The organism is Kitasatospora sp. NPDC023176 (assembly GCF_055560495.1).
The window spans coordinates 318,019-374,202 of the sequence record NZ_JBVHIP010000003.1; the positions used below are offsets into that span (position 1 = coordinate 318,019).

The 56,184-nt window shown below is 72.3% G+C and carries 55 protein-coding genes (2 of these 55 cut by a window edge); 12 read left to right on the forward strand and 43 right to left on the reverse strand.

Features of this window, described 5'->3' with window-relative positions:
* Positions 1–17, reverse strand: the beginning of a protein-coding gene (locus ACZ3YL_RS07455) for a hypothetical protein (RefSeq protein WP_465656051.1). Its footprint begins 163 nt before the window's first position; the window shows 17 of its 180 coding nt (coding positions 1–17); it begins with the start codon at positions 15–17; its stop codon lies beyond the left edge, outside the window.
* Between the two features lie 249 nt (positions 18–266).
* On the opposite strand from ACZ3YL_RS07455, the gene ACZ3YL_RS07460 reads away from it, so the two are divergent.
* Both ACZ3YL_RS07460 and ACZ3YL_RS07465 read left to right on the forward strand, forming a co-directional pair.
* Complete coding sequence (locus ACZ3YL_RS07460) at positions 267–1,346, forward strand: cation diffusion facilitator family transporter (RefSeq protein WP_188309639.1); 1,080 nt, start codon at positions 267–269, stop codon at positions 1,344–1,346.
* 57 nt (positions 1,347–1,403) lie between these two features.
* A complete protein-coding gene (locus ACZ3YL_RS07465; RefSeq protein ID WP_465656113.1) occupies positions 1,404–2,315 on the forward strand; it encodes a 5'-3' exonuclease in 912 nt (303 codons plus the stop codon).
* A 59-nt stretch (positions 2,316–2,374) separates the two neighbouring features.
* Here ACZ3YL_RS07465 and ACZ3YL_RS07470 read toward each other — a convergent pair whose 3' ends face one another.
* Positions 2,375–5,230: a DEAD/DEAH box helicase gene (locus ACZ3YL_RS07470; RefSeq protein WP_188309653.1), complete on the reverse strand. Its 2,856-nt coding sequence runs from the start codon at positions 5,228–5,230 to the stop codon at positions 2,375–2,377.
* 243 nt (positions 5,231–5,473) lie between these two features.
* On the opposite strand from ACZ3YL_RS07470, the gene ACZ3YL_RS07475 reads away from it, so the two are divergent.
* Positions 5,474–5,848: a hypothetical protein gene (locus tag ACZ3YL_RS07475; RefSeq protein WP_188309638.1), complete on the forward strand. Its 375-nt coding sequence runs from the start codon at positions 5,474–5,476 to the stop codon at positions 5,846–5,848.
* Between the two features lie 30 nt (positions 5,849–5,878).
* On the forward strand, positions 5,879–6,292 hold the full coding sequence (locus ACZ3YL_RS07480; RefSeq protein WP_188309637.1) for an ArsR/SmtB family transcription factor: 414 nt from the start codon (positions 5,879–5,881) through the stop codon (positions 6,290–6,292).
* Here ACZ3YL_RS07480 and ACZ3YL_RS07485 read toward each other — a convergent pair.
* Complete coding sequence (locus ACZ3YL_RS07485) at positions 6,216–7,406, reverse strand: aminotransferase class V-fold PLP-dependent enzyme (protein WP_317621494.1); 1,191 nt, start codon at positions 7,404–7,406, stop codon at positions 6,216–6,218. The genes ACZ3YL_RS07480 and ACZ3YL_RS07485 overlap by 77 nt on opposite strands.
* 261 nt (positions 7,407–7,667) lie before the next feature.
* Here ACZ3YL_RS07485 and ACZ3YL_RS07490 point away from each other — a divergent pair, with 261 nt between their 5' ends.
* On the forward strand, positions 7,668–7,991 hold the full coding sequence (locus ACZ3YL_RS07490; RefSeq protein ID WP_465656055.1) for a DUF2568 domain-containing protein: 324 nt from the start codon (positions 7,668–7,670) through the stop codon (positions 7,989–7,991).
* Positions 7,992–8,189: 198 nt separating this feature from the next.
* On the opposite strand, the gene ACZ3YL_RS07495 is transcribed toward ACZ3YL_RS07490, so the two are convergent.
* Positions 8,190–8,390, reverse strand: a complete 201-nt coding sequence (locus ACZ3YL_RS07495) for a hypothetical protein (RefSeq protein ID WP_188309634.1) — start codon at positions 8,388–8,390, stop codon at positions 8,190–8,192.
* A 50-nt stretch (positions 8,391–8,440) separates the two neighbouring features.
* Between ACZ3YL_RS07495 and soxR the strand changes: the two genes are divergently transcribed.
* On the forward strand, positions 8,441–8,902 hold the full coding sequence (gene soxR / locus ACZ3YL_RS07500; RefSeq protein ID WP_188309633.1) for a redox-sensitive transcriptional activator SoxR: 462 nt from the start codon (positions 8,441–8,443) through the stop codon (positions 8,900–8,902).
* A 126-nt stretch (positions 8,903–9,028) separates the two neighbouring features.
* On the opposite strand, the gene ACZ3YL_RS07505 is transcribed toward soxR, so the two are convergent.
* From ACZ3YL_RS07505 to ACZ3YL_RS07525, 5 genes are read right to left on the reverse strand one after another with little or no spacing between them, the layout of a single operon-like run.
* Positions 9,029–10,003 (reverse strand): ABC transporter ATP-binding protein, encoded by a 975-nt coding sequence (locus tag ACZ3YL_RS07505; protein WP_188309632.1) that lies wholly within the window; start codon positions 10,001–10,003, stop codon positions 9,029–9,031.
* Positions 10,003–11,010, reverse strand: coding sequence for an ABC transporter ATP-binding protein (locus ACZ3YL_RS07510; RefSeq protein ID WP_465656059.1), 1,008 nt, complete (start codon positions 11,008–11,010; stop codon positions 10,003–10,005). Before ACZ3YL_RS07510 ends, ACZ3YL_RS07505 begins: the two co-directional genes overlap by 1 nt.
* On the reverse strand, positions 11,010–11,996 hold the full coding sequence (locus tag ACZ3YL_RS07515; RefSeq protein ID WP_188309630.1) for an ABC transporter permease: 987 nt from the start codon (positions 11,994–11,996) through the stop codon (positions 11,010–11,012). Before ACZ3YL_RS07515 ends, ACZ3YL_RS07510 begins: the two co-directional genes overlap by 1 nt.
* Positions 11,993–12,943: an ABC transporter permease gene (locus ACZ3YL_RS07520; protein WP_465656061.1), complete on the reverse strand. Its 951-nt coding sequence runs from the start codon at positions 12,941–12,943 to the stop codon at positions 11,993–11,995. Before ACZ3YL_RS07520 ends, ACZ3YL_RS07515 begins: the two co-directional genes overlap by 4 nt.
* Before the next feature lie 2 nt (positions 12,944–12,945).
* Positions 12,946–14,697, reverse strand: a complete 1,752-nt coding sequence (locus tag ACZ3YL_RS07525; protein WP_465656063.1) for an ABC transporter substrate-binding protein — start codon at positions 14,695–14,697, stop codon at positions 12,946–12,948.
* A 174-nt stretch (positions 14,698–14,871) separates the two neighbouring features.
* Between ACZ3YL_RS07525 and ACZ3YL_RS07530 the strand changes: the two genes are divergently transcribed.
* Positions 14,872–16,320, forward strand: coding sequence for an aminopeptidase P family protein (locus tag ACZ3YL_RS07530; protein ID WP_465656065.1), 1,449 nt, complete (start codon positions 14,872–14,874; stop codon positions 16,318–16,320).
* Position 16,321: 1 nt separating this feature from the next.
* Here the strand turns inward: ACZ3YL_RS07530 and ACZ3YL_RS07535 are convergent, their stop codons facing one another.
* From ACZ3YL_RS07535 to ACZ3YL_RS07545, 3 genes are read right to left on the reverse strand one after another with little or no spacing between them, the layout of a single operon-like run.
* The gene (locus ACZ3YL_RS07535; RefSeq protein WP_465656067.1) at positions 16,322–17,347 is read right to left on the reverse strand and encodes a nitronate monooxygenase; all 1,026 of its coding nucleotides are present in this window, start codon (positions 17,345–17,347) and stop codon (positions 16,322–16,324) included.
* 43 nt (positions 17,348–17,390) lie between these two features.
* Positions 17,391–18,017, reverse strand: a complete 627-nt coding sequence (locus ACZ3YL_RS07540; protein ID WP_188305603.1) for a response regulator transcription factor — start codon at positions 18,015–18,017, stop codon at positions 17,391–17,393.
* Positions 18,014–19,237, reverse strand: coding sequence for a sensor histidine kinase (locus ACZ3YL_RS07545; RefSeq protein ID WP_188305604.1), 1,224 nt, complete (start codon positions 19,235–19,237; stop codon positions 18,014–18,016). Before ACZ3YL_RS07545 ends, ACZ3YL_RS07540 begins: the two co-directional genes overlap by 4 nt.
* 165 nt (positions 19,238–19,402) lie before the next feature.
* Between ACZ3YL_RS07545 and ACZ3YL_RS07550 the strand changes: the two genes are divergently transcribed.
* Positions 19,403–20,479 (forward strand): ABC transporter permease, encoded by a 1,077-nt coding sequence (locus ACZ3YL_RS07550; protein WP_465656070.1) that lies wholly within the window; start codon positions 19,403–19,405, stop codon positions 20,477–20,479.
* A complete protein-coding gene (locus ACZ3YL_RS07555) occupies positions 20,476–21,159 on the forward strand; it encodes an ABC transporter ATP-binding protein (RefSeq protein WP_188305606.1) in 684 nt (227 codons plus the stop codon). The genes ACZ3YL_RS07550 and ACZ3YL_RS07555 overlap by 4 nt, the downstream gene beginning before the upstream one ends.
* 1 nt (position 21,160) lies before the next feature.
* On the opposite strand, the gene ACZ3YL_RS07560 is transcribed toward ACZ3YL_RS07555, so the two are convergent.
* The 25 genes from ACZ3YL_RS07560 to arc form a co-directional block, all read right to left on the reverse strand.
* Positions 21,161–21,778 (reverse strand): Uma2 family endonuclease, encoded by a 618-nt coding sequence (locus tag ACZ3YL_RS07560; protein WP_465656072.1) that lies wholly within the window; start codon positions 21,776–21,778, stop codon positions 21,161–21,163.
* Positions 21,779–21,879: 101 nt separating this feature from the next.
* Positions 21,880–22,590: a GntR family transcriptional regulator gene (locus ACZ3YL_RS07565; RefSeq protein WP_188305608.1), complete on the reverse strand. Its 711-nt coding sequence runs from the start codon at positions 22,588–22,590 to the stop codon at positions 21,880–21,882.
* A gap of 210 nt (positions 22,591–22,800) precedes the next feature.
* A complete protein-coding gene (locus tag ACZ3YL_RS07570; RefSeq protein WP_465656075.1) occupies positions 22,801–23,751 on the reverse strand; it encodes an ornithine cyclodeaminase family protein in 951 nt (316 codons plus the stop codon).
* Between the two features lie 65 nt (positions 23,752–23,816).
* Positions 23,817–24,854: a proline racemase family protein gene (locus ACZ3YL_RS07575; RefSeq protein WP_465656077.1), complete on the reverse strand. Its 1,038-nt coding sequence runs from the start codon at positions 24,852–24,854 to the stop codon at positions 23,817–23,819.
* Positions 24,854–26,209, reverse strand: a complete 1,356-nt coding sequence (locus ACZ3YL_RS07580) for an aldehyde dehydrogenase family protein (protein WP_465656079.1) — start codon at positions 26,207–26,209, stop codon at positions 24,854–24,856. The genes ACZ3YL_RS07575 and ACZ3YL_RS07580 overlap by 1 nt, the downstream gene beginning before the upstream one ends.
* Positions 26,210–26,246: 37 nt before the next feature.
* Positions 26,247–27,251 (reverse strand): proline racemase family protein, encoded by a 1,005-nt coding sequence (locus ACZ3YL_RS07585; RefSeq protein ID WP_188305611.1) that lies wholly within the window; start codon positions 27,249–27,251, stop codon positions 26,247–26,249.
* A 72-nt stretch (positions 27,252–27,323) separates the two neighbouring features.
* Positions 27,324–28,259, reverse strand: a complete 936-nt coding sequence (locus ACZ3YL_RS07590; protein WP_188305612.1) for a dihydrodipicolinate synthase family protein — start codon at positions 28,257–28,259, stop codon at positions 27,324–27,326.
* A gap of 54 nt (positions 28,260–28,313) precedes the next feature.
* Entirely contained in the window at positions 28,314–29,795 is a 1,482-nt protein-coding gene (locus ACZ3YL_RS07595) for an FAD/NAD(P)-dependent oxidoreductase (RefSeq protein ID WP_465656115.1), read from the reverse strand.
* A gap of 106 nt (positions 29,796–29,901) precedes the next feature.
* Complete coding sequence (locus ACZ3YL_RS07600) at positions 29,902–30,222, reverse strand: (2Fe-2S)-binding protein (protein ID WP_465656081.1); 321 nt, start codon at positions 30,220–30,222, stop codon at positions 29,902–29,904.
* A gap of 34 nt (positions 30,223–30,256) precedes the next feature.
* Positions 30,257–31,417, reverse strand: coding sequence for an NAD(P)/FAD-dependent oxidoreductase (locus tag ACZ3YL_RS07605; RefSeq protein WP_317621371.1), 1,161 nt, complete (start codon positions 31,415–31,417; stop codon positions 30,257–30,259).
* A gap of 119 nt (positions 31,418–31,536) precedes the next feature.
* Positions 31,537–32,430, reverse strand: a complete 894-nt coding sequence (tatC, locus tag ACZ3YL_RS07610) for a twin-arginine translocase subunit TatC (RefSeq protein ID WP_188308397.1) — start codon at positions 32,428–32,430, stop codon at positions 31,537–31,539.
* A gap of 193 nt (positions 32,431–32,623) precedes the next feature.
* On the reverse strand, positions 32,624–32,926 hold the full coding sequence (gene tatA, locus ACZ3YL_RS07615; protein ID WP_188308363.1) for a Sec-independent protein translocase subunit TatA: 303 nt from the start codon (positions 32,924–32,926) through the stop codon (positions 32,624–32,626).
* Between the two features lie 233 nt (positions 32,927–33,159).
* Positions 33,160–33,336, reverse strand: a complete 177-nt coding sequence (locus tag ACZ3YL_RS07620; protein WP_159398379.1) for a hypothetical protein — start codon at positions 33,334–33,336, stop codon at positions 33,160–33,162.
* Between the two features lie 29 nt (positions 33,337–33,365).
* Positions 33,366–33,596, reverse strand: a complete 231-nt coding sequence (locus ACZ3YL_RS07625) for a hypothetical protein (RefSeq protein WP_188308364.1) — start codon at positions 33,594–33,596, stop codon at positions 33,366–33,368.
* 3 nt (positions 33,597–33,599) lie between these two features.
* Positions 33,600–34,556 carry a helix-turn-helix transcriptional regulator gene (locus ACZ3YL_RS07630; RefSeq protein WP_316520336.1) on the reverse strand — a complete coding sequence of 319 codons (957 nt, stop codon included), beginning with the start codon at positions 34,554–34,556 and terminating at the stop codon, positions 33,600–33,602.
* A gap of 73 nt (positions 34,557–34,629) precedes the next feature.
* Positions 34,630–35,604 (reverse strand): helix-turn-helix transcriptional regulator, encoded by a 975-nt coding sequence (locus tag ACZ3YL_RS07635; RefSeq protein ID WP_188308366.1) that lies wholly within the window; start codon positions 35,602–35,604, stop codon positions 34,630–34,632.
* Positions 35,605–35,803: 199 nt separating this feature from the next.
* The gene (locus ACZ3YL_RS07640) at positions 35,804–36,187 is read right to left on the reverse strand and encodes an FKBP-type peptidyl-prolyl cis-trans isomerase (RefSeq protein WP_188308367.1); all 384 of its coding nucleotides are present in this window, start codon (positions 36,185–36,187) and stop codon (positions 35,804–35,806) included.
* A gap of 178 nt (positions 36,188–36,365) precedes the next feature.
* Complete coding sequence (locus tag ACZ3YL_RS07645) at positions 36,366–37,688, reverse strand: FKBP-type peptidyl-prolyl cis-trans isomerase (protein WP_188308368.1); 1,323 nt, start codon at positions 37,686–37,688, stop codon at positions 36,366–36,368.
* A gap of 217 nt (positions 37,689–37,905) precedes the next feature.
* Positions 37,906–38,895: an FKBP-type peptidyl-prolyl cis-trans isomerase gene (locus ACZ3YL_RS07650; protein ID WP_188308369.1), complete on the reverse strand. Its 990-nt coding sequence runs from the start codon at positions 38,893–38,895 to the stop codon at positions 37,906–37,908.
* 128 nt (positions 38,896–39,023) lie between these two features.
* Positions 39,024–40,385, reverse strand: coding sequence for a Pup--protein ligase (pafA, locus tag ACZ3YL_RS07655; protein WP_188308370.1), 1,362 nt, complete (start codon positions 40,383–40,385; stop codon positions 39,024–39,026).
* Between the two features lie 112 nt (positions 40,386–40,497).
* Positions 40,498–41,259, reverse strand: a complete 762-nt coding sequence (prcA, locus tag ACZ3YL_RS07660; protein WP_188308371.1) for a proteasome subunit alpha — start codon at positions 41,257–41,259, stop codon at positions 40,498–40,500.
* A gap of 95 nt (positions 41,260–41,354) precedes the next feature.
* On the reverse strand, positions 41,355–42,197 hold the full coding sequence (gene prcB, locus ACZ3YL_RS07665) for a proteasome subunit beta (RefSeq protein WP_188308372.1): 843 nt from the start codon (positions 42,195–42,197) through the stop codon (positions 41,355–41,357).
* 162 nt (positions 42,198–42,359) lie between these two features.
* On the reverse strand, positions 42,360–42,578 hold the full coding sequence (locus ACZ3YL_RS07670) for a ubiquitin-like protein Pup (protein WP_188308373.1): 219 nt from the start codon (positions 42,576–42,578) through the stop codon (positions 42,360–42,362).
* 183 nt (positions 42,579–42,761) lie between these two features.
* Positions 42,762–44,273 carry a depupylase/deamidase Dop gene (gene dop, locus ACZ3YL_RS07675; RefSeq protein ID WP_188308374.1) on the reverse strand — a complete coding sequence of 504 codons (1,512 nt, stop codon included), beginning with the start codon at positions 44,271–44,273 and terminating at the stop codon, positions 42,762–42,764.
* A gap of 226 nt (positions 44,274–44,499) precedes the next feature.
* Complete coding sequence (gene arc / locus ACZ3YL_RS07680) at positions 44,500–46,266, reverse strand: proteasome ATPase (protein WP_188308375.1); 1,767 nt, start codon at positions 46,264–46,266, stop codon at positions 44,500–44,502.
* 284 nt (positions 46,267–46,550) lie between these two features.
* On the opposite strand from arc, the gene ACZ3YL_RS07685 reads away from it, so the two are divergent.
* The gene (locus tag ACZ3YL_RS07685) at positions 46,551–46,856 is read left to right on the forward strand and encodes a ferredoxin (RefSeq protein WP_188308376.1); all 306 of its coding nucleotides are present in this window, start codon (positions 46,551–46,553) and stop codon (positions 46,854–46,856) included.
* 4 nt (positions 46,857–46,860) lie between these two features.
* On the opposite strand, the gene ACZ3YL_RS07690 is transcribed toward ACZ3YL_RS07685, so the two are convergent.
* The 3 genes from ACZ3YL_RS07690 to ACZ3YL_RS07700 all read right to left on the reverse strand — a co-directional run bounded on the left by ACZ3YL_RS07690 (position 46,861) and on the right by ACZ3YL_RS07700 (position 49,825).
* Positions 46,861–47,475, reverse strand: coding sequence for a hypothetical protein (locus tag ACZ3YL_RS07690; RefSeq protein ID WP_188308377.1), 615 nt, complete (start codon positions 47,473–47,475; stop codon positions 46,861–46,863).
* A 130-nt stretch (positions 47,476–47,605) separates the two neighbouring features.
* Entirely contained in the window at positions 47,606–48,565 is a 960-nt protein-coding gene (locus ACZ3YL_RS07695; RefSeq protein ID WP_188308378.1) for a tRNA (adenine-N1)-methyltransferase, read from the reverse strand.
* Positions 48,566–48,613: 48 nt separating this feature from the next.
* Complete coding sequence (locus tag ACZ3YL_RS07700) at positions 48,614–49,825, reverse strand: site-2 protease family protein (protein WP_317621373.1); 1,212 nt, start codon at positions 49,823–49,825, stop codon at positions 48,614–48,616.
* 213 nt (positions 49,826–50,038) lie between these two features.
* On the opposite strand from ACZ3YL_RS07700, the gene ACZ3YL_RS07705 reads away from it, so the two are divergent.
* Together ACZ3YL_RS07705 and ACZ3YL_RS07710 are read left to right on the forward strand one after the other, a co-directional pair.
* A complete protein-coding gene (locus tag ACZ3YL_RS07705; RefSeq protein ID WP_223243172.1) occupies positions 50,039–50,920 on the forward strand; it encodes a RecB family exonuclease in 882 nt (293 codons plus the stop codon).
* A gap of 39 nt (positions 50,921–50,959) precedes the next feature.
* Entirely contained in the window at positions 50,960–51,631 is a 672-nt protein-coding gene (locus ACZ3YL_RS07710) for a response regulator (protein ID WP_063346919.1), read from the forward strand.
* 80 nt (positions 51,632–51,711) lie between these two features.
* Here the strand turns inward: ACZ3YL_RS07710 and ACZ3YL_RS07715 are convergent, their stop codons facing one another.
* The 3 genes from ACZ3YL_RS07715 to metH all read right to left on the reverse strand — a co-directional run.
* Positions 51,712–53,319: an ABC transporter substrate-binding protein gene (locus ACZ3YL_RS07715; RefSeq protein WP_188308380.1), complete on the reverse strand. Its 1,608-nt coding sequence runs from the start codon at positions 53,317–53,319 to the stop codon at positions 51,712–51,714.
* A 210-nt stretch (positions 53,320–53,529) separates the two neighbouring features.
* On the reverse strand, positions 53,530–54,234 hold the full coding sequence (locus ACZ3YL_RS07720) for an HAD family hydrolase (RefSeq protein WP_188308381.1): 705 nt from the start codon (positions 54,232–54,234) through the stop codon (positions 53,530–53,532).
* A gap of 152 nt (positions 54,235–54,386) precedes the next feature.
* Positions 54,387–56,184: the 3' portion of a methionine synthase gene (gene metH, locus ACZ3YL_RS07725; RefSeq protein ID WP_188308382.1), read on the reverse strand. It continues 1,712 nt past the right edge of the window; 1,798 of the gene's 3,510 nt are visible here — the last part of the coding sequence; its start codon lies beyond the right edge, outside the window; it ends in the stop codon at positions 54,387–54,389.

The window sequence follows — 56,184 nt, forward strand, 5'->3', positions numbered from 1 at the left end:
GCGGTAGCGATCTGCACGGGCCATGATCGTCGCGGACCGGCGCGAGGCTGCGCAAGCCGGCTCCACCCGCCGGGTGACGGAGACACCCGGATTCACCAGGGTCCATGCCGGAGGCATCGGGGCTACGCCGTCCGGAGGAGCCCTTCATCGGCAACGACAACGGTCACCAGTACAGCCTTTGGATCTTTGTCGATTCTGCGGTTCACTTCGAGTGCGGGGCGATCGCACCCCGTCACCACTCACCCGTGCGTCCAGAGAGGACTTCGATGGCCGGGCACGAGCACTCCCACGATGATCATGCGCATGACCACCAGAGCTCGCAGGGCCTCGGCCATGGCGGTCACGGTGGCCACGCGCACGGCCACGGGGGCCACGGCGGGCACTCCCACGGCGTCGCCGCCGACGCCGACCGCCGCTGGCTGGTCAGCGCCCTCACCCTGATCGTCGTCTTCATGGCCGGTGAGGTCGTGGTCGGCTTCGCCGCCCAGTCACTGGCCCTGATCTCCGACGCGGCGCACATGCTCACCGACGCTGCCTCGATCGTGCTGGCCCTGATCGCCATGCGGCTCTCCGCCCGCCCGGCCCGCGGCGGCTACACCTACGGGCTCAAGCGCGCCGAGATCCTCTCCGCGCAGGCCAACGGCGTCACCCTGCTCGTCCTGTCCGCCTGGCTGGGCTACGAGGCGGTCACCCGGCTGATCACGCCGCCCGAGGTCACCGGTTCGCTCGTGCTGGTCACCGCGCTGATCGGGATCGTGGTCAACCTGGCCGCCGCCTGGTGCATGTCGAAGGCCAACCGCAGCTCGCTGAACGTCGAGGGCGCCTTCCAGCACGTACTCACCGACCTGTACGCCTTCATCGCCACCGCCGTGGCCGGCGCGGTCATGCTGACCACCGGCTTCGCCCGGGCCGACGCGATCGCCTCGCTGATCGTGGTCGCGCTGATGCTCAAGGCGGGCATCGGCCTGGTCCGGGCCTCCGGACGGATCTTCCTGGAAGCCGCCCCCGCCGGGATCGACCCGAACGCGGTGGCCGACCGGCTGGTCACCGAGCCGCTGGTCGAGGAGATCCACGACCTGCACATCTGGGAGATCACCTCCAACCAGCCCGCCCTGTCGGCGCACATCCTGGTCACCCCCGGCGGCGACTGCCACGCCGTCCGGCGCGAACTGCAGCGCCGGCTGGCGAAGGAGTACGGCATCACCCACAGCACCCTCCAGGTCGACCACGTCGGCGAGGACGAGGCGGGCGCGCTGCTGCAGATCGCCGGCCCCGGCGAGCCGGCCGCCGAACACTGCGCCGACGCCCACGGCCCCGTGCACCGCGCCGGCCCGCACGAGCACTGAGGCCGCCTTCCGTCGTCGCGGTGCGGCATGATCTGACGCGTGACCGCACCGCGACTGATGCTCCTCGACTCCGCCAGCCTGTACTTCCGGGCCTACTACGGCGTACCGGACACCCTGCGCTCACCGCAGGGTGAGCCGGTCAACGCCGTCCGCGGCCTGCTGGACTTCATCGCCCGGCTGGTCCACGACCACCGGCCCGACGAACTCGTCGCCTGCATGGACGCTGACTGGCGCCCCCAGTGGCGGGTGGACCTCATCCCCTCCTACAAGACCCACCGGGTCGCCGAGGCCCCGGAGGCCGCCGAGGCCGGCGAGGAGGAGGTGCCGGACACCCTCGCCCCGCAGGTCCCGGTGATCGAGCAGGTGCTGGACGCCCTCGGCATCGCCCGGATCGGCTCCCCCGGCTACGAGGCCGACGACGTCATCGGCACCCTCACCGCCCGCGCCAAGGGCCCGGTGCAGATCGTCACCGGCGACCGCGACCTCTTCCAACTGGTCGACGACGCACGGCAGATCACCGTGCTCTACCCGGTCAAGGGCATGGGCAACCTGCAGGTCACCGACAACGCGCTGCTGCTGGAGAAGTACGGCGTGGACGGCGCCCGGTACGCCGACATGGCGGCCCTGCGCGGCGACCCGTCGGACGGCCTGCCCGGCGTCAAGGGCATCGGCGAGAAGACCGCCGCCCAGCTGATCAACGAGTACGGCGACCTCCCCGCCATCCGCGCCGCCGCCCTCGACCTCGGCTCCAGGCTCACCCCGGCCCGCCGCCGCAACATCGTCGAGGGCGCCGCCTACCTCGACGTCGCCCCCAAGGTCGTCCGGGTCGCCGACGACGTCCCCCTCCCCGACTTCGACCCGGCCCTCCCCCACGAGCCCCTCGACCCGATGACCCTCGAACACCTCTCCACCCGCTGGGGCCTCGGCACCTCCCTGGACCGCCTCCTGGAGGCCCTCGCCACCCGCTGACGCACACCCCGAAGGGCCCGCCCGTTCGAGTCGAACGGGCGGGCCCTTCGGAGTGGTGACTAGCCCACGGAGGAGTAGGCGATGATGCCGCGGCGCAGGCCGTCGACGGCCTTGCGGGCAGTCTTGCGGAGTTCGGCGTCCTCGCCGGCCGCGTCCTGGATCTGGCCGAGGACGTCGATCAGCTGCTTGGTCCAGCGGACGAAGTCGCCGGCCGGCATGTCGGCGTCGCGCAGGACCTGGTCGAGGTTGTGGCCGAGGGCCCAGCGGTAGGCGGCCCAGGCGAAGCCGAGGTCGGGCTCGCGCTGGCCGACGCCCTCGGCGGTGTTGATCCGGTGCTGCTCCTCCAGGGCGTCCAGGTGGCCCCAGATCCGGACCATCTTGCCGAGCGCCTCCTTGGCCGCGCCCTCCGGCACCCGGGGGGCGACGGCATCGTCGGACTGGCGCGATTCGTACACCAACGCCGAGGCGCAGGCGGCGAGTTCGGCGGCGGCGAGGCCGCTCCAGACGCCTTCGCGGATGCATTCGGAGGCGAGCAGGTCGAGTTCGCCGTAGAGCCGGCCGAGCCGCTTGCCGTCGTCGGTGACGGTGTCGCCCTGGAGGTAGCCGAGGTCGGTGAGCAGTGCGCAGACCCGGTCGAAGGTACGGGCGATGGTGTGGGTGCGGGAGCGCATCCGGCGTTCGAGCAGTTCGGTGTCGCGGTGCAGCCGGTGGTAGCGCTCGGCCCAGCGGGCGTGGTCCTCGCGGTCGGAACAGCCGTGGCAGGGGTGCTGGCGCAGTTCGGTGCGCAGCCGGGTGATCTCCGGGTCGTCGGCGGCGGCCGCGCGGCCGCGCCGGAACCGCTCGGGTTCGAGGTGGCCGGCCTTGGTGCGCAGCGCGGAGGCGAGGTCGCGGCGGGACTGGGGGCTGCGCGGGTTGAAGGACTTGGGGATGCGCAGGCGCTCGATGGCGGCGACGGGGTACGGGAAGTCGATCATCGCGAGCCGCTTGACCTGCCGTTCGGCGGTGAGCACCACCGGGCGCGGGCCGTCCTGGAAGTCGGGGTGGCGCGGGCCGCCGCGGCCGGAGCGGTCGACCGGCGGCAGGCCCGGGTCGAGGACCAGGGCGAGGCCGGCGAACTTGCCGGTGGGGACGTGGATGACGTCGCCCGGCTTGAGCTGCTCGATCGACTCGATGGCGGCGGCGCGGCGCTGGCTGGTGCCCTCGCGGGCCATCTCGTTCTCGCGGTCCTTGAGCCGGCGGCGCAGCTCCATGTACTCGTCGAAGTCGCCGAGGTGGCAGGTCATCGACTCGCGGTAGCCGTCCAGCCCCTCCTCGTTGCGCTGGACCTGGCGGGCGATGCCGACGACCGAGCGGTCCGCCTGGAACTGGGCGAAGGAAGTTTCCAGCAGTTCGCGGGAGCGGTGCCGGCCGAACTGGGAGACCAGGTTGACGGCCATGTTGTACGAGGGCCGGAACGAGGACTTCAGCGGGTAGGTGCGGGTGCCGGCCAGGCCGGCCAGGGCCTCCGGGTCGAGGCCGCGCTGCCAGAGCACCACGGCGTGGCCCTCGACGTCGATGCCGCGCCGCCCGGCCCGGCCGGTGAGCTGGGTGTACTCGCCGGGGGTGATGTCGGCGTGGGTCTCGCCGTTCCACTTGACCAGCTTCTCCATGACCACCGAGCGGGCGGGCATGTTGATGCCGAGTGCCAGGGTCTCGGTGGCGAAGACGGCCTTGACCAGGCCCTTCACGAAGAGCTCCTCGACGACTTCCTTGAACCGGGGCAGCATTCCGGCGTGGTGGGCGGCGATGCCGCGCTCCAGCCCGTCCAGCCACTCGAAGTAGCCCAGGACGTGCAGGTCCTCGTCGGGGATGTCGGCGCAGCGCTCCTCGACGATGGCGCGGACCAGGGCGCGGTCGGAGTCCTTGTTGAGCCGCAGGCCGGAGCTGAGGCACTGCTGGACGGCGGCCTCGCAGCCGGCCCGGCTGAAGATGAAGGTGATCGCGGGCAGCAGGCCCTCGGCGTCGAGCCGGTCGATGACGTCGACCCGGCCCGGGGTCCAGACCCGGCCGGGACGGCCGTTGGGCATGGAGCGGCCCCGGCCGCGGCCGAAGCGGTCGCGCGGGTTGCGGTCGAGTTCGGAGCGGGCGAGCCGGACCAGTTCGGGGTTGACGGCCTTGCCGGGGTTCTTGAGGCTGTGCTTGGGGCGGCCGTCCCGGTCGGGGTCGGCGAACAGGTCGTACATCCGGTTGCCGGCCATCACGTGCTGCCAGAGCGGCACCGGGCGGGTCTCGGAGACGATGACCTTGGTGCCGCCGCGAACGGTGTCCAGCCAGTCGCCGAACTCCTCGGCGTTGGAGACGGTCGCGGAGAGCGAGACGAGGGTGACCGACTCGGGGAGGTGGATGATGACCTCCTCCCAGACGGCGCCGCGGAGGCGGTCGGCGAGGTAGTGCACCTCGTCCATGACGACGTAGCCGAGGCCGTCGAGGGTGCTGGAGCCCGCGTAGAGCATGTTGCGCAGCACCTCGGTGGTCATGACCACCACGGGGGCGTCGCCGTTGACGCTGTTGTCGCCGGTGAGCAGGCCGACCTTGGCCGCGCCGTAGCGCTTGACCAGGTCCCCGTACTTCTGGTTGGAGAGCGCCTTGATCGGCGTGGTGTAGAAGCACTTGCGGCCGGCCTGGAGGGCCAGGTGCACGGCGAACTCGCCGACGATGGTCTTCCCGGAGCCGGTGGGGGCGGCGACCAGGACGCCCGAGCCGGCCTCCAGGGTCTCGCAGGCCTCCAGCTGGAAGTCGTCCAGCGGGAAGTCGTAGAGCTGCTGGAAGCCGTACAGGGCGGTGGCCTGCTCCTGGGCCCGGCGACGACTGGCCGCGTACGCCTCGGCGGGGCTGAGCTCCTGGTCTTCCTGGGGCTCTGGATCGGGGGTGTTCATCGCCGTCCGGGTGTGGTTGGTGTGATCTCGCATCTCAGCGAGAGGTTACCCGGGTGGAGTGACATCGATAGCACCGTTTTCCGTGCGAGGAGATCACTCCTCTCTCAGATCCATAGTTGCAAATGTCTTCAAGCGACCAGGAGTGGACCAGATCCGAACGTCTGCGGTCATCAGCGGTGGAGTCCGGGAGTTGCTGCCTACCTTCGTGAGCCACAGCCACCAACTCACGGGAGGACCGCCACGATGGCGAACCTGGAGACGTCCCTCAAGGACGCCATGTCGATCGACGGCGCGATCGGCGTCGCCCTGGTCGACTACGGCAGCGGCATGGCCCTCGGCACCCTCGGCGACGGCGGCGAGCTGGACCTCAACGTCGCCGCGGCCGGGAACACCGACGTGGTCCGCGCCAAGATGCGGGCGATGGAGGCGCTCAACCTGCTCGACAACGAGATCGAGGACATCCTGATCACGCTGACCCACCAGTACCACATGGTGCGGCCGATCACGACGCCCAGCGGGCGCGGGCTGTTCCTCTTCCTGGTGCTCCACCGCAACCGCTCCAACCTGGCGATGGCCCGCCACCGGCTCAAGCAGATCGAGCTCTCGCTGGAGATCTGAGCCCGCCGACACCAGGGAAGGGGGGGCCGCGTGACGGTAGCCGTCTACCAGGCCAAGGCCGAGTTCTTCCGGATGCTCGGCCATCCCGTCCGGATCCGGGTGCTGGAGCTGCTGCAGGCCGGACCGACACCCGTGCACTGCCTGCTCGCCGAGCTGGAGGTCGAGCCCTCCAGCCTGTCCCAGCAGCTCGCGGTGCTGCGCCGGTCCGGCATCGTCACCGCCACCCGGGACGGCAGCACGGTGGTCTACGCGCTGGCCGGCGGCGACGTCGCCGACCTGCTCCGAGCAGCCCGGCGGATCCTCACCGGGCTGCTCGCCGACCGGAACACGCTGCTCGCGGAACTGCGGGCGGCGGGCGGCCAAGCCGCTACTCCTTCAACAACTCCACCAGCCCCTCCGCCAGCCGCTCGTAATCCGCCGCCCGGTTGTACACCTGGCCGCTGACCCGCAGCACCCCGCCGTCGGGCCCCGGCCGGACGGCGACCCGGACGCGGTGGCGCCGCCACAGCTCGGCCACCAGCGCGCGGCACGACGCGTCGGAGCCCGCCCGGCCCTCCGGCATCCGTACGGTGCGCATCCACACCCCGGGCGTCGCGGGCAGCGCCCGCAGGCCCACCCGCTCCACCAGCACCCGCTGGCCGTACGCGGCGAGCGCGGCGTTGTGCGCGGCGACCGCCTGGTGGCCCAGCTCGCGCAGCAGCGCGAAGCCGGCCGGGGCGGCCAGCCAAGGGGTGTAGTCGCAGGTGCCGCGCCATTCGACGTTGGCCGGGAAGCCCCGGTGGTGCTCCCAGGACAGCGCGAGCGGGCGCACCCGGGCCGTCCACTCGGGACGGACGGACAGCACGCCGGTGGCGCGCGGGGCGAAGGCCCACTTGTGCAGGTTGCCGAACCAGAAGTCGGCGTTCGGATCGACCGGTTCGGCCAGCATGCCGGGCGCGTGGGCACCGTCGACCAGGGTGGTCACCCCGCGCTCGCGCAGCTCGGCGACCAGCTCCGGGGAGGCCACCGTACGGGCGGTGAGCGAGGTGATCCGGTCCAGGACGGCGACGGTGGTGCGCCCGTCCACGGTGGCGAGCACCGCCTCCCGGACGGTCCGCTCGTCCGGGGCGTCCAGCGGCACCTCGGCCACCACCAGTTCGGCGCCCGCCTCGGCGGCCCGGCGGGCGACGGCCTCGGTGACCGCGCCGTAGCCGTGGTCGGTGACCAGGATCCGGTCGCCAGGGGCGAACGGGATGCTGTCCAGGGCGATCGCCGCCGCCTCGGTGACGTTGGCGACCAGCGCCAGCCGGTCCGGGTCGGTGGCCAGCTCGGCGGCGATCCGCTCCCGGACCCCGGCGATCCGGGCGGGCAGGTCGGCGAAGAAACCGTCCGGGTCCAGCTCCTGCTCGGCCCGCAGCGCCTCCTGCACCCGCTGCACCGGCAGCGGCACGGCGCCGTACGAGCCGTGGTTGAGGTGCGCGGCCTGCGGCGAGACGCTGAACAGCCCCTCGGCGGCGGGCAGCGGGGCCGGGGGCTCCGCGGTGGTCAGGTCCTCGGTGGTGGTCAGGTCCTCGGTCACGAAGGTTCCTCCCCTGGAACGGCAGACGAGTCGAGTGGTGTATGACATTTCATATGGCACGAGGGCCCGGTCCGTCCATCCACCCCACCCAACGCGCCTCCCGCACACCTCTTCGGGGCGATCCATTGAGTTCCCGCGGGCCGGACTGGGAAACTCCGCCTGACCGCCGCCCGGCCCGGGCGGCACCGCGAACGGGGAGCGCACGGGATGAGGATCGCAAGACCGGGACCGGTCGGACAGCGGCAGTGGACCCCACTGACCATGACCAACGCGGGGCTCGCCTTCGGGCTGGAGCTCGCCATGCTGGCCGCGCTCTGCTACTGGGGGTTCAAGACCGGCTCCACCCTGGCCACCCGGCTGCTGCTGGGGCTCGGCGCCCCCGCCCTGGCGGGCACCTTCTGGGCGCTGTTCCTGGCCGCCGGCGGCCCGCGGTTCCGCCAGCCGCTCGGCGTGGAGATCGTGCTCAAGCTGCTCGCCCTGCTCACCGGGGCGCTCGCGCTGCACGCCACCGGGCGGACCACCCTGGCGGTGGTCTACGCGGTGCTGGTGCTGGTCAGCGTGGCCGTGGAGTACACCGCCAACTGACGTCGCCGACGCGCGGAAGGCCCCGGGTCCCCCCGACGAAAAGGGATCCGGGGCCGGTCCGTGAAGGGCCGGGCCCATGAAGCGCCGGCCCGTGAAAGGCCGGTCCCTGAAAGGCCGGTCCGCGAAAGGCCGGGACCATGAAGCGCGCCGGTCCGCGAAGGGCCCGCCCGCGAGACTGACCCGCTCCGCGAAGGCCCGCTACCGCAGCCGGCGGGCGGTGAGGTAGAGGTTCATCGCGTACAGCGCGACCCCGCCGGCCAGGATCGACGCGGCGGCCGCGTAGCGGCGGGAGAAGAGTTCACGCCACCCGCCCGAGGCCTCCGCCGTCGGCGACTGCGGTGGGCAACTGGGCTGCTCGGCAACGGTCGTGGCGGTCTCGACGGCAGAGGATTCGGTCACGTCCGATACGCTAGGACTTCAAGAGAACTTGAAGTCAAGGAGTGGTGACCATGGCCGGAACCGCACCGGTCGACCTGCTCAGCGTCGGCGAGGTGGCCCGGCGCGCCGGGATCGCCACCTCCGCGGTCCGCTTCTACGAGGAGCAGGGGCTGATCTCCTCCGAGCGGTCGGCGGGCAACCAGCGCCGCTACCGGCGGCACGTGCTGCGGCGGATCTCGCTCATCCTGGTCGCCAAGCGGCTCGGCATCCCGCTCTCCGAGGTCGCCGAGGTGTTCACCTGCCTGCCCGAGGACCGGATGCCGGGCAAGCACGACTGGGAACGGATCTCCCGCCGCTGGGCCGACCAACTGCGCGCCCGCCGGACGGAGTTGGAGCGCCTGGAGGACGAACTCACCGGCTGCATCGGCTGCGGCTGCGTGTCGCTGCGCCGCTGCCGGGTGCTCAACCCGGGCGACGAACTCGCCACCGAGGGGCCGGGCCCCCGACTGCTGCTGTCCTCCGAGGAGCCATGAGCCCCACCGAGGAACCAGGCGCCCCTCGGTGGAGCCCCTCGGTGGAGCCATGAGGTGGAACCCGGTCGGACGCGGCCCTCGTGAGGTTCCCCGCCGCGCCCGACCGGGGGCTTGTGAGGCCGCCGGTCAGTCCGGGAAGTGGCAGGCCGCCTGCCGGCCGCCCGTCCCGACCACCTCCAGCAGCGGCCGCTCCGTCCGGCAGCGCGCCTGCGCCTTCGGGCAGCGCGGGTGGAAGCCGCACCCGGGGGGCGGGTCGGCCGGGCTCGGCGGGTCGCCGAGCAGCACGATCCGCTCCCGGGCCCGCTCGGCCGCCGGGTCCGGCAGCGGGACGGCGGACAGCAGCGCCCGGGTGTACGGGTGCGCCGGGCTGCCGTACACCTCGGCCTTGTCGCCGATCTCCACGATCCGGCCCAGGTACATCACCGCGACCCGGTCGCAGACCCGCTTGACCACCGAGAGGTCGTGCGCGATGAACACGTACGCCAGGCCCAGTTCCCGCTGCAACTGCTCCATCAGGTTGACCACTTGGGCCTGGACGGAGACGTCGAGCGCGGAGACCGGCTCGTCCGCGATCACCAGTTTCGGCGAGGTGGCCAGCGACCGGGCGATACCGATGCGCTGCGCCTGGCCGCCGGAGAACTCGTGCGGGTAGCGGTCGAGGTGCTCGGGGATCAGCCCGACCAGTTCCATCAGGTCGGCGGCCCGGCCGCGCGCCTCCTCGGCGGACGCGCCCTGGACCAGCAGCGGCTCGGAGATGATCCGGGCCACCGTCTGGCGGGGGTTGAGCGAGGAGTACGGGTCCTGGAAGACCATCTGCAGGTGCCGCCGGTGCGGCCGCAGCCGGGCCTGGGAGAGGCCGCCGATCTCGGTGCCGTCGAAGGTGACGGTGCCCGAGGTGGGGTCGAGCAGCCGGACGATCATCCGTCCGGTGGTGGACTTGCCGCAGCCGGACTCGCCGACCAGGCCCAGGGTCTCGCCCGCGCCGAGGTCGAAGCTCACCCCGTCCACCGCCCGCACCGGCGCACCGGGCCGGCCGGTGCGACTGCGGCGGCCGGCGAAGGTCTTCACCAAGTCCCGTACGGACAGCAGTGGTTCCGCCATCAGACGGCTCCTTCCGGCACCAGTGGCAGGTGGCAGGCGGCCCGGTGCTCGGCCGTGGCCGGACCGAGCGGGCCGAGCGACGGGCGCTCGGCCAGGCAGCGGGCGTGCTCCTCGGCCGGCGCGCTGCCGGTGCGGGCGCAGCGCGGGGCGAAGGAGCAGCCGGGGGCGGGGACGAGCAGGGACGGCGGGCTGCCGGGGATGGCTCGCAGCGGGGCGTCGTCGGTGTCGTCCAGGCGCGGCAGCGAGTCCAGCAGGCCGCGGGTGTACGGGTGCGCGGGTGCGGCGAACAGCTCGTCCACCGGGGCCTGTTCGGCCGCCCGGCCGCCGTACATGACCAGTACCTCGTGGGCGACCCGGGCGACCACGCCCAGGTCGTGGGTGATCAGCACGACGCCGAGGCCGCGGTCCTGCTGGATCCGGGCGATCAGGTCGAGGATCTGGGCCTGGACGGTGACGTCCAGCGCGGTGGTGGGTTCGTCGGCGATCAGCAGGTCGGGTTCGCAGGCGAGCGCCATGGCGATCATGACGCGCTGGCGCATGCCGCCGGAGAACTGGTGCGGGTACTCGTCGACCCGGCGGGCCGGTTCCGGGATGCCCACCTCGGCGAGCATCTCGACGGCCCGGGCCCGGCCGGCCTTGCGGCCCGCCCGGAAGTGCACCCGGTAGTGCTCGGCGATCTGTTCGCCGACCGTGTAGAAGGGGTGCAGGCTGGACAGCGGGTCCTGGAAGACCATCGCGATCCGCCGGCCCCGGACGGTGCCCAACTCCCGTTCCCCCAGGCCGGTCAGCTCCTGCCCGTCGAGCCGGATCGAGCCGGTGACGGTGGCACCCCGGTGCAGGCCCATGACGGCCAGCGAGGTGACGGACTTGCCGCTGCCGGACTCGCCGACCAGCCCGAGGGTGCGCCCGGCCGCGACGGTGAAGGAGATGCCGTCCACGGCCCGGACGGTGCCGCGCGGGGTGGCGAAGGCGACCTTGAGGTCCTCGACCTCCAACAGTCCGGCCATCAGTACCTCACTCTCGGGTCGACGTACGCGTAGAGCAGGTCGACCAGCAGGTTGGCCGCGACGATGAAGAACGCCGCGAGCAGGGTGACGCCGAGGATCACGGGCTGGTCGGAGCGGGCCAGTCCGTCGTAGAACAGCCGGCCGACGCCGGGCAGGCCGAAGATCGACTCGGTGATGACGGCGCCGGCCAGCAGCCCGCCCAGGTCCATCCCGAAGATGGTGAGGATCGGCGTGGTCGCGGAGCGCAGCCCGTGCTTGAAGGTCACCGTGCGGGCCGGCAGCCCCTTCGCCCGGGCGGTGCGGATGTACGGCTCGGCCATCGCCTCGATCATCGAGTTGCGGCTCTGCCGGGCGTACATGGCCGCGTACAGCAGGGCGAGCGCGATCCACGGCAGCAGCAGGTTGGACGCCCAGGCCAGCGGGCCGTCGGTGAACGCGTGGTACGAGGGGTACGGCAGCAGCCCGGCCGTTCTGACCACGCCCCAGATCAGCATGATCGAGGTGAAGTAGACCGGCAGCGAGGCGGCCCCGACCGAGAGCACCATGAGGATCCGGTCGGTGAAGCCGCCCTTGCGCAGCGCCGAGGTGACGCCCGCGCCGAGGCCGAGGAGCAGCCAGAGCACGGCCGCGCCGAGGGCCAGCGAGATCGAGACCGGCAGCCGGTCGGTGAGGAGGTCCCAGACCGGCAGCCCGTACTCGTAGGAGTAGCCGAGGCAGGGGAAGCCGCAGTGCACGGCGCTCGGGCCGGTGCCGTAGTCGCGACCCGCGAAGATCCCGGTCAGGTAGGCGGTGAACTGCTCCCAGACCGGCTTGTCCAGGCCCATCGCCGCCTTGACGTCGGCGAGCCGCTCGGGGCTGCAGGTCTTGCCGCAGGCCGCCGCGGCCGGGTCGTTCGGCAGCAGGTAGAAGATGGTGAAGGTGATGGCGCAGATGGCGAGCAGGATGCCCGCCACGCCGAGCAGCCGGCGGCCGAGGTAGAGGATCACGACCGGGCTCCCCGGGGGTCGAGGATGTCGCGCAGGGCGTCGCCGAGCAGGGTGAACGCGAGCACGGCGAGGAAGAGGAAGGCCGTCGGGATGAGGAAGTACGTCGGGTCGGTCTCGTAGTGGGCGATGCTCTCGGCGATCATCTGCCCCCAGGACGGGGTCGGCGGGCGGACGCCCACGCCGAGGTAGCTGAGCGCGGCCTCGGTGGCGATCATGCCGGGGATCAGCAGCGTGGTGTACGCGATGACCGGGCCGGAGACGTTCGGCAGGATCTCCCGGGTGAGGATGCGCCAGGAGCGGGCGCCGCCGACCCGGGCGGCCTCGACGTACTCGCGGTGCTTGAGCGAGAGGGTCTGGCCGCGCACCACCCGGGCGATGCCGGGCCAGGTGAACAGGCCGATGACCAGGGTGATCAGCAGGATCCGGTTGACGTCCTTGGCCACCGACATCATCGCGATCATGAAGATCAGCGAGGGGAAGGACATCGTGAGGTCCATCAGCCGGGACAGCACGGCGTCCGTCCGGCCGCCGAAGTAGCCCGCCGCGATGCCGGCCAGGGTGCCGGCGACCACGACGACCGCGGTCGCGCTGAACGCGATCAGCAGCGACACCTGGCCGCCGTGCAGCACCCGGGCGAACAGGTCGCGCCCGGTGATCGGCTCGACGCCCAGCCAGTGCCGGGTGCTGATGCCGCCAAAGTCGCCCCTGGGCATGCCGCCCAGGTAGGCGTCCACGGCGCGCTTGTCGAACTCCTCGGGGGACCAGCCGCCGAGCGCGCTCAGCGGGCCGGCCAGGGCCGCGGCCAGGACCAGCACGCCGACCGCGATCAGGCCGAACCGGGCCGAACCGCGGGCCCACAGCTGCTGCCCCACCCGGCGCCAGGGCCCGCGGCTCGCGCTCCCCGCGGGGCCCGTCGCCACGGCGACGGGTTGCGTGGTGGTGGTCATCCTCAGCCCTTGCCCTTGGCCGGGTCCTTGACGCCGACCACGGCCAGGTCGATCATTCCCGCGTAGCCCGAACTGCCGAACGCGCCCGCCACGTTGGTGCCGACCATCAGCGGGCGGCGCTGCCACATCAGCGGGACGGCCGGGGCCTTCTTCATCAGGTCCCCGTCCAGCTGCTGCCAGGCCTTGTTGGCCTCGTTGACGTCCGGCATGGCCGCGATCCGGTCCATCTCGTCCATCGTGGCCTGGTCCCGGAACTGGCTGAAGTTGCCCTGGTTGCCCTTCTCCTTGATGGTGCGTCCGTCGAACTGGAACGGCAGGAAGGTCGCGGCGGACGGGTAGTCCGGGCACCAGCCGTTGATGGTCAGCTCGGGGGCGTTCGCGGTGTCGCCGAGGGTGTCGGTGAAGGCGGACGGGTCCACGGTGTTGACGGTGACCTGGACGCCGGCCCTGGCCAGCGACTGCTGGATCGCCTCGGCCCGGGTCTTGTCGTTGAGCGAGACGGTGAGCCCGACCTTGAGGTCGGTCTTCCCGGCGTCCTTGAGCATGGCCTTGGCCTTCTCCGGGTCCCCGGCCGGCGGGATCTTCAGCGGGTCGGACGTGACCCCGCCGGTCAGCGACGGCGGGAGGAAGGAGGTCGCCACGTCGGCCATCGCCGGACCGCCGAACGCCGTCACCTGGGCCTCGCGGTCGACCGCCCACATCATCGCCTCGCGCACCTTCGGGTCGTCGAAGGGCGCCTTGGCGGTGTTCAGGTACAGCATGTCCGTACAGCCGGTCCGCTCGGCCGCCATCCGGGCCTTGACGTCCGCCTTGGGCAGCACCTTGGCGACCGACTCGTGCTGCATCCAGGGCATGTTGATGGCGTTGGCGTCGGCGCCCTCGCTGGCGATGATCCGGTCGTCCGCCTGGCCGCCCTTGATGCCCTCGGTGACCACGATCCGGTCCGGGTAGGCCTTGCGGACGGTGTCGGTCGACTGGTCCCAGCTGGTGTTGCGGACCAGCACCAGCTGCTTGCCCCGGTCGTAGGTCTCGATCTTGTACGGGCCGGAGGAGAACGGCCGGGAGTCGTACTGGGTGCCCTTCTCCTGGGACTGCGGCACCGGGGAGAAGGTCGGCAGGGTGACGGTGTCCGAGAACTCGGCCACCGGGCGCTTGAGGTGGAAGACGATCGTCTTCGCGTCCGGGGTCTCGATGCTCGCCAGGTGCTCGCCGGTGAGCGGGCCCTTGTACTTCTCACCGCCGGCCAGGTACTGGATCGCGTAGTCCGGTCCGCCGGTGAGGTCCGGGGAGAAGGAGCGCTCGACGTTGTACTTGATGTCGGCGGCCAGGATCGGGCTGCCGTCCTCGTACTTGAGGCCGTCCTTGAGGGTGAAGGTCCAGGTCTTCCCGCCGTCCGAGGACTTGCCCAGGTCGGTGGCGAGGTCCGGGACGATCTCGCTGCCGGCGGCTCCCGGCTCGGACTTGAAGGTGGTCAGGGTGCGGTAGAGCAGCCGGGTGCCGAAGTCCATGTGCGGGACGGTCCAGTTGCGGGCCGGGTCGAGGTGGGCGAAGTCCTGGTTGGTCAGGACGGTGAGGGTGCCGCCCTTGGCCGGGGTGCCGCCGATGATCGAGCCGCTCTCGGCGCCCGGGCCCTTGGTGTTGCTGGGGGCCGCGTCGGCACCGCTGTCGCTCTTGTCGTTCTTGCAGGCCCCGAGGCCGAGGGTGAGGGTCGCCGCGAGGGCGGCGGCGAGAAGGGCATGGCTGCGCCTGGTCATGTGGCAACTCCGCTGTGGGGGGCCTGCTTTGGTCTGCGGGGCCGGCTCTGGCCGCACCGCCGTGTGACCCGTAACATAGTAATGTGAAATTGCACTGCACAAGAGGTGACGCCCTCCGTTACCCAGCTGTGTCCCACCACCCCCAGCACCCGACCCCCGTCTAGGAGTTCACCGGTGACCCACCCCCAGCCCGGCCTCGCCACCGGAAGCCACGATCTCGCGGTCTCCCCCGCCCTGGACGCCTTCATGGGCACCGCCTGGACCGCCACCCCGCTCCCCGCCGACCAACGCGTCCCCGGCCACCCCCAGTTCGCCGGCCGCCGCGCCCGGCTCTCCGCCGCCTTCCCCGGCGAACGGCTGATCGTCCCCGCCGGCCGGCTCAAGGTCCGCTGCAACGACCTCGACCACCGCTTCCGCCCGCACAGCGCCTACGCCTGGCTCACCGGACTCACCGGCGAGGACCAGGCCGACCACGTCCTCGTCCTCGAACCGACCGGCCCCGAAGGCCACGAACCCGTACTCCACGTACGCCCCCGATCCCCGCGCAGCGGCGGCGAGTTCTACCGCGACCGCCGCTACGGCGAGTTCTGGGTCGGCCGCCGCCCCGACCTCGACGAGACCACCCGGCTCACCGGGCTGCGCGCCGAACACCTCGACGACCTCGGCAAGCTGCTCACCGGCCCGCAACCGCCCACCCGGGTCCTGGCCGGCACCGACGCCCTCGTCGACGAGGCCACCGGGCGCGGCTCCTTCGCCCACGACGCCGAACTCGCCGCCGTGCTCTCCGAGTTGCGGCTGGTCAAGGACACCTGGGAGGTCCAGCAGCTGCAACTGGCCGTCGACCACACCGTCACCGGCTTCGAGGACGTCGTCCGCGCCCTGCCCACCGCCCTGCGCCACCACCGCGGCGAACGCTGGATCGAAGGCGTCTTCGACCTGCGCGCCCGCGCCGAGGGCAACGGCCCCAGCTACACCACCATCGCCGCCTCCGGCGCCCACGCCTGCGTACTCCACTGGATCCGCAACGACGGCGCCCTCGACCCGAACGCCCTGCTGCTACTCGACGCCGGCGTCGAGACCGACACCCTCTACGCCGCCGACATCACCCGCACCCTCCCCCTCAGCGGCACCTTCACCCCGGTCCAGCGCCAGGCCTACGAGCTCGTCCTCGCCGCCCAGAGCGCCGGCATCGCCGCCCTGCGCCCCGGCGCCCGCTTCCGCGACTTCCACCACGCCGCCATGCGGGTCATCGCCGAAGGCCTCGCCGACTGGGGCGTCCTGCGCGTCCCCGCCGACCAGGCCCTCGCCGAGGACAACGGCGTCTACCGCCGCTACACCCTCTGCGGCAGCGGCCACATGCTCGGCCTCGACTACCACGACTGCTCCAAGGCCCGCGCCGACCGCTACGTCGACGGCACCCTGGAAGCCGGCATGGTCCTCACCGTCGAACCCGGCCTCTACCTCCAGCCCGACGACGAAACCCTCCCCCTCGAACTCCGCGGCCTCGGCATCCGCATCGAGGACGACCTCGTCATCACCGACGACGGCGCCCACCTGATGTCCAGCGCCCTCCCCAGGACCGTCCCCGCCATCGAATCCTGGATGGCCACCCTCCTGAGCTGAGTCAGACCCCCCGCGCGCCCCGCCACAGCTGCCCGACGACGGCCTCCGCCGCCCCCGGGCGGGCCAGGCGGTGGGCGGTGCCGGCCCAGAGGTGCATGGCGTCGGTGTCGGCGCGGCGGGTGGCGGCGGCCCGGAGGGGGGCGGTGAGGTGGTGGACCTCGGGGTAGGCGGGCGGGGCGTACGGGCCGTAGCGGTCGATGAAGGCGTTGCGCAGGCCGCGCGCGGGGCGGCCTGTGAAGGCGCGGGTGACGACGGTCCGCGGCAGTTCGGTGAGCGCGGCCCGGTGGGCGGCGGCGGCGCCGGACTCGTCGGTGCGCAGCAGCGCCGTCCCCAGCTGCACCGCGGCGGCCCCGGCCCGCAGGGCCGCCGCGATCGCCGGGCCGTCACCCAGCCCGCCCGCGCCGATCAGCGGCAGCGCGGTCACCGCCCGTACGGCGGGCAGCAGTTCCAGCAGCGGCAGCTCCCCCGGAGTGTCCGTCACCCGATGGGTGCCGCGGTGCCCGCCGGCCTCCGGGCCCTGCACGCACAGCGCGTCCATCCCGACCGCCTCCGCCGCCCGCGCCTCGCCCGGGGTGGTGACGGTGCCGACCTGCAGCGTCCCCACCGCCCGCAGCGCCGCCGCCTCCTCGGCCGTCGGCAGCCCGAAGGTGTAGGAGACGACCGGCACCGGGTCGGCGAGCAGCGCGGCGAGTTTGGCCTCCCAGTCGTCCCGGTCCGGCCCGATCTCCTCCGGCAGTTCCACCGCCCACCGCTCGGCCTCCGGCCGCAGCCGTTCCCGGTAGGCGGCGACGGCGGCCGGGTCGGCGGGCGGGGCGGGCACGAAGAGGTTCACCCCGTACGGCCGGTCGGTCGACTTCCGTACCGCGGCGATCTGTTCGCCCATCGCGGCGGCGCTCTTGTAGCCCGCGGCCAGGAACCCCAGCCCGCCGGCCCGGTTCACCGCGGCCACCAGCTCCGGCGTCGAGGCCCCGCCCGCCATCGGGGCGCCGATCACCGGTACGGCGAGTTCGTCGAGACGCACGGCCATCGGGGCTCCTCACTCCGCTACGGGCACCGCCCTCACCCTACGCTCAGCGGATCAGCCCGCGCCCGCGCGCCTCCCGCACCGCCGCCGTGCGCGAGTCGACCCCCAACTTGGTGTAGATGTGCACCAGATGGGACTTCACGGTGGCCTGGCTCAGGTGCAGCCGCTGGCTGACCTGCTGGTTGGTCAGCCCGTCCGCGACCAGCCCGAGCACCTCGGTCTCCCGGGCGCTGAGCGCCGCCGCGGGCGTCCGCATCCGTTCCAGCAGCCGGTCGGCGACGCTCGGCGCCAGCGCGCTGCGCCCAGCCGCGGCGGCCCGGACGGCCTGGGCGAGTTGCTCCGGCGGCGCGTCCTTCAGCAGGTACCCGGTGGCGCCGGCCTCCAGCGCCGGGAGGGTGTCCGCGTCGCTGTCGTACGTGGTGACCACCAGCACCCGCGGCGCGCCCGCCCGGGCGGTGATCGCGGCGGTGGCCTGGGCACCGTTCATGGCCGAGCCGGGCCCGAACTGGAGGTCCATCAGCACCACATCCACACCCGGTTCCGCCGCCAGTTCGACGGCCCGTTCGGCGGTCGCCGCCTCGGCCACGATGGTGAAGTCGGGTTCGCTCTCCAGCACCGCGCGCAGCCCGGCCCGCACCACCGGGTGGTCGTCGGCGATCAGCAGCCGGATCACGGGCCGGCCTCCGGGGTGACGGGCGGCTGCGGGGTGACGGGCAGCTGCACCGCCAGGGCCGTCCCCTCGCCGGGCGCGGACTCGACCGTGAAGCCGCCGCCGAGCGCGCGGGCCCGGGCCCGCATCGAGGGCAGTCCGAAGCCGCCGTCCGCACCGGTGCGGCCGGCGACCGCCGCCGGGTCGAACCCGGCCCCGTCGTCGAACACGTCCAACGCCACCTCGCCCTCCATGTAGCTGAGTGTCACCTCGGCGCGCGAGGCCTTCGCGTGCCGCACGGTGTTGCCGAGCGCCGACTGCGCGATCCGCAGCAGCGCCACCTCCTGCGCGGCGGGCAACCGCAGCGGGTCCCCGGAGACGTGCAGGTGGACGGGCAGTCCGCTGTGCGCGGTGGTGGTCGCGCAGAGCCGTTCCAGCGCGACGGGCAGCGGATCGCCGTCCAGCGCGGGCGGGGTGAGCGCCCGGACGAACCGCCGGGCCTCGTCCAGGTTGTCCTGGGCGGCCTGCCGCGCCTGCTCCACGTACCCGGCCGCGGCCTCGGTGCGATCGGGCAGCGCCCGCTGGGCCGCGCGCAGCAGCAGCTGGATGGAGCTGAGGCTCTGCGCGAGGGTGTCGTGGATCTCCCGGGCGAGCCGCTCGCGCTCGGCGAGGACGCCGGCCGCGTGGTGGGCGGCGGCGGCGTCGGCGCGGGCGGCGGTGAGTTCGTCGATCAGCCGGCGCCGTTCCTCGCTCTCCCGGTACAGCGCCTGGTAGCCGAGCACGGTGGCGGTCGCGACGGCCGCGCCGAGGGCGGGCCCGATCGAGGCGGCCAGGTTGAAGCTCTGCTGGTGCCAGGACCACGCGGCGATCGCGGCGCCGGCCGTCAGGGCGACGGCGGTCAGCCCGCTGCGCCGGCCGAGCAGGTGCAGTTCCAGGAAGTACAGCGGGAAGGCCAGCCACACCCCGTCCTGGGTGGCGACCAGCAGGCCCGCCCAGGTGACGCCGAGCAGCGCCAGCCAGAGCGCCGCGCCCCGGCGGGAGCGGTGGACGGCGGCCAGCCGCGGCCCGATGGCGTACCCGGCGGCCATCGCGGTGGCCGCGGCGGCGACGGCGGCCGGGTCCCCGCCCCGGTCGGCGAAGGCGGCCCGGGCGACGGCGAGGGCGAGCAGGCCCGCCACGAGCAGGTGCAGGCAGACCTGGAGGACGCGGGCGACGGGGGTGGTTCTGGAGCGTTCGGTCGCCATCCCTCCAGCCTAAGTTCCGCACCGGGAGCCCGGCATCAATCAAAAGGTTGAACTCCGCTTCTGCCCTTTGATGCCCAGGATGCAATCCCCGGCGCGATGCCCCGGCCACCCCGTTTCGGGGAGCGTGGCAACGTCACCAGTCCCACTGTCGCAGGAAGGCCCACCGTGTTCGTCGCCTGGAGGGATCTCAGGTTCGCCAAGGGGCGGTTCGCCCTGATGGGGACCGTCATCGTGCTGATCACCGTACTGGTCGGCCTGCTGTCCGGACTGACCGCCGGGCTCGGCCGGCAGAACATCTCCGCGATCACCGGCCTGCCCGCCGACCACCTGGTGTTCGCCAAGCCCGCCGAAGGGCAGCAACTCTCCTTCACCGACTCCCAGCTCAGCCCCGACCAGTGGCAGGCCTGGGCCCGCGAGCCCGGCGTCACCTCCGCCCAGCCGCTCGGCATCACCACCACCAAGGCCGCCGCCGGCACCCGCACCGCCGCGCTCTCCGCCTTCGGCGTCCCGGACGGCTCCGACCTGGCCCCGCAGGGCAACCGGATCGCCCCCGGCCAGGCCGTGCTGTCCGGCACCGCCGCCGAGAAGCTCGGCAACCTCACCCCCGGCGCCGACTTCACCGTGGCCGGCCACCACCTCACCGTCGCCGCCGTCGACGGCGACGCCGCGTACAGCCACACCCCGGTGATCTGGACCAGCCTCGGCGACTGGCAGCAGTTCGCCCCCGGCGGCGCCGGCCACGCCACCGTCATCGCCCTCCACACCGCCGAGGGCGCCGACCTCGCCGCCGCCGACACCCGCCACGGCACGGTGACCCGCACCCGCGACGACGCCCTCTCCGCGATCGGCTCCTACACCTCCGAGAACGGCTCGCTCCAGCTGATGCGCGGCTTCCTGTTCGCCATCTCCGCCCTGGTGATCGGCGCCTTCTTCACCGTCTGGACGATCCAACGCAGCGGCGACATCGCGGTGTTGAAGGCCCTCGGCGCCTCCACCCGCTACCTGCTGCGCGACGCCCTCGGCCAGGCCGTGCTGCTGCTGGTGCTCGGTACGGCCGTCGGCACCGCGATCGCCTCCGGCTTCGGCGCGCTGATCGGCTCCGCCGTCCCCTTCGTCCTGGACGCCCCGACCGTCCTGCTGCCCGCCGTCGTCATGATCGCCCTCGGCGCGATCGGCGCGGCCCTGTCCATCCGCCGGATCACCTCCGTCGACCCGCTGACCGCCCTGGGGAGCGCCCGATGAGCCTGACCCTCGACCGCATCACGTTGACCTACCCGGACGGCGACGACCGGCTGACCGCCCTGGACGACGTCTCGCTGACCGTCCCCAAGGGCTCCATCACGGCCGTGGTCGGCCCCTCCGGCTCCGGCAAGTCCAGCCTGCTGGCGGTGGCGGCCACCCTGATCGGCCCGGACTCCGGCCGGGTCGTGGTGGACGGCACCGACACCGCCGGCCTCAACCGCGCCGAGCTCACCGCGCTGCGCCGCACCAGGATCGGCATCGTCTTCCAGCAGCCCAACCTGCTGCCCTCGCTCAGCGCCGCCGAACAGCTCCAGGTGATGGCCCACCTCGACGGCCGCTCCCCCCGCGAGGCCCACACCCGCGCCCTGGAACTCCTCGACGCCGTCGGCCTGCGCGACCTGGCCGCCCGCCGCCCCCACCAGCTCTCCGGTGGCCAGCGCCAACGCGTCAACATCGCCCGCGCCCTGATGAACGACCCCACGGTGCTCCTCGTCGACGAGCCCACCAGCGCCCTCGACCACGAACGCGGCGCGGCAGTGCTCGACTTGATCACCGACCTCACCCACCGGCGGGCGACTGCGACGGTCCTGGTCACCCACGACCGCACCCACCTGACGGCGGTCGACCAGATCGCCGAAGTCCACGACGGCCGGTTGACGGTGCCGTCAGCGGTCGCCTGAGCTACTTCTTCGCCGCGAGCACGTCGTCCACCGAGAGCATCACCGACGCCCCGATCGACTCGGGCAGCGTGAACGACTGCCCCGGGTGGTGGACGGCGTGCACCTGGTACTCGCCGTCCTTCGGATCGGTCAACACCATGACCCGCCGATTCTTCCGATCCACGATCACGTAGACGGGCACGCCGGCCGAGGCGTAGGCGGTCGGCTTCCGTTTGAGATCGTCACTGGGATTCGATGACGTGACTTCGAGCACGAGGCGGAAAGCCGCCGGGTCGTAGCAGTTGTACTCGATCAGGTGGTCATCGATGTCAGCATCGACAACCGACAGGTCCGGTACGGCATAGTCCGAAGGCCCATCCGGCAACCAGATGCCAACGTTCTGGAGGACGTCGTCCTCGTCGAGGCCGGCCATGAACAGCGCCCGCATAAGGCGGCTCAGCGACTTACCGTGAGAAGCATTCGGCGGCGGCGTCGCGGTGATCTGGCTTCCGACGATCTCGACCCGGTGCCCGACGAACTGGTTGGAAATCAGCTCGGCGACATCGAGCAGCGTCGGCTGCTCGGCGGCTCCGAGCAGCGGGCGCTGCTCGAAGGGCTCTTCCACTGCGGCGGCGGACATGGATTTCCTCCTGGCTGCCGATGTCGAGAGCATCATCGTAGAGCGCGAGCGCCCCCCGACGCCCGATTCCCATCCTTCACCCGAACGAGTGGTTTAGCCCTCTACCGGGCCCGCAGCCGCAGCCCGGGGCGCTCCGCCTCCGCCGCGTCGTCCTGGCCCGCCCAGAGCGAGCGGACGTGGCTGAGGTGCCGGGTCATGCAGGCCTCGGCCGCCTCGGCGTCGCCGGAGATCATCAGGTCCAGCAGTTCCACGTGCTCCTCCGCCGAGGAGACCAGCTGCCCCTGCTCGTCCAGCCGGGTCAGCCCGTACAGCCGGGAGCGCTTGCGCAGGTCCCCGACCACGTCGACCAGCCGCGCGTTGCCGGCGAGTCCCAGCAGGTCGAGGTGGAACTGCCGGTCCGCCTCCAGGTAGCCGATGAGGTCGTGCTTGCGGGCCGCCGCGACGATGGCCTCGGCCTGCGGGCGCAGCCGCTCCAGCTGGTCCTTGGTCGCCGTGCGGGTGACCCGGCCGACGGTGGGGACCTCGATCAGGGCGCGGATCTCGGTGTAGTCGTCGAGGTCGCGCTCGGTGAGTTCGGTGACCCGGAAGCCCTTGTTGCGGACGGCCTCGACCAGTCCCTCCCGGGCGAGGTCGAGCATGGCCTCGCGCACGGGGGTCGCGGAGACGCCGAAGTCGGCGGCGAGGGCGGGCGCGGAGTAGACGACTCCGGGGCGCAGTTCGCCGGAGATCAGGGCCGCCCGGAGCGCGTGGGCGACCTGGTCGCGGAGCCGCTCCTGCACGGAGATCAGGGTGCGGGACGTGAGCTCGGCCATGGTGTTCCTCCGGGTGGGTGCAGAACACCAGCGTACAATGTCACGTTACGTTGAGCGTGCAACAGTCCGCGATCCGAACGATCCGTCACCACCGGGCACACCACCAACGCCCATGGTGGCAGCGGCGATCGGCCGTGACAACGGCCGGGGGCACACGATCTGCCGACCACCCCGAGAGGAGCCCCCTGGTCGGCTCGCCCTCCACGGCGATCAGACCCGCGAGGCCCGGTACACCTCCGCCGCCACCGCCAGGTCCTCCCAGGCCATCCCGACGCTCTTGAAGAACCGCGGCCGGCCGTCCGGCACCAGCGCGTCGCCGCGCACCAGCTCGGCCAGGTTCCACACCTGCCGCCGCCCGAGCGCGCCCGCCAGCAGCAGGTCCCCGGCCTCCCGGGCCGCCACCGACCGCGCCTCCACGTACAGCTCGGCCCGCCCGACCAGCACCTCGTCCACCTCGCGCGCGTCCGGCTCGTGCGAGCCGACCGCCGCGACGGCCGCGTGCGCGGGCACCAGCGCGCCGTCGAACAGCGGCGTGCGCGCGGTGGTGCAGCAGACCACCACATCGGCCCCGGCCACGGCCTCCGGCGCACCCACCGAGCCCGCCAGCCCCAGCTTCCGCCCGTACGCCGCCAGCGCGGCCGCCCGCCCGGGGTCGCGCGCCACCACCGTCAGCCGCCGGAGCGACCTCAGCGCGGGGACGGCCAGCAGCGCGTCCAGGTGTCCGTAGGCCTGCGGCCCGGAGCCGAACACCACCAGGTGCTCGGCCTCCGGCGCCGCGAGCCGCGCCAGCGCCACCGCCGTCACGGCGGGCGTGCGCAGAGCGGTGAGGGCCGCGCCGTCCAGCAGCGCCAACGGCTGGAGCGTCGGCCCGTCCAGCAGCAGGTAGCTGCCGGTGATCCGGGGCAGTCCGAGCGCCGGGTTCGCGGGCGCGACCCCGGCGATCTTCACCCCGGCGTACGGCCCGGCGGCGGCCGGCATCAGCAGCAGCTCGCCCGCCGGCACCGGTACGGCCGACCGGGCGGGCGCCGCTTCCGGGTCGAACCCGTCCAGCAGCACCCGCTCGATCGACCGCACCGCGTCGGCGGGCCCGACCCCGCCGACTCCCGGCACGGCGTACTGGAGCGGCTCAGCCGCCGCGCCGGGCAGAGCAGGACCGGACACCCCAGGCCCGGGCCGCGCAGGACCGGACACCACAGGACCGGACGCCACAGGACCGTTCGCAGCACTCACAGCAGGAACCCCGTCCCCAGCGCGTCACCCGGCTCCAGGAGGAACCGGTGCTCCCCGGTGCGGTACGCCGTCCCGCTGACCTCGGTGACGACGCCGTCGCCCAGCGGGTCGCCGCCCGCGAGCACCCGCCCGGTGAACCCGGTGCCGATGATCGACTCGTGTCGCAGCGGCTCCCCGGGGGCGAGTCGCTCCTCGGCGGCGAGGACGGCGAGCCGGGCGGAGGTGCCGGAGCCGCAGGGCGAGCGGTCGATCTGCCCGTCGGCGAACACCACGACGTTCCGCTGACTCAACACACCGTCCGGGGACGGTAGTTCGTCGTACAGCACGACCCCGTACACCCCGGACAGCCGCGGGTCGGTCGGGTGTGCGACCGCCTCCGCGCCGGCCAGCAGCGCCCTGATCTCCCGCCCCACGGCGACGAGTTCGGGCAGCTGCCCGGTCTCGACCGCGAGCCCGAGGGCGGCGGCGGGCACCGAGACGTAGCAGGCCCCGGAGTGCGCCACGGCGACCTCGACCACCCCGCGCGAGGTGGTCAGCGGCAGCTTCAGCGCGCTGACCCGGCTGGGCACGTTGCGGAAGGTGACCCCGGTGGTGCGCCCGCCGGCCCGGTGCACCAGGGCGGTGACCCGCCCGGAGGGCACGTCGATCCGCACCCGTGCCGTGCCGTCCGCAGGGGCCGGGACCAGTCCGGAGTCCACCGCCCAGGCGCCGAGCGCGATGGTGCCGTGCCCGCAGGCGGTCGAGTAGCCGTCCTTGTGCCAGAACAGCACGCCCAGGTGCGCCTCGTCGTCGTCCGGCGGCACCAGGAACCCTCCGTACATCCCGGCGTGCCCGCGCGGCTCCCGGACGAGCAGCCGCCGGACGTCGTCCAGCGCGCTGGGCCGGGGCGCGGTGGCGCTGGCACCCGCGCCGATCGCGATGGCCCGCCGCTCGGCGACGCTGTCGCCGGGGATCGGGGGCGCGCCGCCCAGCACGATCCGGAACGGTTCGCCGGCCGTGTGGTAGTCGACGGTGTCGACCGTACGGACGTCCATCAGGCGTCCCCGCCCGGCAGCACGCTGATCGTCCGGCTGACGGTGTAGAACTCCAGTGCGGCGCAGCCCTGTTCGCGCTCGCCGTGGCTGGCGCCCTTGGTCCCGCCGAAGGGCAGGTGGAAGTCGACGCCGCTGGAGGGCGCGTTGACCCGGATCATGCCCGCGTCGAGCCGGTCGGCAACGGCCAGCGCCGCGTCCAGGCTGCGGGTGTGCACCGAGGTGGCGAGGCTGTGCGGGGTGTCGTTGGCGAGCGCGATCGCCTCGTCCAGGTCGGCCGCCGCGTGCAGCAGCGCGATCGGACCGAAGAACTCCTCACCGGCCAGCGGGTGTTCGGCCGGCACGTCGGTGAGCAGGGTCGGCTCGACGTACCAGCCGGCCCGCTCGGGCACCCGTCCACCGGTGAGCACCGTCGCCCCGGCCTCCACCGCCGAGTCGACGGCGAGGACGAGCCGCTCCCGCGCGGCGGCGTTGACCACCGGCCCGCACACCGAATCGTCCACCGCCGCAAGGGACTTGACCAGTGCCTCGCGCAGCGGCTGGTACGCCGCACCCACCGCGATCACCCGGCTGGTGGCGGTGCACTTCTGCCCGGCGTACCCAGCGATCGCGGCCGCGAGGTGCCCCGCGGCCAGGTCGATGTCCGCGTCGGGGAGCACCAACGCCGCGTTCAGTCCGCCGAGTTCGGCCTGCACCGGCACCCCCCGCCCGGTGGCGGCCCGCACCACGGCCCGGCCGACCCCGGTCGAGCCGGTGAAGGACACCACGTCGGCGGCGTCGACCAGCGCCTGGCCCTCCTCGGCCCCGCCCGGCAGCACCGTGAACACGTCGGCGGGCAGGCCGGCCAGTTCCGCCAGCCGCAGCGCACAGGCCGTCGCCTCGGGCGCGGGCTTGAGCACGGCCGTGTTGCCGACCGCCAGCGCCGGCGCGGCCTTCCAACTCGGGATCGCCAGCGGGAAGTTCCACGGCGCGATCAGTCCGGCGACCCCGTACGGGCGGCGCCGGGTGAGCAGCAGTCCCGGCCCGGCGGCGGTCTCGTGCACCGCGCCGGACGGCTCGTACGGCGCCTGCGCGTAGTACCGCCAGATCGCGGCCGTCCGGGCGACCTCCCCCCGCGCCTCGGCGAGCGGCTTGCCGACCTCGCGCACGATCAGCGCGGCGAGTTCCTCCGCGTGCGCCTCGACCGCCTCGGCGATCCGGCCCAGCGCGGCCGACCGGGCGCCCGCCCCGGCCGCGAGCCAGCCGCCCTGCGCGGCCCGGGCCCGCCCGACGGCGGCCCGTACGGCTTCGGCGCCGGGCTCCTCGACGGCGACCACCAGGTCGGTCGGGTCGGCGGGGTTGTACGAGGTGATGGTCACGACTAGCAGCCCTTCAGAGCGAGTTCACAACGTAGCGTCAGAGCAGGAAGCCCGCCGGGAACGGGTCGTCCGGGTCGAGGAAGTACTGGGCGGTGCCGGTGACCCAGGCCCGCCCGGTGACGGTGGGCACCACCGCGGGCCGCCCGGCGACCTCGGTCTCCTCGACCAGCCGCCCGGTAAAGGTGGTCCCGATGAAAGAGTCGTTGCGGAAGTCCCGCCCGAGCGGCAGTTCGCCGCGCGCGTGCAGCTGCGCCATCCGCGCCGAGGTGCCGGTGCCGCAGGGTGAGCGGTCGAACCAGCCGGGGTGGATGGCCATCGCGTGCCGGGAGTGCTCGGCGGTGGAACCGGGGGCGAGCAGCTGGACGTGGTGGCAGCTGTGGATGGACGGGTCCTCCGGGTGCACCGGCCGGTCGGGGCCCGCGTTGATCGCGTCCATCAGGGCCAGGCCGGCGTCCAGGATCTCCTGCTTGCGCTCCCGCTCGAACGGCAGCCCGAACTCGGCGAGCGGCAGGATGGCGTAGAAGTTGCCGCCGTACGCGAGGTCGTAGCCGACCGTACCGTACCCGGGCACCTCGATCTTGCGGTCCAGCGCGACGGAGTACGAGGCCACGTTGCGGATGGTGACGGCCTTGGCGGCGCCGCCCTCGACCCGCACCTCGGCGACCACCAGTCCGGCGGGGGTGTCCAGCCGTACCGTCGTCACCGGCTCGACCACCGGCACCATCCCGGTCTCGACCAGGACGGTGGCGACACCGATGGTCCCGTGCCCGCACATCGGCAGCAGCCCGGAGACCTCGATGTAGAGCACGCCGAAGTCGGCGTCCGGCCGGGTGGGCGGCTGCAGGATGGCGCCGCTCATCGCGGCGTGCCCGCGCGGCTCGTACATCAGCAGGGTCCGGAAGTGGTCCAGGTGCTGCTGGAAGTGCACCCGGCGTTCGGCCATGGTGGCGCCGGGGATGACGCCGAAGCCTCCGGTGATCACCCGGGTCGGCATGCCCTCGGTGTGCGAGTCGACGGCGTGGAACACGTGACGGCTGCGCATCCTCACAACTCCTCTGACGGAACGGTCGGGTCGAGGCCGGCTGCCCCCGCAGCCGGCCGAGGGGGCAGGGGGCTAGGCGAGGCCCTCGGCCAGCGCCTTCTCGGTGGCCGCGCGCACCGCCGCCTCGATCTCCGGCTCCAGCGGCTGACGCGGCGCCCGGACCGGCCCGCCGGGGCGTCCGGCGATGTCCATGGAGAGCTTGATGGCCTGGACGAACTCGGTCTTGGAGTCCCAACGCAGCAGCGAGTGCAGCGACTTGTACAGCGGCAGCGCGGTCTCCAGGTCCAGCGAGACGGCGGCGTCGTAGAGCGCCACCGAGGCCTCCGGCAGGGCGTTCGGGTACCCGGCGATCCAGCCCACCGCGCCGGCCAGCGCCAGCTCCAGCAGCACGTCGTCGGCGCCGATCAGCAGGTCCAACCCGGGCGCCAGCTCGGCGATTTCGTACGCGCGGCGGACGTCTCCGCTGAACTCCTTGACCGCCACGATCGAGCCCTCGCCGTGCAGTTGGGCGAGCAGCGCGGGCACCAGGTCGACCTTGGTGTCGATCGGGTTGTTGTACGCGACGACCGGCAGACCGGCCTTGGCCACCTCCGCGTAGTGCGCCCGCACCGAGGCGTGGTCGGCCCGGTAGGCGTTGGGCGGCAGCAGCAGGACGGAGCCGGCCCCGGCCTCGGCGGCCTGCTCGGTCCAGCGGCGGGACTCGGCGCTGCCGTAGGCGGCGACCCCGGGCATGACCCGGGAGCCGTCGCCGGCCGCCTCGACCGCCACCTCGACGACCCGGGCGCGCTCCTCGGCGGTGAGCGTCTGGTACTCGCCCAGCGAGCCGTTGGGGACGACGCCGTCGCAGCCGGACTCGATCAGCCAGCGGACGTGCTCGGCGTACGCGTCGTAGTCGACGGAGAGGTCGGGGCGCAGCGGGATCGTGGTGGCGACCATGATGCCGCGCCAGGGGCGGTTGGTGTCACGGGGGGTGATGGACACGGTGCACTCCTTGGTGAGGTGTGACATTTTATTAGAGAAGGCGGGTCGGAGACAAGAGTCCCCGACCCACACGTTCGGCAGCTACCCCTCGGGGGCAACGGAGTCAGCGGGGGCCCCAGGTCCGACGGGCCCAACGGGCCCGACGGGCCCGACAGGTCCGACGGGCCCGACAGGTCCGACGGGCCCAACGGGCGCAGCCGAGGCGGCGGGGGTGGAATCAGGGACCCCCGCCGCCAGCTGCGAGAGCGGCACCGGGCAGGCCAACGGCCGCCGGTCCGCCCCCGGCTCACCCGAGCCGGAGAGACAGGCCACGGCCGGACCGCACATCCGCCCCTGGCACCACCCCATCCCCGCCCGGGTGAGCAGCTTGACGGTGCGGGGGTCGCCCGCGCCCAGCTCCTCCACCGCCTCCTGGATCCGGGCGACCGGCACCTCCTCGCACCGGCACACATCGGTGTCCGGCCGAAGCCACCCGGTCCAGCCGGGCCCCGGCCGGTGCGCGGCGGCCATCAGCCCGGCGAAGGCCCGCAGCCGAGCCCGGCGCCGCAGCAGCGCGCGCCCGGGCGACACCCCGGCGATCGCGTGCGCGGCCAGCTCCCCCTCGGCGAGCGCGAGGTCCGCCCCGCCGACGCCGTTGGTCTCCCCGGCGGACCACAGGCCGGGGACGGAGGTGCGCAGCCGGGCGTCGACCCGCAGCGCGACCGCGCCGTCCGGTCCGGCGAGGGTGTCCGCGCCGAGTTCGGTGGCCAGGTCGATCTGCGGCAGCAGCCCGTGGCCGACGGCGAGCGCGTCGCAGGCGATCCGCCGTTCGGTGCCGGGCAGCGGCCGCCAGGAGGCGTCCAGCCGGGCCACGGTGACGGCGGTGACCCGCTCCGTCCCGTGCGCCTCGACGACGGCGCTGCGCGGCCGCAGCCGTACGCCGTGCCGCAGCAGCGCTCCACCGTGCCCGGCGCCCTCGACCAGCTTGGCGGGGACGGCCGCCAGCACGCCGGGGCGCCGGGCGTACCCGAGGTAGCCGCTCGCCTCGACCACCGCCGGGACGTCCGCCCCGGCGCCGACCAGCGAGGAGGCGGCCGCGAGCAGCAGCGGCCCACTGCCGGCCACCACGATCCGCCGCCCGGGCAGCACCAGCCCGGCCTTGAGCATGGCCTGCGCGCCGCCCGCGGTGACCACCCCGGGCAGGGTCCAGCCGGGGAACGGCAGCTGCCGCTCGTACGCCCCGGTGGCGAGCAGCACCGTCCGGGCCCGGACGGTGTCCCGGTCGGCGGCCTGCGGCCCGCGGGTGACGTGCACGGCGAAGCCGTCCGCGGTCCGCTCCAGCGCCCACACCTGGTGGCCGCCGCGGAAGTCGGCCCGGGGCTGGCCGGCGAGCCGCGCGGCCAGCCCGGTGTACACCGACCAGCGGTGGTGCAGCCGGTCCGGCCGGGTCGCACCGAGCCCGGGCGCCGGGTGCCGGTAGTACTGCCCGCCGGTAAGCTCCGCGCCGTCCAGCAGCACGCAGCGCAGCCCGAGTTCGGCGGCGGTGACGGCGGCGGCCAGCCCGGCGGGCCCGGCCCCCACCACGGCGAGGTCGTACGGCTCGTACGGCTCTGACGGCTCAGACGGCTCGTAGGACCCGGACGGCCCGGAGGGTTCGTACGACCCGGACAACCCGGACGGCTCGTACGGGTCAGACGGCGAGGTCGGCACGGCCGTGGCCCTCCTGGGTGGTGACGACGGTCCCGGGTTCGGCGGGCAGCAGGCACAGCCGCTGGTTGGCCCGGCCGTCCACGGTGGCCAGGCAGTCGAAGCAGGCGCCGATCCCGCAGAACGCGCCGCGCGGGCGCCCGCCGGTCCGGGTGGTGCGCCAGGCGAGCACGCCGTCGGCCCAGAGCGCGGCGGCGATCGACTGCCCGGGCAGGGCGCGGACGGGCCGTCCCTCGAACTCGATGTGGTGGCCGGGCCCGGGCTCGGCCCCGACCAGCCCGGCGGGGGTGCGGCGACGCGTCACCGGCTTCTCCATTCCAGAGGTCCTGAACAAGGTCTCACCCCGCCGGGAACCGGTCCGCCCGGAACGGCGCGAGGTCCAGCTCCGGCCGTTTCCCGGTCAGTTGCTCGGCGATCAGCAGCCCGGTGCCGGGCGCCAGCCCGATCCCGGCGCCCTCGTGCCCGCAGGCCTGGTACAGCCCCGGCACCCGGGGGTCCTCGCCGATGGCGGGCAGGTGGTCCGGCAGGTACGGGCGGAAGCCCCGGTAGGTGCGCATCACGGCGACGTCCGCGAGCACCGGGAACAGCTGGGCCGCCTCGGCGGCCAGCCGGCCGATCGCCGCGTGGGAGAGGGTGCGGTCGAAGCCGACCCGCTCCCGGCTGGCCCCGATCAGCACCGGTCCGCCCGGGGTGCCCTCGATCACCGAGGAGGTCTGCAGCCCGGCCGCGCCGCTGGCCACGTCGGCGACGTAGTCGGCGGAGTAGACCTTGTGCCGGACGACCCTCGGCAGCGGCTCGGTGACCAGCACGAAGCCGCGCCGGGGCAGCACCGGGAGGTGCACTCCGGCCAGCGCGGCCAGTTCGGCGCCCCAGGCGCCGGTGGCGTTGACCACGGCGGGGGCGGCGAGCCGGCGCCGGGTGGTCCGGACGCCGCGCACCGCGCCGTCCGGGCCGCGCTCCACGGCCGTCACGTCCTCCCCGGTGAACAGTTCGGCGCCCATCCGACGGGCTTCGCGCAGCAGGTGGGCGGCGGCGAGCGCGGGCTGCACCTGGGCGTCCTGCGGGTAGTGGTAGCCGCCCGCGAGCCCGGGGGCGAGGTGCGGCTCCAGCTCGTGCAGCCGCTCGGCCGGGACCTCCTCGGCGGTCACCCCGGCCGTGGCCTGCCCGGCGGCGAAGGCCCGCAGCGCTTGCTGCCCGGCCTCCGTCGAGGCGACCACGACGCCGCCCTTGGGCTCGTACTCGACGGCCGGGCCGAGGTCCTCGGCGAGTTCGCGCCAGAGCCGGACGCTGAGCAGCGCGAGGTCGAGTTCGGGCCCGGGTTCCTTGTCGGAGACCAGCAGGTTGCCCTCGCCCGCGCCGGTGGTACCCCCGGCGACCGACCCGCGGTCGACGACGGCGACGGCGAGTCCGGCCCGGGCGGCGTAGTACGCGCAGGCGGCGCCGACGACTCCGGCGCCGACCACGACGACGTCCAGCGGAGGTGTCCAGGTCTTCAGCACGTCAGTAATATGTCACATGCCATCAACCCTGCCAAGAGCGCGCCAGAGCCGGGACAGCGGAAGGCCCTGGTCCCCGCACGAAGCCGGGGACCAGGGCCGGAAGGCTCACCGCAGCAGACTCAGGTGATGTCGTCCATCTGCTCCCGGCGCGCACTCGGCACCGGCGCGGCACTCGCCGCCGGGGCCGCGGAGGCCTCGACCGACTCCGTATCCGCCACCGGCTGCACCGTGAGGTCCACGTGCGAGGCCTCCTCGTCGTCCAGGTCGGCATCGGGGTTCTTCCGGCGCTTGCGCCGGTCGTTGAACAGCGCGATGGCCACCGCGAGGAAGTACAACGCCCAGATCGGCGCGGCCAGCGCGAGCATGCTCAGCGGGTCGGCGCTCGGCGTGGCGAAGGCCGCGAACACGGTGATGCCCATGACCATCCCGCGCCACCAGCCGAGCAGCCGCTTGCCGGTGACGATGCCGACCATGTTCAGCATCACCAGCAGCAGCGGGAACTCGAAGGCGAGGCCGAAGACCAGCACCATCCTGGTGGCGATGTCGAAGTAGTCCTCGGGCGGCAGGATCGGGGTGGTGCCGTTCGGGGTGAACGAGATCAGCACCTGCACCGTGGTCGGCAGCGTCAGGATCGCGCAGCCCACACCGGCCAGGAACAGCGGCGCACCACAGGTCATGAAGATGACCGTGTACTTCTTCTCGTGCTTGTGCAGACCGGGAGCCACGAAGGCCCACACCTGGTACAGCCAGACCGGCACGGTGCCGACCACGCCCGCCGTCAGCGACACCTTGAGCATCCAGGTGAAACCCGCGGTCAGCCCGATGTTGGAGACCTGCGCGCACTTGTTGTGGTACTTCTCCTGCCGCTCCGGCGTGCACTGCGGCAGCGGCTCCAGCAGGAAGTGCTCGATCTGCTTGTGGTAGATCGCCGCGATGACGGTGATCACCACGATCGCCAGGACCGACTTGACCACGCGGTTGCGCAGTTCCCGCAGGTGGTCGGCGAGGGCCATCCGCCCCTCAGGATCCTTGGGCGCCTTCTGCGGCGCCTTGGAGAGCTTGCTCAACCCCGGTCCTCAACTCGTGCGTCGAGGCCCGCCGGTCGACGGGCCTCCGTGGTCGCGCGCGGCACGCGCACCGTGTACGTCGGGTACGACGCACGCGGTGCACACCGCGGGTGCGTCGCGTACGTCACCGGCACCGCGCTCAGTGCGGGCGGTCGCCGCCGGGCGCGCCCTGCCCCGCACCGGGCTCGGCCACCGGCCGGGCCGTCGCCGAGGCCCCCGGAGCGGACTGGACGGTCCTGGCCGTCGGCTCCGCCGAGACCTGCGGCCGGGCGGGCGGCGCACTCCCGTCCGGCTCGTCGTCCGAGCGCATCGCCTTGGCCTCGCTCTTCAGGATCCGCATCGACTGCCCCAACGAGCGTGCCAGCTCGGGCAGCCGCTTGGCCCCGAACAGCACGATGGCAACCACAGCGACCAGGACGATCGCGGTCATCGAGAAGCGCATGCGCCGACCACCTTCAGCATCCGCGGCCCGGCGGGCCGCCCGCCGCGGATGGTAACCGCTGCGGATGACGCCACGACGACGGCCGCCCGAACAGGACAGCGGCCCCCGGTTCGCAGTTCAGGAGCCACTTGAGAGCGTAACCCGCCCCTACCTCCGCGCAGCAGCCCCCGTACCACCCGTGCCCCGGCTGTGCTAACGGTCCGACCGGACCGACGGCCGCCGCGCCGGCGGACCTAACGGCCGGGAACGGCCTCGGCCAGCTCCCCCGCCGCCTCCGCCAGTGCCCGGGAGGCCGCGTCCACGCCCTTGGCGAGCGCCCGTACGTCCAGCCAGAGCCGGATCGCGAGGACCCCGAGGACCAGCAGGCCCGCGGTGGCGAGCAGGACGGCGGCGACGAGCATCCAGGACATGCGCCCACCCTATACGGGGGCCATCGGGGTCATCCCTCCGCCCGCACGAGCCGCATGGTGCGCACCCCCGCCGCGGTGAGCGCCTCGACGATCTTCTCCCCGGCCGCCTTGCGCACCGCCGCCCCGCACAGCGGGCAGCCGAAGCTGTAGTGCGCCTGCGCCGGGGTCCGGCCGAGGGTCAGCCGGAACTCCTCGGCCGGGAGTTCGACCTTCTCCCGGCACTGCGAGCAGTACACCTTGAATCTCGTCCCGGCCTCCACCGCTCAGACCTGCCCCTCCCCGTAGGCGGCCAGCGCCTCCCGCGCGGCCGAGCGCGCCTGCTCCGCCAGCTCGGGCGGCGAGACGATCCGGCCGTCCCGGCCCAGCCGCAGCGCCAGCGGGCGCAGCTGGGAGGGGTCGGCGCTGCGCAGGGTGATCCGCAGTCCGCCGTCGGGCAGTTCCTCGGCCCGGTCGTGGGTGTAGTACTCGGCGACCCAGCGGCCGCCGGAGGAGACCTCCACCACCACCTCCGGGTCGTCCGCCGCCGGGTTGACCAGCCCGCCGCTGAGGTCGCGCGGCTCGCGCCGGGGCGGGTCGGCCGGGACGTCCAGGACGCGGATCTCGGCGACCCGGTCCAGCCGGAACATCCGGTGGTCCTCCGAGGTGCGGCACCAGGCCTCGAGGTAGGTGTGGCCCTCGGTGAGCAGCCGGATCGGGTCGACCTCGCGCTCGGTCATCCCGCCGCGCCCGTGCGAGTAGTAGCGCAGCCAGAGCCGGCGGCCCTCGCTGAGCGCGCGGTCGATGTCGGCGAACACATGGCTCTCCGCCTCGAAGGTGACCCCGACCCGGGCGCTGCCCTCGGCGCTCTCTCCCGCGGCGTTCTCGATCTTGGCGACGGCGCGGGTGAGCGCCTCCCGGTCCCCGGCCCGCAGGCCCGGCAGTCCGGCCACCGCCCGGGCGGCGACCAGCAGCGCGGTGGCCTCGTCGGCGGCGAGGCGCAGCGGCTGGGCCACGTCGTCGACGTTGTGCCACCAGATCCGCTCGCCGTCGGTGTCGATGTCGAGCAGGTCGCCGCCGCGGAAGCTGGTGCCGCACATCGGCAGCACGTTGAGGTCCCCGATCAGCTCGCGCTCGCTGATCCCGAACGCCCGGGCCACCTCGGCGACCTCGGCCCCGGGCCGCTCGCGCAGGTAGGTGACCAGCGACAGCATCCGCCTGGTCTGGTCAATGGCGTTACTCATGCGTCCACCTCGCTGCGCTCGGCGGGCGCTTCGCACAGGACGCACCTTCCGACGGTTCGCTCGCTTCGCTCACTCACGCGCCCACTCCTTCAAGCCCCGCGACCGCCCGCAGCCGGTCGACCACATCCGCCCGCAGCTCCTCCGGCCCGAGCACCAGCACGTCCGGCCCGAACTCCGCCAGGTCGGCGCCCAGCCCGTTGCCGTACGGGATCTCCAGCTCGTCCCAGGCCTCGTCGACCCGGGTGCTGCCCAGCGCCTTGGTGCGCAGCGGGAAGCCGGCGCCGCGGCGGACCCGGACGGTCGCGGTGGCGGTGGCCCCCTCACCGGCGAACTTGGCCACGGTGGCGCGGACGTCCACGTGCTCCGGCACCGTGCCGAGGAAGGCTCCGCCCTTGGCCTTCACCTTGCCGGTGATCCGGCTGAGCCGGAACACCCGGGCGTCGCCGCGGTCCCGGTCGTACCCGGCCAGGTACCAGTGCCCGCGCCAGCACTCCAGCGCCCACGGCTCGACGCTGCGCTGCTCGACGGCGGCGGCGCCGGCCTTGCGGTACTCGAAGGTGACCGGGCGGCGGTCCCGGGCGGCGGTGAGCAGCGGCTCGAACGCGGCCTCCCGGGCGGGGATGCGCGGCTCCAGGGCGGTACGGCCCTCGGGCTCGGTGAACGGCACCCCGGCCGCGCGCAGCTTCTGCAGCGCCCCGCTGGCGGCGCCGGACATCTTGGCCTGCTGCCAGACCCTGGCGGCCAGGGTCAGCGCGGCGGCCTCCTCGGCGTCCAGCGCGATCTCCGGCAGCCGGTTGCGGTCGGGGCGGGCGAGGTAGCCGAGTTCGCCGTCCAGCGCGCTCTCGTCGACGTCGATCACCAGGCCGAGCTCGCGCAGGTCGTCCTTGTCCCGCTCGAACATCCGGTTGAAGGCGTCCTCGCTGCTGTTCTGCCAGGCTTCCCGGTACGCCTCGATGGATTCCCGCAGCTCCTTCTTGGAGAGCGGACGTCTGGTGTTCATCAGGCACAGGGCGAGATTCATCAGCCGCTCTGCCTTGGCGATCGCCATCGCTGACCCTTCCGGTGTGCCGCGCCGCGCGCGGGGTGCGCCAACCGGGCGATCCTCACCCGGCGGGACCGACCGTACCGGTAGCGGTACGCACTGCAAAAGCCGCGTCCCGGGCCCGGTCCCCACGGGGTGCCGTTCGGGCCCGGAAACGGCCTCGGGCCGGGCCCCCGAAGGGGTCCGGCCCGAGGTCGGAGCAGCCTCAGACGGCCAGCAGGTCGACCACGAAGATCAGGGTCGAGTGCGGCGGGATCGCCGAGGTCGGCGACTGGGCGCCGTACGCCAGGTGCGACGGGATGGTCAGCTCGCGACGACCGCCGACCTTCATGCCCACGACGCCCTGGTCCCAGCCCTTGATGACCCGGCCGCCGCCCAGCGGGAAGCGGAACTCGTTGGGGCTCCGGTTCCAGCTCGCGTCGAACTCCTCGCCGGTCTCGAAGGTCACGCCGACGTAGCGGACGCTGACGTTCTGACCCGGCTTGGCCTCGGCACCGTCACCGACGACGATGTCGCGGATCTGCAGCTCGGTCGGAGCGTCGCCGATCGGGAAGTCGATCTCGGGCTTCTCGTTCAGGTTCACAGCCATGGTCCCTCTTCTCACGTTTCGCAATTCCCTACACGACCAAGCGGCGGACGCCCGCACCCGGTCCACCCGACCACAAGGTACGGGGAGGACCACGGTACGGGCGCCCGCCGCCCGTCAGGACACGGCCACGCGGCCGGCCCCGAAGGTCACACGCACACCATTGTCACCCGAAAGCGGGTCAGCCCTGACCGGCGTCCAGGATGTCCACCACGAAGACCAGGGTCGCGCCGGGCGGGATGTCGCCCTGGCCCTTGTCCCCGTAGCCCAGCGAGGCCGGGATCACCAGCTCGACCCGGCTGCCGACGGTCTGGCCGACCAGCCCCTGGTCCCAGCCCTGGATGACCTGGCCGCCACCGACCGGGAAGGAGAACGCCTGGCCCTTGCTGAGCGAGGAGTCGAAGACCTTGCCGTCCTTGGCCAGCGCGCCGGTGTACTGGACGACGACCTTCTCGCCCTTCTCCACCGCCGGCCCGGTGCCCTTGATCAGGACGTGGGTCTTCAGCTCGGTCGGGTCCTTGGCGCCGGCCACCGGGGTGATGTCCGCCGGCTTCTTGCCGTTGTCCTTGACCTGCGGGAAGTCCGCCGGCGGCGGGGTGACGGTACCGCTCACCACGGCGTCGGGCGCGTTGGCGTTGCGGACGTCGATCACGAAGATCAGGTTGTCCTTGGGGCCGATCGACATGTCCGGCTTGCCCTGGGAGCCGAAGCCGGCCGCCGGCGGGGCCACCACCAGCAGGCGGCTGCCGGCCTTCTTCCCCATCACGGCCTGGTCCAGCGCGGGGATCAGCGAGTCGGTGCCGGCCTGGAAGATCTGCGGCTTGCCGTTGTTGTCGTACGAGCTCGGGATGTCCTTGCCGGTGTTCCAGTCCTTGGCGGTGTAGTCCACCGAGGTCCAGGTGTTCTTGTCCACCTTGGGGCCGGTGCCCTCGGACAGCACCTTCACCACGAAGGAGCCGTCGGAGGCCTCGCCCGGCACCTGGATCTCGGCCTTCTTGCCGAAGTCACCGGTGACGGTCGGCAGCACCTTGGCGCTGTCCTTGATCGGCGGGACCGGCTCGGCGGTCGGCGTGGGCGGCGCGGACTTCGTCGCGTCGGGCTGGGCCGCCGCGGAGGTGTCCTTCGAGGAGTCCTTGTTCACCATGTACAGCGTCACACCGCTGCCGACCAGCAGCAGGGCGATCACCGTGCCGAGGATCACGCCCAGCTTGCCCACACCGGGCGGGTTCTCGTCGTACCCGGCCTCCGAGCTGTCGGCCTTGCGCACGCTGCTGGCGAAGATCTGCGGGGCGTCGTCCTCGTCGTTCTTGGACCTGCCCGTCGCACGCGGCTTGTCGCCGGGCTGCGCCCAGCCGGCCTGCTGCGCGAGGATCGCCGGGGGAACGACGATCGACTCGCGGTCCGCGGCGATCTGGCCGCCGGGACGGGAGGCGGCCGGGTCACCCGCAGAGCTGTCGTTAGCCGCGGTGCCGGCCCCGCCCGGGCTCGGCGTCTTCTCAGTCATGACTCCCCATCCATCTCGCCACGAGGTCTTCCAGGTCTGCGCCCGGCGTGGTGAGCGCCGGCCTGTCGCCGTACCCGTCCGCCCCGGACCCCGGCGCCGGGCGGCGCCTGCCACAGTGCGAGGGCAGTATGACAGCTCAGGATGAGGGCGGACGCTTCGTTGTACGAGCGTCCGCCCAAGCGTACGGAATTCTCCCGGCGACTTCCTAGACCGCCCGCTAGACCGCTTCGAGAATGTCGATCACGAAGACCAGCGTGGAGTTCGGCGGAACCGAGCCCTGCGCCTGGTCCTTGTACCCCAGCGCCGGGGGCACCACCAGCAGCACCCGGCTCCCCACGTTCTGCCCGACCAGGCCCTTGTCCCAGCCCTCGATCACGCTGCCGGTGCCGATCTGCACCGCCTGGGCGCCGCCGTGGGTCCAGGAGGCGTCGAACTGCTGCCCGTTGCTCCACAGCACCCCGGTGTACTGCACCACCAGGGTCTGGCCGCTCTTGACCTGCTTGCCCTCGCCCTTGATCAGCACCGCCTGCTGGAGGTCGGTGGGCGCGGCCTGCCCGGCCGGGATGGTGATCCCCACCGGCGCCTTGCCGTTGTCCTTGACCTGCGGCAGGGTCGCGGCCGGCTGGGTCATGGCCCCGGTCAGGGTGGAGTCCTGCGGCAGGGCCTCCACGATGTCCAGCACGAACACCACGGTGTCGCCCTTGTTGACGCCCAGCTGGGTGGAGCCCTGCTCGCCGAAGGCCGCCGCCGGCGGGGCCACCACCAGCAGCCGGGTGCCGACCTTCTTGTCGATCACGGTCTGGTCCAGCGCGGGCACCAGCTGCCCGCTGCCCGCCTGGTAGAGCTGCGGCTTGCCGTTGTCGTCGTACGAGCTGGGCAGGTCCTTGCCGGTGGTCCAGTCCTTCGCCGTGTAGTTGACGGTCACCCAGTCGCCCTTGTTGACCGTCGACCGCTCCCCGTCGGTCACCGTGTTCACCACGAACTGGCCGCTGGGCTGCTGGCCCTCGGGGATGGTGATGGTGGCCTTGCTGCCGAATCCGCCACCCGAAAGAGTGGGCATCGGGGAGGCCTCGCTCACCGGTGCCGGCACGGTCGGGGCGGCAGTCGCGGTGGACGGCGTCGCCGGGCCGGCCGCCTTGGGCGAGCTGCTGCAGGCGACCGCCAGCAGCAACGGCAGGGTGAGAAGCAAACCGGCGGTGCGGCGCACGGTGGTCCTAACTGTCGGTCGAAGTCGGCTCCCCCGAATCGACGGACAGCGTATGCCCGGCATGCGTCCGGCCCCGGTAGACACCACCGGGGCCGGTCAACGCGTGGATCACGGCGCACGCCTCACGGTCACATGCCCGCGATCAGCTTCTCCACCCGCTCGTCCACCGAACGGAACGGGTCCTTGCACAGGACCGTGCGCTGCGCCTGGTCGTTCAGCTTCAGGTGCACCCAGTCCACCGTGAAGTCCCGGCGCTGCTCCTGCGCCCGGCGGATGAAGTCCCCGCGCAGCCGGGCCCGGGTGGTCTGCGGCGGGATCGACTTGGCCTCGAAGGTCTTGAGGTCGGTGGTCACCCGCTTCGCCTGGCCCTTGCCCTGGAGCAGGTAGAACAGGCCGCGGCGGCGGTGGATGTCGTGGTACGCCAGGTCGATCTGGGCCACCCGCGGGTTGGACATGCTCATCTGGTGCTTCTCGCGGTAGCGCTCGATGAGCTTGTACTTCATGATCCAGTCGATCTCGGTGGCCACCTCGTCCAGCCGCTCGGTGCGGACGGCCTCCAGGGTGCGGCCCCACAGCTCGAGCACCTGGGCGATGGTCCCGGTGTTGATCCCCTTGCGGTCGGCGAACTCCAGGGCCTTGGTGTAGTACTCCTCCTGGATGTCCAGCGCGCTGGCCTCCCGGCCGTTGGCGAGCCGCACCTGGTGGGTGCCGGTGAGGTCGTGGCTGACCTCGCGGATCGCCCGGATCGGGTTCTCCAGGGTGAGGTCGCGCATCACCACGCCGGCCTCGATCAGCCGCAGCACCAGGTCGGTGGAGCCCACCTTGAGCAGGGTGGTGGTCTCGGACATGTTGGAGTCGCCGACGATCACGTGCAGCCGGCGGTAGCGCTCGGCGTCCGCGTGCGGCTCGTCCCGGGTGTTGATGATCGGGCGGGAGCGGGTGGTGGCGGAGCTGACGCCCTCCCAGATGTGCTCGGCCCGCTGGCTGACGCAGTAGACCGCGCCGCGCGGGGTCTGCAGCACCTTGCCCGCGCCGCAGATCAGCTGGCGGGTCACCAGGAAGGGGATGAGCACGTCGGCCAGCCGGGAGAACTCGCCGTGCCGGGCCACCAGGTAGTTCTCGTGGCAGCCGTAGGAGTTGCCGGCCGAGTCGGTGTTGTTCTTGAAGAGGTAGACGTCCCCCGCGATGCCCTCCTCGTGCAGCCGCCGTTCGGCGTCCACCAGGAGTCCTTCGAGGATCCGCTCGCCCGCCTTGTCGTGGGTGACCAGCTCGGTCACGTCGTCGCACTCGGGGGTGGCGTACTCGGGGTGAGAGCCGACGTCGAGGTAGAGCCGGGCGCCGTTGCGCAGGAAGACGTTGCTGCTGCGGCCCCAGGAGACGACCCGGCGGAACAGGTACCGCGCGACCTCGTCCGGCGACAGCCGCCGCTGCCCGCGGAACGTACAGGTCACGCCGTACTCGTTCTCCAGCCCGAAAATCCGGCGGTCCATGAGCACTCCTATCTGGTCGGAGCTGTCCGAAACCGCCTCCACGACGTCGTGCGTCGCAGGGGCACCGGAGTCCCGTGCGGCGATCGTCTCGGCGCACGGGACTCCACAGGCACTACTCGTTCGACGGCGGGGTGGCCGCCGGCTTCTCCTCGTCGTCCGCCTCGGCGGACTGGTCCCCGTCGAGCAGCCGGCTGAGCTGGTTGCCCAGGATCCGCTTGAACTTGCGCTGCTGGAACCGCTGGCGGTCGAGGACCGCGACCTCCAGCTGTTCCGGGGTGAGGGCGCGCGGGCTGCCCCCGTTGGGGTCGCGGGCGAGCGAGTCGACGGCGACCTTCACCGCCTCGGTGAGGCTCAGGCCGACGCGGTGGCGCTGGCCCAGGTAGTTGCCGATCGAGTCGGCGTTGCCGCCGACCACGACGTAGTTCTTCTCGTCGACGACCGAACCGTCCGGCGTGAGCCGGTAGATCTGGTCGTTGTCCGCGGTGCGGCCGACCTCGGCGACGATCAGTTCGACCTCGTACGGCTTCTCGCCGACCGAGGAGAAGATGGTGCCCAGGGTCTGGGCGTACACGTTGGCCAGGCCGCGGGCGGTGACGTCGGCCCGGTCGTAGGAGTAGCCGCGCAGGTCGGCGTAGCGGACGCCGCCGATGCGCAGGTTCTCGAACTCGTTGTAGCGGCCGACCGCCGCGAAGGCGATCTTGTCGTAGATCTCGGAGACCTTGTGGAGCGCCCTGGAGGTGTTCTCGGCGACGAAGACGATGCCGTCGGCGTAGGTGAGCACGACCACGCTGCGGCCGCGCGCGATGCCCTTGCGGGCGTACTCCGCGCGGTCCGCCATGGCCTGCTGGGGCGAGACGTAGAACGGTGTCGACACCGGCGGTCGTCCCTTTCCTGTGAGGTGATGGCTCAGGGGGCGTCTGGTGGAACTCTGCCGGGTCCGCCTGGTCCGACAAGATCCACAAGACCTCCCTACATCAGCGGGGCCTGCGGGCCGTTGGGCCGGGTCAGACGCTCGTCCGTGATGGCGATCGCGATCTCCGCGACCTCCGCGTCGGTGAGCCGGCGGAAGCCGTCCGCGGTGATCAGCGAGACGATCGGGAAGATCTTGCGGGCCAGGTCCGGGCCGCCGGTGGCTGAGTCGTCGTCCGCCGCGTCGTAGAGCGCCTGGACGACCAGGGTGACGGCCTGGTCGGCCGTCAGGTCATCGCGGTAGAGCTTCTTCAGGGAACCGCGGGCGAAGACCGAGCCCGAGCCGGTGGCGGCGAAGCCGCGCTCCTCGGAGCGCCCGCCGGTGACGTCGTAGTTGAAGATCCGGCCGCGGCCGAGGTCGACGTCGTAGCCGGCGAACACCGGGACCACCGCGAGACCCTGCATCGCCATGCCCAGGTTGCCCCGGATCATGGTGGTGAGCCGGTTGGCCTTGCCCTCCAGGGAGAGCGTGGTGCCCTCGATCTTCTCGTAGTGCTCCAGCTCCAGCTGGAACAGCCGGACCATCTCGATCGCGAGGCCGGCGGTGCCGGCGATGCCGACCGCGCTGTACTCGTCGGCCGGGAACACCTTCTCGATGTCGCGCTGGGCGATGACGTTGCCCATGGTCGCCCGGCGGTCACCGGCGATCACCACGCCGCCGTCGAAGACCGCGGCCACGATCGTGGTCCCGTGCGGGGCCTCGACCACGGCTCCCCCGGGGAGCCCGCGGAGGCCGGGGAGCAGCTCCGGCTTGTGCTCGGCGAGGAAGTCGAGGAACGAGGAGGACCCCGGGGTCAGGAAGGCAGCCGGTAGACGCCCGGTGCCACGAGTGTTGGCTTCCACACGATTCCTTCCAGGTAGCTTGAAGCGCGCCTTGCCCGCACCCTACCCGCCGACGATCAACGTCCACGCGTGGAGGGGCCGGTGCCGGGACGGCCGGGCGGACAACGCCGCCCGACCGTCCCGGACGGTCACGACCGTGAATTCCCGATGACCGGGGACGGGCTATTGCCCGCCCTTCTGAACGAATCCCCGGACGAAATCCTCGGCGTTCGACTCGAGCACTTCGTCGATTTCGTCCAGCACCGCGTCGACGTCGTCGCTCAGCTTTTCCTGGCGCTCCTTGAGGTCCTCGGAATTCTGGGTTTCCGCGACCTGCTCCTCGACCTCCTCGGAGGAACGGTTTGCCCGCTGCTGGCCGCCGCCGGTGTCCTTGCTCGCCATTTCCCTCACCCCGCTCGAATCGTCTGGCACGGTTTGGTCGGTCGGTCGTTGCCGGTTGGCACCGACCCTATACACAAGGTGCGACTACCGCTCCCGGTTTGCCGGTGGCGCTTCCTGTCCAACACCCGCTGCCACCCCGGATGATTCCCATTCGGCGGACGTTCACCCGTGGTGATCGAAAAGTTACCCGCCGGCCAGGACGCGCAGCAGGTCCTCCGCCGTGCGGCAGCGGTCCAGCAGCTCCTTGACGTGGTTGCGGGTGCCGCGCAGCGGCTCCAGCGTGGGCACCCGCTGCAACGAGTCCCGGCCCGGCAGGTCGAAGATCACCGAGTCCCAGGAGGCCGCCGCGACGTGCTCCGCGTACTGCTCCAGGCAGCGCCCGCGGAAGTACGCCCTGGTGTCCTCCGGGGGCTTGGTGACGGCCCGCTCGACCTCCTCCTCGGTCAGCAGCCGCTCGAACCTGCCGCGGGCCACCAGGCGGTTGTAGAGGCCCTTCTCGGCCCGTACGTCGCTGTACTGGAGGTCGACCAGGTGCAGCCGCGGGTTGTCCCAGTCCAGGGCGTCCCGACTGCGGTAGCCCTCCAGGATCTCCCGCTTGGCGATCCAGTCCAGCTGCTTGGAGAGCGACATCGGATCGCGCTCCAGCCGCCCCAGCACGTCCTCCCAGCGGGCCAGCACGTCCATGGTCTGCTCGTCGGCGTCGGTGCCGAAGCGGTCCTCGACGTACTTGCGGGCCAGTTCGAAGTACTCCAGCTGCAGTTGGACGGCGGTGAGCTTGCGCCCGTTGCGCAGGGTGATCAGGTGCTTGAGGGTCGGGTCGTGGGAGACCCGGTGCAGGGTGCGCACCGGCTGGTCGACGGCGAGGTCGGAGGCGATGAAGGAGTCCTCGATCATCGCCAGGACCAGCGAGGTGGTGCCCAGTTTGAGGTAGGTGGAGATCTCGGAGAGGTTGGCGTCCCCGATGATCACGTGCAGCCGGCGGTACTTCTCGGCGTCGGCGTGCGGTTCGTCCCGGGTGTTGATGATCGGGCGCTTGAGGGTGGTCTCCAGGCCGACCTCGACCTCGAAGTAGTCCGCCCGCTGGCTGATCTGGAAGCCGTTCGACGAGCCGTCCTGGCCGATGCCGACCCGGCCGGCGCCGGTGACCACCTGGCGGGAGACGAAGAACGGGGTGAGATGGCGGACGATGTCGGCGAACGGCGTCGACCGCTTCATCAGGTAGTTCTCGTGGGTGCCGTAGGAGGCGCCCTTGTTGTCGGTGTTGTTCTTGTACAGGTGGATGTTCTGCCCGTTGGGCAGCTCCAGCGCGCGTTGCGCGGCGGCGGCCATGATCCGCTCGCCGGCCTTGTCCCACAGCACGGCGTCGCGCGGGTTGGTCACCTCGGGCGAGCTGTACTCGGGGTGCGCGTGGTCCACGTAGAACCGGGCCCCGTTGGTGAGGATGACGTTGGCGAGGCCGATGTCCTCGTCGGTCAGCTGGCTGGCGTCCGCCACCTCGCGCGCGAGGTCGAAGCCCCGCGCGTCGCGCAGCGGGTTCTCCTCCTCGAAGTCCCAGCGGGCCCGCCGTGCCCGGTGCATCGCCGCCGCGTAGGCGTTGACGATCTGGGACGAGGTGAGCATGGCGTTGGCGTTGGGGTGCCCGGGCACGGAGATCCCGTACTCGGTCTCGATTCCCATCACGCGCCGTACGGTCATGCGGCCCTCCTTGCCCGGTGCGCCGCCCCCGACGGACGGAACACACTGACTTCCGCTGGACAACACCGGCGCCGGACGTCTGCCCGCGGACGGTGGGTCGAGCCTATTTCCGCGCCGACCGGCGGGCCCCCGAGACGCGCCGTCCGGCTGCGGGGCCGCGAGGCGCCACAGCCGGACGGTGTGCGTACAGCTCCGGGGACCGCTGGCGGCCCGGACAACCGCGTGCTTACAGGTACTGCCCCGTGTTGGCGACAGTGTCGATCGAGCGACCGGACTCGGCGCCCTGCTTGCCGGTGACCAGCGTGCGGATGAAGACGATCCGCTCGCCCTTCTTGCCGGAGATGCGGGCCCAGTCGTCCGGGTTGGTGGTGTTGGGCAGGTCCTCGTTCTCCTTGAACTCGTCCACGCAGGCGGCGAGCAGGTGGGAGACGCGCAGACCGCGCTGACCGTGGTCGAGGAAGTCCTTGATGGCCATCTTCTTCGCGCGGTCGACGATGTTCTGGATCATGGCGCCGGAGTTGAAGTCCTTGAAGAACAGGACCTCCTTGTCACCGTTGGCGTAGGTGACCTCCAGGAAGCGGTTCTCCTCGGTCTCCGAGTACATCCGCTCCACGACCGACTGGATCATCGCCGCCACCGTGGCCCCGACGGAGCCGTCGTGCTCCTTGAGGTCGTCCGGGTGGAACGGCAGCGAGTCCTTGAGGTACTTGGAGAAGATGTCCTTCGCGGCCTCGGCGTCCGGGCGCTCGATCTTGATCTTGACGTCCAGCCGGCCGGGCCGCAGGATCGCCGGGTCGATCATGTCCTCGCGGTTCGAGGCGCCGATGACGATGACGTTCTCCAGGCCCTCCACGCCGTCGATCTCGGCGAGCAGCTGCGGGACGATGGTGTTCTCCACGTCCGAGCTGACACCGGAACCGCGGGTGCGGAACAGCGACTCCATCTCGTCGAAGAAGACGATGACGGGCGTGCCCTCGCTCGCCTTCTCCCGGGCCCGCTGGAAGACCAGGCGGATCTGCCGCTCGGTCTCGCCCACGTACTTGTTGAGCAGCTCGGGGCCCTTGATGTTGAGGAAGTAGCTCTTCCCCTGGGGGCGGCCGGTGACCTCGGCGACCTTCTTGGCCAGCGAGTTGGCGACCGCCTTGGCGATCAGCGTCTTGCCGCAGCCGGGCGGGCCGTAGAGCAACACGCCCTTGGGCGGGCGCAGCTCGTACTCCTTGAAGAGGTCGGCGTGCAGGTACGGCAGTTCGACCGCGTCGCGGATCAGCTCGATCTGGTTGCTCAGGCCGCCGATCTGCCGGTAGTCGATGTCCGGGACCTCCTCGAGGACCAGCTCCTCGACCTCGGACTTCGGCACCACCTCGTACACGTAGCCGGAGCGGGGCTCCAGCAACAGGGCGTCCCCCGCCCGGATGGTGACCTCGCGCAGCGGTTCGGCGAGGCGCACCACGCGCTCCTCGTCGGTGTGGCCGACGACCAGGGCGCGTTCGCCGTCCTCGAGGATCTCCTTGAGGGTGACGATCTCGCCGATGCGCTCGAAGGCCATCGCGTCCACGATGTTGAGGGCCTCGTTGAGCATCACCTCCTGGCCGCGCCGCAGTTCGTCGAGGGCGACGTTCGGACTGACGTTGACGCGGAGCTTGCGACCGCCGGTGAAGATGTCGGCGGTACCGTCCTCGTTCGCCACGAGGAAGGTGCCGAAACCGGCCGGGGGCTGTGCCAGCCGGTCCACTTCCTCCTTGAGGGCCACGATCTGGTCGCGGGCCTCGCGCAGGGTGGAGGCGAGTCGTTCGTTCTGGGCGGTCACGCCGGCCAGGTTGGTCTGGAGCTCGACGATCCGCTCTTCGAGGATTCTCGAATTGCGCGGCGAGTCGGCGAGCTTGCGGCGCAGTACGGCGATTTCCTGCTCAAGGTACGAGACCTGAGCGGCCTCGTCGGAACCACGAGCGGGCCTGCCGGTGCTGCGGTTGTAGTCGTCATCGTGGGCTGCCACGGTCCTCACCTCCTCCGGGGAGCTGGACGCTTCCAGACCCTACCTGGGACCAGGGGTCCGTAAACCCCTAGATCAAGAAAGATGGAACGGGCGTGTCCGATCTTCGCCCCAGCGTGCTTCCCCTCTGCTAAGGGGATACCCACCGCTCACCACCCAAAGCGGGCCAGATGTATCGTCGAGCGAAGTGATATCCGATCGCGACCGCGGTGCTGGGTCCGATCGTTGTACGAATGGCGGGATTGCTCCAGGAATAGGGGCGACCCGGGACAGAAACGGCAGGGGACATGTCGGTGACCGAGCAGACCGCGACGGCGGGCGAGGAGCTGGAGGTGTGGATCGACCAGGATCTGTGCACCGGCGACGGCATCTGCGTCCAGTACGCACCCGAGGTCTTCGAGCTGGACATCGACGGACTCGCGTACGTCAAGGGCCAGGACGACGAACTGCGCCAGCAGCCCGGGGAGACCGCCCCGGTGCCGCTGACGCTGCTTCAGGACGTGGTGGACTCGGCCAAGGAGTGCCCCGGCGACTGCATCCACGTGCGCCGGGTCACCGACCGGGTCGAGGTCTACGGACCGGACGCCGAATAGCCGTTCAGACGGCGGAGACCGGGGCGGCGGACTGGGAGCGTACCCAGCCGCCGCCCTTGTGCGTCCAGGTGAGGTCCAGTGAGACGTCGGGCCGGAAGCGCGGCACGTCGTCGCTCGAATACCCCTGCGCGTGGCCGGTGATGGCGCCGTCGGAGCGCACCGCGAGCCGGTTCAGGGTCAGGTTCTCGCGGTCGGTCAGCAGGGTGGCGACCACTGCCGGGCGCCCGTCCGGGCCGAAGCCGAGCAGGTAGACGGAGTCCGGCGGGGTGCCGGTGTCGGTGTCGCAGTGCGCGGCGACGACCGTACCAGGGTGGCCGTCTCCCAGGTCGGCGGGCACCCTGAGCACCGTCTTGACCGGGAACGGGCCGCAGTCCATGGGCAGTTGGGCCTTGGCCGGATCGGGGGCGGCGCTCGCGGCGAGCGCCTTGGGGGTGCCGCCGCGGGCCGGCAGCGGGGTGCCGGTCGCCGGGGAGGCGGCGAGTGCGGCGGCCACCACCGCGCCGCAGCCGGCCAGGGCCAGGGCCCAGTGCCAGGGGGTGGTGCGCGCGTGACCGGGCCGGGTGGGGCCCTGCGGTGTCTGCTGTCCAGCCGTCGCCGTCGTCCCGACCGCGGTCTCCACCAGGCGTCCCCTCCAGAGCTCCAGGAGCTGGTCTGCGTGTGAGCGAGCATCGTCCCACACCGTCGCGGGCGCAGACGAAAGGGGTGGTGCGAGCCGATGCTCGCACCACCCCTGGTGTTCGGGTCCGGACTCAGCCCAGGTCGGGCTGGACCGCGTCGGTGTCACGGGCGGCCTTGCGGGCCGCGGCGCGCTCCTGCAGGGACGGCTCGGGCGTCCCGTTGTCGTAGTCCTCGCCGTAGGCGCCCTTGGCCGGGCGGCGGCGGCGCAGCGGCGGCTCGACGCCGTCCGCCAGGCGGCGGGCGGTGAGCAGGAAGCCGGTGTGGCCGATCATCCGGTGGTCCGGGCGGACGGCCAGGCCCTCCAGGTGCCAGGTGCGGACCATGGTCTCCCAGGCCTGCGGCTCGGTGAAGGTGCCGTGGTCGCGCAGTGCCTCGACGGTCTTGGACATCTGCGTGGTGGTGGCCACGTAGCAGCAGATGAGGCCGCCGGGCACGAGCGCCTGGGAGGCGACGTCCAGGCACTCCCAGGGCGCCAGCATGTCGAGGATGACGCGGTCGACGTCGGTCTCGACCAGGTTGTCCTGGAGGTCGCCGACGGTCAGCTTCCACGCCGGGTGCGGGCCGCCGAAGTAGCGCTCGACGTTGCCCTGGGCAATGTCCGCGAAGTCCTGCCGGCGCTCGTAGGAGGCCAGCATGCCCTGCTCTCCGACGGCGCGCAGCAGGTACATGCTGAGCGCGCCCGAGCCGACACCCGCCTCGATCACCCGGGCACCGGCGAAGATGTCGGCCATGGCCAGGATCTGCCCCGCGTCCTTGGGGTAGATCACGGCGGCGCCGCGGGGCATGGACAGGACGTAGTCGGGGAGCAGGGGGCGCAGCGCGAGGTACGGGACGTTCCCCGTGGTGCGCACGACCGTGCCTTCGGGAGCGCCGATCAGCTCGTCGTGCGGGAACGCACCCTTGTGGGTGTGGAACTGGTTCCCGGCCTGGAGCGTGAACGTGTAGTGGCGACCCTTGGGGTCGGTCAGCTGGACCTGGTCCCCGACCTGGAAGGGCCCGCGTCGGCGGGCGGCACCGGTCGGTTCGGACATGCGGCCAATCCTAAGGGAAGCGGGCCGCTCCACCTCACCAGGGCCTGGTCACCGGCCGGACACGGCCGCGGTCAGGCGCTGCTCGATGTCGGTGAGGGCGGCCACACCGTACACCCGGCCGTCCGCCTCGACCACCAGGTACTCCCCCGCCGGGGTGGCCTGGATGGCCCGCAGCAGGTCCTCGCCGCCGAGGTCGGCGTCCAGCCGCAGCCCCGGTTCGAGGTCGCGGGAGAGCGGGCCCACGGACACCCAGGGCCGGCGGTGCTCCGGTACGGTCCGTACCGCGGACTCCCGGACGATGCCGATCGGGTCGCCCCGGCCGTCCACCACCACGACCGCGCCGGCCTGGGCCTCGTGGGCGCGGCGCATCGCCTCGCCGAGCGGGGTGTCGGCGGTGACCTCGACGGTGCGGCGGGCGAAGTCGCGCAGCCGCAGCTCGGGCAGCGCCGCCTTGAGCCGGGCGTTGCGCAGGCTCCCGGTGGCGCCGTTCCAGATGATCGCGGCCAGCACGGCGGCCAGCACCGCGTCCACCAGGGTGTCGGTGGTGCTGACTTCGGTGCCGCGTGAGGCGTTGACCAGCGGCAGGCCGAACAGCAGCACGACCGCCAGCGCCCGGCCGATCCAGGCCGCCGCCACCGTGCCGGTCATCGCCTTGCCGCTGACCGCCCAGACCACGGCGCGCAGCATCCGGCCGCCGTCCAGCGGCAGGCCGGGCAGCAGGTTGAAGGCGGCCACCACCAGGTTGGAGACCATCAGGCCGGTGAGCAGCACCCCGGGCACGCTGGACAGTTCGACGGCGCGCAGCGCGAGGTAGAAGACGCCGCCGAGCACCAGCGACAGTAGCGGGCCGACGAAGGCCAGCCAGAACTCCCGCCAGGGGCTCTCGGCCTCGTTCTCGATCTCGGAGACGCCGCCGAAGAACTGCAGCTGGATCCGCCGCACCCCGAGCTTGTAACGCAGCGCGACCAGGGTGTGGGCGAGTTCGTGCACCAGCACGGAGGCGTAGAAGGCGACCGCGAAGCAGAAGGCCAGCAGATAGCGCACGCCGCTGCCGAGTTCGGGCAGGACGTCGCCGAGCTGCCCGCCGAACACCCAGGTGATCAGGGCGGCGATGACGAACCAGGACGGGGTGACGTAGACGGGCACCCCGAAGGGGCGCCCCATCAGGAGCCCGCCGCCGCGTTCCGGCGGCTGCCGGCCCGGGCGGTCGCCGTCCTGCGGTGGCTGGTCGGAGGTCTGCTGCCCCCTGGTGTCGCTCACCGTGATCCCTTCGGTCGTTCGCCCGTGGTGCCCCCGGTGCGCCCACGCTACGTGATCGCGGCCACTGGGTGCCGCGCGCCCCTCTGTCAGCCTTCATACCCACTGGGGCGGGCTCGGACCGGCCCCGGGCGTTCCCGGGGCCGGTCCCGGGAAAGGCCCGGGCGGCAGCTCGGTGGCAGCGGGATGACAGCGAAGGGCAATAGGGTCGTAGTCATGCAGCAGACCGACACCAGCAGCGCCGCCGCGGCACCGGCGCGCCCGGCGGCGCCCCCGACCGGGCTGTCCCCGTCCCGCGCGGGGGACTTCCTCACCTGTCCCCTGCTGTACCGGCTGCGGGTGATCGACCGGCTGCCCGAGCCGCCGAGCCAGGCGGCGACCCGGGGCACGCTGGTGCACGCCGTGCTGGAGCGGCTGTTCGACAGCCCGGCGACCGAGCGGACGCCCGAGCGGGCGCTGGGCCTGCTGCGCCCGCAGTGGGAGCGGCTGCTGGGCGAGCGCCCGGAGCTGGGCTCGCTGTTCCCGGACGACCCGGACGGCGCGGCGCTGACCCGCTGGCTGGCGGACGCCGAGAAGCTGGTCGGCCAGTGGTTCCGGCTGGAGGACCCGACCCGGCTGCACCCGGTGGAGCGGGAGCTGTACGTGGAGACGGCCCTGGAGTCGGGGCTGCTGCTGCGCGGCTACATCGACCGGGTGGACGTCGCCCCCACCGGTGAGGTCCGGCTGGTGGACTACAAGACCGGCCGGGCGCCCTCCCGGGACTTCGAGGGCAAGGCGATGTTCCAGATGAAGTTCTACGCGCTGGTGGTGTGGCGCTGGAAGGGCGTGATCCCCAAGCGCCTCCAGCTGGTCTACCTGGGCGGCGGCGGGGACGTGGTCAGCTACGACCCGGACGAGGCCGACCTGCTCGCGGTGGAGCGCAAGCTGCAGGCGCTGTGGGAGCGGATCGCCCAGGCGGTGGCCACCGGGGACTTCCCGGCGACCCGCAACCGGCTCTGCGACTGGTGCGACCACCAGGCCAGCTGCCCGGAGTTCGGCGGCACCCCGCCGCCGTACCCGCTGCCAGTGCAGGCCAGCACAGGCCCGTACGTCGGATGAGAGCGATCCCACGGGGGATCCGATGAACAAGGAGTCCTAGTGACGATCCGTGTGCTGCTGGTCGACGACCAGCCGCTGCTGCGCACCGGTTTCCGGATGATCCTGGAGGCCGAGTCCGACCTGGTGGTGGTCGGCGAGGCCGGCGACGGCCAGCAGGCGCTGGACCAGGTGCGGGCGCTGCAGCCCGACGTGGTGCTGATGGACATCCGGATGCCGCGGATGGACGGCGTCGAGGCGACCCGCCGGATCGCCGGTCCGGGCCGCGACGGGCCGGCCAAGGTGCTGGTGCTGACCACCTTCGACCTGGACGAGTACGTGGTGGAGGCGCTGCGCGCGGGTGCCAGCGGCTTCCTGCTGAAGGACGTCCCGGCGGAGGAGCTGGTGCAGGCGATCCGGGTGGTCGCGGACGGCGCGGCGATGCTGGCGCCGAGCATCACCCGCCGGCTGCTGGACATGTACGCCACCAAGCTGCCCTCGGGCGAGGAGGCGCCGCCGCAGGCGCTGAGCGCGCTGACCGAGCGGGAGTTGGAGGTGCTGAAGCTGGTGGCGCGCGGGTTGTCGAACGCGGAGATCGCGGCCGAGCTGTTCGTCAGCGAGACGACCGTGAAGACCCATGTCGGCCATGTGCTGACCAAGCTCCAGCTGCGCGACCGGGTGCAGGCGGCGGTGTACGCCTACGAGAGCGGGCTGGTGCGGCCGGGCGCCCTGTAGCCGGCCGGAACGTGACGGCGGCCCGCCCGCTTCCCCCGGTGGTTCAGGGGGGAAGCGGGCGGGCCGCCGTGCGTGGCGCGTTACTTGCCGCTGCGGCCGATCTCCCAGAAGCGGAAGAAGCCGGTGGTGTCGACGGTGGACTCGACGCCGGTGATGTCCGCACGGGCCGCGTAGAAGGACTTGTTCTGGTACAGCGGGATCATCGGCACGGTGTCCGCGACGATCTGCTGGATCTGCGCGTAGCCGGCCGAGGCGGCGCTGCGGTCGGCCTGCTTGAGGCCGTCCGGGATCAGCTTCTGGCTGATCTTCGGGTCGTCCCAGCCGGTGTGGAAGATGCCGCCGTCGATCAGCAGCGGGGCGATGTAGTTGTCCGGGTCCGGGTAGTCGGCGAACCAACCGACGATGTACGCCTGGTACTTGCCCTCGGTCCAGCCCTTCTTGTAGGCGTCCCAGTCGGGCTCCTGCTGGACCGTCACCTGGAACAGGCCGCCGGTCTCCAGCTGCTTCTTGAGGGTGTCGGCCTCGCCGCCGCCGGCCCGCGAGCGGGACCAGGTGAGGGTGAGCTTGACCGGGATCTGGACCTTGTTGTCGGTCAGGGCCTTCTTGGCCTTGGCCACGTCCTGGTCGCCCCAGCGGTCGAAGAAGGCGGTGGTGTGGCCGGTGACGCCGGCCGGGACCATCGCGTACAGCGGCTGGACGGTGCGGGCGAAGACGTCGCGGGCGAGCGCCTTGCGGTCGAGCAGCGCGGCGGCGGCCTGGCGCACGCCGACGTTGCTCAGCAGCGGGTCCTTGGTGTTGAAGGCCAGCGAGCGGGTGTCGTTGCTGTCGCCCTCGACGACCTGGAGGTCGGTCTTGCCGCCCTGCTGGTCGGAGCGGATCTGGGCCGCGGTGTTGGGCTCCAGGCTGTTGTCGGTGACGTCGACGTCGCCCTTGTCCAGCGCGGCCTTGAGGTCGGCGGGCTTGTCGAAGTACCGGACGGTGAACTTGCTGTTCCGCAGCTTGGCGTCACCGGTGTACTTGTCGTTGGGGACCAGCACGACCTTGCCCAGTTGCTTGCCGTCGGCCATGCCCTCGACCGAGTCGAAGCGGTACGGGCCGGAGCCGACCACCTTGTCGTTGGAGAGCGCCTTGTCCGCCGGGAAGACCTGGTGGTCGACGATGGCACCGGCCGGGGAGGCCAGCTTGGCCGGCAGGGTGGCGTCGGGGGCCGACAGGTGGAAGACCACCTCGGTGTCGCCCTTGGCCTCCACGCTCTTGATCGAGGCGAGCAGGCCCGCCGGGCCGTTCTGGTCGTTGATCTTCTTGGTCCGCTGGATCGAGAACACCACGTCCTCGGCGGTCAGCGGGTGGCCGTTGGAGAACTTCAGGCCGGGCCGCAGGGTGCAGTGGTACTCGGTGGCCTCGCCGCCGGAGAAGTCGCAGGACTGCGCGGCGTCCGGGGAGGGCGTGCTGGCGGCCGCCGGGAAGGTCAGCAGCGACTGGAAGGTGTTGCGCAGCACGAGCCAGGAGCCGGAGTCGTAGACGACCGCGGGGTCCAAGGTGCCGGTCAGCTGGGCGGTCCCCATGGTGATCGCCTTGCCGCCACTGTCCCCCTTGACGGCGTCGGTGACCGATCCGCATCCGGCCACCGTCACGGCGACCAGACCGGCGCAGCCGAGTGCTGCCAGGCGTTCAGCTGAAGTCTTCACGGGAGCGTCCTTCGGGGGTGTCGCGAACCCGAGTAGCGTGCCATATCGAACACGCACGACCGATACCCGTGCAGATGACGTTTGGGACACGGTGGTTGGGGGCATCACGGCGCACCCGACGAGTTGTCAGCCAATGCCCGTTTTCTCCCCCGGAGCCCTCGGATCGAGGCACTTACCGGCGAGTAGACCCCGCCCGCAATGAGATGACAATCACACCCGCGAGGCGACCAGCGAGCGCAGCAGTTCGAGATCGACCTGCTCCAGCGACGGCAGCACCAGCCGCCCGGGAGCCGGCTCGATCGGCGCCACCGAGGGCACCGCGATCACCGGGCAGCCGGCCGCCTCCCCCGCCCGCACCCCGGTCGGGGTGTCCTCGACGACCACGCAGCGGGCCGGCTCCGCCCCCAGCCGGCGGGCCGCCTCCAGGTACGGGTCCGGGAACGGCTTGGTGCGCGGCACCTCGTCCCCGCCGATGGTGAAGGCGAAGCGCTCGGCGCCCAGCGAACGCAGCACGATGTCGATCACGTGCCGGTGCGAGGCGGACACCAGCGCGGCCGGGATCCCGTGCGCGGCAAGGGTGTTGAGCAGCCGCTCGGCGCCCGGCATCAGCGGCACCCCGCCGGCCAGCAGGTCGACGAAGCGCTGGTTGACCAGCACGCCCAGGTCGGCCGGGGCGATGTCCACCCCGGTACGGGCGACCAGGTAGTCCATCACCCGGGTCATCGGGCCGCCGACCACGTGGGCCCGGTCCCGCTCGTCCAGCTGGTGGCCCAGCTCGGCGAAGAGCGTGACCTCGGCCTGCCACCAGAAGTCCTCGGTGTCCACCAGCGTGCCGTCCATGTCCAGCAGCACCGCCTGCAGGCCGCGGTCGTTCCCGTGGTCGAGCGCCAGGGCGGCGGTGGGGCTGGTGGTCATGGTGGATCCTTCCGGCGGGGCCCCGCGGCGTGTCCTCGGACGTCCTCGGGGATGGCACAGGCCGGCCCGCTGGTGAGCGGACCGGCCCGTTCAGGATCATCCAGGATACGCCCGCTTCGCCCGGAAAGAGCGAACGGAGAGGGGCGTCGGGATTACCGGGCGTTGAAGTACTTCGCCTCGGGGTGGTGGATCACGATCGCGTCGGTGGACTGCTCCGGGTGCAGCTGGAACTCCTCCGACAGCACCACGCCGATCCGCTCCGGCCGCAGCAGGTCGGCGATCTTGGCGCGGTCCTCCAGCTCGGGGCAGGCCCCGTAGCCGAGCGAGAACCGGGCGCCCCGGTACTTGAGCGCGAACATGTCCTTGACGTCCTGCGGGTCCTCGCCGGAGAAGCCCAGCTCGTAGCGGACCCGGGCGTGCCAGAACTCGGCCAGCGCCTCGGCCAGTTGGACCGACAGACCGTGCAGCTCCAGGTAGTCGCGGTAGGAGTTCCCGGCGAACAGCTCGTTGGCCGCCTCCGAGATCCGGTTGCCCATGGTGACGACCTGCAGCCCGACCACGTCCCGCTGGCCGGACTCCTCCGGGCGGAAGAAGTCCGCCAGGCAGAGCCGGCGGCCGCGCCGCTGGCGGGGGAAGGTGAAGCGGGTCCGCTCGGTGCCGTCCTCGTGGAAGACGATCAGGTCGTCGCCCTTGGAGTTGGCCGGGAAGTAGCCGTAGACCACGGCCGCCTCCAGCCAGCCCTCGGTCTGCAGCCGGTCCAGCCAGGCCCGCAGCCGCGGCCGGCCCTCGGTCTCCACCAGCTCCTCGTAGGACGGGCCCTCGCCGCTGCGCGCGGCCTTCAGACCCCACTGGCCCTTGAACAGCGCGTCCTCGTCCAGCCAGGAGGCGTAGTCGGCGAACGGGATGCCCTTGACGATCCGGTCGCCCCAGAACGGCGGGGTGGGCAGCCCGTTGTCCAGCGCGACGTCGGAGCGGATCTGGCCGAGGTTGACCTCGGGCTCCGGCTCCTCCACCTCGACCCGGGCGTGCCGGCGCTGCTTGAGCTCCGGCAGGGTGGCGCCGGGCACGCCGCGCTTGACGGCGACCAGCGCGTCCATCAGCCGCAGGCCCTCGAAGGCGTCCCGGGCGTAGCGGACCTCACCCTCGTAGATCTCGTGCAGGTCCTGCTCGACGTAGGCGCGGGTCAGGGCGGCGCCGCCGAGGATCACCGGGAAGCTGGCGGCCAGCTTGCGCTGGTTCAGCTCCTCCAGGTTCTCCTTCATGATCACGGTGGACTTCACCAGCAGGCCGGACATCCCGATCACGTCCGCGTTGTGCTCCTGCGCGGCGTCCAGGATCGCCGAGACCGGCTGCTTGATGCCCAGGTTGACCACGTTGTAGCCGTTGTTGGACAGGATGATGTCGACCAGGTTCTTGCCGATGTCGTGGACGTCGCCCTTGACGGTGGCCAGCACGATGGTGCCCTTGCCCTCGCTGTCGGACTTCTCCATGTACGGCTCCAGGTGGGCCACCGCGGTCTTCATCACCTCAGCGGACTGGAGCACGAACGGCAGCTGCATCTGGCCGGAGCCGAACAGCTCGCCGACCACCTTCATCCCGGACAGCAGGGTGTCGTTGATGATCTCCAGCGCCGGACGCGCGGTCAGCGCCTCGTCCAGGTCGGCCTCCAGGCCGTTGCGCTCGCCGTCGATGATCCGGCGCTGCAGCCGCTCGTCCAGCGGGAGCGCGGCCAGCTCCTGGGCCTTGGAGGCCTTGACCGAGGCGGTGGAGACGCCCTCGAACAGCTCCAGCAGGCGCTGCAGCGGGTCGTAGCCGTCCCGGCGGCGGTCGTAGACGAGGTCCAGGGCGGCCTCGCGCTGGTCCTCGGGGATCCGGGAGATCGGCAGGATCTTGGAGGCGTGCACGATCGCCGAGTCCAGGCCGGCCTCCACGCACTCGTGCAGGAAGACC

Excerpts from the sequence above, each read along its gene's own strand:
- ACZ3YL_RS07460 (WP_188309639.1), top strand. The coding sequence starts at position 267 with ATGGCCGGGCACGAGCACTCCCACGATGATCATGCGCATGACCACCAG.
- ACZ3YL_RS07465 (WP_465656113.1), top strand. The coding sequence starts at position 1,404 with ATGCTCCTCGACTCCGCCAGCCTGTACTTCCGGGCCTACTACGGCGTA.
- ACZ3YL_RS07470 (WP_188309653.1), bottom strand. The coding sequence starts at position 5,230 with ATGAACACCCCCGATCCAGAGCCCCAGGAAGACCAGGAGCTCAGCCCC.
- ACZ3YL_RS07475 (WP_188309638.1), top strand. The coding sequence starts at position 5,474 with ATGGCGAACCTGGAGACGTCCCTCAAGGACGCCATGTCGATCGACGGC.
- ACZ3YL_RS07490 (WP_465656055.1), top strand. The coding sequence starts at position 7,668 with ATGACCAACGCGGGGCTCGCCTTCGGGCTGGAGCTCGCCATGCTGGCC.
- soxR (WP_188309633.1), top strand. The coding sequence starts at position 8,441 with ATGGCCGGAACCGCACCGGTCGACCTGCTCAGCGTCGGCGAGGTGGCC.
- ACZ3YL_RS07505 (WP_188309632.1), bottom strand. The coding sequence starts at position 10,003 with ATGGCGGAACCACTGCTGTCCGTACGGGACTTGGTGAAGACCTTCGCC.
- ACZ3YL_RS07510 (WP_465656059.1), bottom strand. The coding sequence starts at position 11,010 with ATGGCCGGACTGTTGGAGGTCGAGGACCTCAAGGTCGCCTTCGCCACC.
- ACZ3YL_RS07520 (WP_465656061.1), bottom strand. The coding sequence starts at position 12,943 with ATGACCACCACCACGCAACCCGTCGCCGTGGCGACGGGCCCCGCGGGG.
- ACZ3YL_RS07525 (WP_465656063.1), bottom strand. The coding sequence starts at position 14,697 with ATGACCAGGCGCAGCCATGCCCTTCTCGCCGCCGCCCTCGCGGCGACC.
- ACZ3YL_RS07535 (WP_465656067.1), bottom strand. The coding sequence starts at position 17,347 with ATGGCCGTGCGTCTCGACGAACTCGCCGTACCGGTGATCGGCGCCCCG.
- ACZ3YL_RS07545 (WP_188305604.1), bottom strand. The coding sequence starts at position 19,237 with ATGGCGACCGAACGCTCCAGAACCACCCCCGTCGCCCGCGTCCTCCAG.
- ACZ3YL_RS07555 (WP_188305606.1), top strand. The coding sequence starts at position 20,476 with ATGAGCCTGACCCTCGACCGCATCACGTTGACCTACCCGGACGGCGAC.
- ACZ3YL_RS07560 (WP_465656072.1), bottom strand. The coding sequence starts at position 21,778 with ATGTCCGCCGCCGCAGTGGAAGAGCCCTTCGAGCAGCGCCCGCTGCTC.
- ACZ3YL_RS07565 (WP_188305608.1), bottom strand. The coding sequence starts at position 22,590 with ATGGCCGAGCTCACGTCCCGCACCCTGATCTCCGTGCAGGAGCGGCTC.
- ACZ3YL_RS07575 (WP_465656077.1), bottom strand. The coding sequence starts at position 24,854 with ATGGACGTCCGTACGGTCGACACCGTCGACTACCACACGGCCGGCGAA.
- ACZ3YL_RS07585 (WP_188305611.1), bottom strand. The coding sequence starts at position 27,251 with ATGCGCAGCCGTCACGTGTTCCACGCCGTCGACTCGCACACCGAGGGC.
- ACZ3YL_RS07590 (WP_188305612.1), bottom strand. The coding sequence starts at position 28,259 with ATGTCACACCTCACCAAGGAGTGCACCGTGTCCATCACCCCCCGTGAC.
- tatC (WP_188308397.1), bottom strand. The coding sequence starts at position 32,430 with ATGGCCCTCGCCGACCACCTGCGGGAACTGCGCAACCGCGTGGTCAAG.
- tatA (WP_188308363.1), bottom strand. The coding sequence starts at position 32,926 with ATGCGCTTCTCGATGACCGCGATCGTCCTGGTCGCTGTGGTTGCCATC.
- ACZ3YL_RS07620 (WP_159398379.1), bottom strand. The coding sequence starts at position 33,336 with ATGTCCTGGATGCTCGTCGCCGCCGTCCTGCTCGCCACCGCGGGCCTG.
- ACZ3YL_RS07630 (WP_316520336.1), bottom strand. The coding sequence starts at position 34,556 with ATGAGTAACGCCATTGACCAGACCAGGCGGATGCTGTCGCTGGTCACC.
- ACZ3YL_RS07635 (WP_188308366.1), bottom strand. The coding sequence starts at position 35,604 with ATGGCGATCGCCAAGGCAGAGCGGCTGATGAATCTCGCCCTGTGCCTG.
- ACZ3YL_RS07640 (WP_188308367.1), bottom strand. The coding sequence starts at position 36,187 with ATGGCTGTGAACCTGAACGAGAAGCCCGAGATCGACTTCCCGATCGGC.
- ACZ3YL_RS07645 (WP_188308368.1), bottom strand. The coding sequence starts at position 37,688 with ATGACTGAGAAGACGCCGAGCCCGGGCGGGGCCGGCACCGCGGCTAAC.
- pafA (WP_188308370.1), bottom strand. The coding sequence starts at position 40,385 with ATGGACCGCCGGATTTTCGGGCTGGAGAACGAGTACGGCGTGACCTGT.
- ACZ3YL_RS07670 (WP_188308373.1), bottom strand. The coding sequence starts at position 42,578 with ATGGCGAGCAAGGACACCGGCGGCGGCCAGCAGCGGGCAAACCGTTCC.
- dop (WP_188308374.1), bottom strand. The coding sequence starts at position 44,273 with ATGACCGTACGGCGCGTGATGGGAATCGAGACCGAGTACGGGATCTCC.
- ACZ3YL_RS07685 (WP_188308376.1), top strand. The coding sequence starts at position 46,551 with ATGTCGGTGACCGAGCAGACCGCGACGGCGGGCGAGGAGCTGGAGGTG.
- ACZ3YL_RS07695 (WP_188308378.1), bottom strand. The coding sequence starts at position 48,565 with ATGTCCGAACCGACCGGTGCCGCCCGCCGACGCGGGCCCTTCCAGGTC.
- ACZ3YL_RS07705 (WP_223243172.1), top strand. The coding sequence starts at position 50,039 with ATGCAGCAGACCGACACCAGCAGCGCCGCCGCGGCACCGGCGCGCCCG.
- ACZ3YL_RS07720 (WP_188308381.1), bottom strand. The coding sequence starts at position 54,234 with ATGACCACCAGCCCCACCGCCGCCCTGGCGCTCGACCACGGGAACGAC.